At 60.9% G+C, this 57,258-nt stretch carries 51 protein-coding genes (1 of these 51 only partly in view); 26 read left to right on the top strand and 25 right to left on the bottom strand.

The genetic code is table 11. The features are described from left to right. The 6 genes from epd to Q8O69_RS04300 form a co-directional block, all read left to right on the top strand. A protein-coding gene (epd, locus tag Q8O69_RS04325) for an erythrose-4-phosphate dehydrogenase (RefSeq protein ID WP_305589861.1) crosses the window boundary here: on the top strand, positions 1-832 show its 3' portion. Its footprint begins 224 nt before the window's first position; the window shows 832 of its 1,056 coding nt (coding positions 225-1,056); the start codon falls outside the window, past its left edge; its stop codon occupies positions 830-832. A gap of 4 nt (positions 833-836) precedes the next feature. Continuing rightward, positions 837-2,000 carry a phosphoglycerate kinase gene (locus Q8O69_RS04320; RefSeq protein WP_305589859.1) on the top strand — a complete coding sequence of 388 codons (1,164 nt, stop codon included), beginning with the start codon at positions 837-839 and terminating at the stop codon, positions 1,998-2,000. A 26-nt stretch (positions 2,001-2,026) separates the two neighbouring features. Next, positions 2,027-2,365 carry an MliC family protein gene (locus Q8O69_RS04315; RefSeq protein WP_305589857.1) on the top strand — a complete coding sequence of 113 codons (339 nt, stop codon included), beginning with the start codon at positions 2,027-2,029 and terminating at the stop codon, positions 2,363-2,365. Positions 2,366-2,475: 110 nt separating this feature from the next. After that, positions 2,476-3,540, top strand: a complete 1,065-nt coding sequence (gene fba, locus Q8O69_RS04310; protein ID WP_090250017.1) for a class II fructose-bisphosphate aldolase — start codon at positions 2,476-2,478, stop codon at positions 3,538-3,540. 185 nt (positions 3,541-3,725) lie between these two features. Continuing rightward, on the top strand, positions 3,726-4,163 hold the full coding sequence (locus Q8O69_RS04305) for a hypothetical protein (RefSeq protein WP_305589856.1): 438 nt from the start codon (positions 3,726-3,728) through the stop codon (positions 4,161-4,163). Positions 4,164-4,352: 189 nt separating this feature from the next. Beyond that, complete coding sequence (locus tag Q8O69_RS04300; RefSeq protein ID WP_305589855.1) at positions 4,353-6,845, top strand: collagenase; 2,493 nt, start codon at positions 4,353-4,355, stop codon at positions 6,843-6,845. A gap of 79 nt (positions 6,846-6,924) precedes the next feature. On the opposite strand, the gene Q8O69_RS04295 is transcribed toward Q8O69_RS04300, so the two are convergent. Continuing rightward, the gene (locus Q8O69_RS04295) at positions 6,925-7,923 is read right to left on the bottom strand and encodes a carboxylesterase (RefSeq protein ID WP_305589853.1); all 999 of its coding nucleotides are present in this window, start codon (positions 7,921-7,923) and stop codon (positions 6,925-6,927) included. 178 nt (positions 7,924-8,101) lie between these two features. On the opposite strand from Q8O69_RS04295, the gene Q8O69_RS04290 reads away from it, so the two are divergent. The 3 genes from Q8O69_RS04290 (at position 8,102) to Q8O69_RS04280 (ending at position 10,304) form a co-directional block, all read left to right on the top strand. After that, positions 8,102-8,557 (top strand): hypothetical protein, encoded by a 456-nt coding sequence (locus Q8O69_RS04290; RefSeq protein ID WP_305589851.1) that lies wholly within the window; start codon positions 8,102-8,104, stop codon positions 8,555-8,557. A gap of 31 nt (positions 8,558-8,588) precedes the next feature. Next, positions 8,589-9,689, top strand: a complete 1,101-nt coding sequence (locus Q8O69_RS04285; RefSeq protein WP_305589849.1) for a PQQ-dependent sugar dehydrogenase — start codon at positions 8,589-8,591, stop codon at positions 9,687-9,689. A gap of 90 nt (positions 9,690-9,779) precedes the next feature. Continuing rightward, positions 9,780-10,304, top strand: coding sequence for a YgjP-like metallopeptidase domain-containing protein (locus Q8O69_RS04280; RefSeq protein ID WP_305589847.1), 525 nt, complete (start codon positions 9,780-9,782; stop codon positions 10,302-10,304). Here the strand turns inward: Q8O69_RS04280 and Q8O69_RS04275 are convergent. The 3 genes from Q8O69_RS04275 to yccS are packed head-to-tail and all read right to left on the bottom strand — an operon-like array spanning position 10,287 to position 13,207. Beyond that, positions 10,287-10,520 (bottom strand): DUF2789 domain-containing protein, encoded by a 234-nt coding sequence (locus Q8O69_RS04275; RefSeq protein WP_275960432.1) that lies wholly within the window; start codon positions 10,518-10,520, stop codon positions 10,287-10,289. The genes Q8O69_RS04280 and Q8O69_RS04275 overlap by 18 nt on opposite strands. 36 nt (positions 10,521-10,556) lie before the next feature. After that, positions 10,557-11,039, bottom strand: coding sequence for a GreA/GreB family elongation factor (locus Q8O69_RS04270; protein ID WP_305589844.1), 483 nt, complete (start codon positions 11,037-11,039; stop codon positions 10,557-10,559). Continuing rightward, a complete protein-coding gene (gene yccS / locus Q8O69_RS04265) occupies positions 11,036-13,207 on the bottom strand; it encodes a YccS family putative transporter (RefSeq protein WP_305589842.1) in 2,172 nt (723 codons plus the stop codon). The genes Q8O69_RS04270 and yccS overlap by 4 nt, the downstream gene beginning before the upstream one ends. A 171-nt stretch (positions 13,208-13,378) precedes the next feature. On the opposite strand from yccS, the gene Q8O69_RS04260 reads away from it, so the two are divergent. After that, positions 13,379-14,155: an ABC transporter substrate-binding protein gene (locus Q8O69_RS04260; protein ID WP_305589840.1), complete on the top strand. Its 777-nt coding sequence runs from the start codon at positions 13,379-13,381 to the stop codon at positions 14,153-14,155. Between the two features lie 4 nt (positions 14,156-14,159). Here the strand turns inward: Q8O69_RS04260 and Q8O69_RS04255 are convergent, their stop codons facing one another. Both Q8O69_RS04255 and Q8O69_RS04250 read right to left on the bottom strand, forming a co-directional pair. Continuing rightward, complete coding sequence (locus tag Q8O69_RS04255; RefSeq protein ID WP_305589838.1) at positions 14,160-15,344, bottom strand: NAD(P)/FAD-dependent oxidoreductase; 1,185 nt, start codon at positions 15,342-15,344, stop codon at positions 14,160-14,162. Positions 15,345-15,399: 55 nt separating this feature from the next. After that, on the bottom strand, positions 15,400-15,963 hold the full coding sequence (locus tag Q8O69_RS04250; RefSeq protein WP_305589836.1) for a GNAT family N-acetyltransferase: 564 nt from the start codon (positions 15,961-15,963) through the stop codon (positions 15,400-15,402). A 139-nt stretch (positions 15,964-16,102) separates the two neighbouring features. Here Q8O69_RS04250 and Q8O69_RS04245 point away from each other — a divergent pair, with 139 nt between their 5' ends. Then, positions 16,103-16,840 (top strand): ABC transporter substrate-binding protein, encoded by a 738-nt coding sequence (locus Q8O69_RS04245; protein ID WP_305589834.1) that lies wholly within the window; start codon positions 16,103-16,105, stop codon positions 16,838-16,840. A gap of 3 nt (positions 16,841-16,843) precedes the next feature. Here Q8O69_RS04245 and Q8O69_RS04240 read toward each other — a convergent pair whose 3' ends face one another. From Q8O69_RS04240 to Q8O69_RS04230, 3 genes are all read right to left on the bottom strand, one after another. Continuing rightward, positions 16,844-18,079: a diguanylate cyclase domain-containing protein gene (locus tag Q8O69_RS04240; protein ID WP_305589832.1), complete on the bottom strand. Its 1,236-nt coding sequence runs from the start codon at positions 18,077-18,079 to the stop codon at positions 16,844-16,846. 60 nt (positions 18,080-18,139) lie between these two features. Beyond that, a complete protein-coding gene (gene dbpA / locus Q8O69_RS04235) occupies positions 18,140-19,519 on the bottom strand; it encodes an ATP-dependent RNA helicase DbpA (protein WP_305589830.1) in 1,380 nt (459 codons plus the stop codon). A gap of 235 nt (positions 19,520-19,754) precedes the next feature. Then, positions 19,755-21,974: a primosomal protein N' gene (locus tag Q8O69_RS04230; protein WP_305589828.1), complete on the bottom strand. Its 2,220-nt coding sequence runs from the start codon at positions 21,972-21,974 to the stop codon at positions 19,755-19,757. 156 nt (positions 21,975-22,130) lie between these two features. Between Q8O69_RS04230 and rpmE the strand changes: the two genes are divergently transcribed. From rpmE to Q8O69_RS04210, 4 genes are all read left to right on the top strand, one after another. Then, complete coding sequence (gene rpmE, locus Q8O69_RS04225; RefSeq protein ID WP_275960444.1) at positions 22,131-22,346, top strand: 50S ribosomal protein L31; 216 nt, start codon at positions 22,131-22,133, stop codon at positions 22,344-22,346. A gap of 26 nt (positions 22,347-22,372) precedes the next feature. After that, complete coding sequence (locus Q8O69_RS04220; RefSeq protein ID WP_305589826.1) at positions 22,373-23,173, top strand: thermonuclease family protein; 801 nt, start codon at positions 22,373-22,375, stop codon at positions 23,171-23,173. Continuing rightward, the gene (locus Q8O69_RS04215; protein ID WP_371136043.1) at positions 23,170-24,609 is read left to right on the top strand and encodes a M48 family metalloprotease; all 1,440 of its coding nucleotides are present in this window, start codon (positions 23,170-23,172) and stop codon (positions 24,607-24,609) included. Before Q8O69_RS04220 ends, Q8O69_RS04215 begins: the two co-directional genes overlap by 4 nt. Before the next feature lie 102 nt (positions 24,610-24,711). Continuing rightward, complete coding sequence (locus tag Q8O69_RS04210; protein ID WP_305589824.1) at positions 24,712-25,980, top strand: malic enzyme-like NAD(P)-binding protein; 1,269 nt, start codon at positions 24,712-24,714, stop codon at positions 25,978-25,980. Positions 25,981-26,076: 96 nt separating this feature from the next. Here Q8O69_RS04210 and Q8O69_RS04205 read toward each other — a convergent pair whose 3' ends face one another. After that, on the bottom strand, positions 26,077-28,494 hold the full coding sequence (locus Q8O69_RS04205) for a penicillin-binding protein 1A (RefSeq protein ID WP_305589822.1): 2,418 nt from the start codon (positions 28,492-28,494) through the stop codon (positions 26,077-26,079). 181 nt (positions 28,495-28,675) lie between these two features. On the opposite strand from Q8O69_RS04205, the gene Q8O69_RS04200 reads away from it, so the two are divergent. From Q8O69_RS04200 to hemE, 11 genes are all read left to right on the top strand, one after another. Beyond that, complete coding sequence (locus Q8O69_RS04200) at positions 28,676-29,740, top strand: pilus assembly protein PilM (RefSeq protein WP_275960449.1); 1,065 nt, start codon at positions 28,676-28,678, stop codon at positions 29,738-29,740. Further along, positions 29,740-30,312 carry a type 4a pilus biogenesis protein PilN gene (gene pilN, locus Q8O69_RS04195; protein ID WP_305589820.1) on the top strand — a complete coding sequence of 191 codons (573 nt, stop codon included), beginning with the start codon at positions 29,740-29,742 and terminating at the stop codon, positions 30,310-30,312. The genes Q8O69_RS04200 and pilN overlap by 1 nt, the downstream gene beginning before the upstream one ends. Beyond that, positions 30,309-30,935 (top strand): type 4a pilus biogenesis protein PilO, encoded by a 627-nt coding sequence (pilO, locus tag Q8O69_RS04190; protein ID WP_305589818.1) that lies wholly within the window; start codon positions 30,309-30,311, stop codon positions 30,933-30,935. Before pilN ends, pilO begins: the two co-directional genes overlap by 4 nt. Further along, positions 30,932-31,456 (top strand): type 4a pilus biogenesis lipoprotein PilP, encoded by a 525-nt coding sequence (pilP, locus tag Q8O69_RS04185; protein ID WP_305589816.1) that lies wholly within the window; start codon positions 30,932-30,934, stop codon positions 31,454-31,456. The genes pilO and pilP overlap by 4 nt, the downstream gene beginning before the upstream one ends. Before the next feature lie 55 nt (positions 31,457-31,511). After that, entirely contained in the window at positions 31,512-33,599 is a 2,088-nt protein-coding gene (gene pilQ / locus Q8O69_RS04180; protein WP_305589900.1) for a type IV pilus secretin PilQ, read from the top strand. A 4-nt stretch (positions 33,600-33,603) separates the two neighbouring features. Beyond that, positions 33,604-34,122 (top strand): shikimate kinase AroK, encoded by a 519-nt coding sequence (gene aroK / locus Q8O69_RS04175; RefSeq protein WP_305589814.1) that lies wholly within the window; start codon positions 33,604-33,606, stop codon positions 34,120-34,122. A gap of 51 nt (positions 34,123-34,173) precedes the next feature. Further along, the gene (gene aroB / locus Q8O69_RS04170; protein WP_305589812.1) at positions 34,174-35,277 is read left to right on the top strand and encodes a 3-dehydroquinate synthase; all 1,104 of its coding nucleotides are present in this window, start codon (positions 34,174-34,176) and stop codon (positions 35,275-35,277) included. Between the two features lie 10 nt (positions 35,278-35,287). Beyond that, positions 35,288-36,868 (top strand): AAA family ATPase, encoded by a 1,581-nt coding sequence (locus Q8O69_RS04165; RefSeq protein ID WP_305589810.1) that lies wholly within the window; start codon positions 35,288-35,290, stop codon positions 36,866-36,868. A 240-nt stretch (positions 36,869-37,108) separates the two neighbouring features. Next, positions 37,109-41,557 (top strand): glutamate synthase large subunit, encoded by a 4,449-nt coding sequence (gltB, locus tag Q8O69_RS04160; RefSeq protein WP_305589808.1) that lies wholly within the window; start codon positions 37,109-37,111, stop codon positions 41,555-41,557. A 34-nt stretch (positions 41,558-41,591) separates the two neighbouring features. Continuing rightward, positions 41,592-43,010 (top strand): FAD-dependent oxidoreductase, encoded by a 1,419-nt coding sequence (locus Q8O69_RS04155; protein ID WP_305589806.1) that lies wholly within the window; start codon positions 41,592-41,594, stop codon positions 43,008-43,010. A 204-nt stretch (positions 43,011-43,214) separates the two neighbouring features. After that, positions 43,215-44,282: a uroporphyrinogen decarboxylase gene (gene hemE / locus Q8O69_RS04150; protein WP_305589804.1), complete on the top strand. Its 1,068-nt coding sequence runs from the start codon at positions 43,215-43,217 to the stop codon at positions 44,280-44,282. A 116-nt stretch (positions 44,283-44,398) separates the two neighbouring features. Here hemE and Q8O69_RS04145 read toward each other — a convergent pair whose 3' ends face one another. From Q8O69_RS04145 to Q8O69_RS04075, 15 genes are all read right to left on the bottom strand, one after another. Then, positions 44,399-44,728 carry a cytochrome c gene (locus Q8O69_RS04145; RefSeq protein ID WP_305589802.1) on the bottom strand — a complete coding sequence of 110 codons (330 nt, stop codon included), beginning with the start codon at positions 44,726-44,728 and terminating at the stop codon, positions 44,399-44,401. Next, on the bottom strand, positions 44,718-45,161 hold the full coding sequence (locus tag Q8O69_RS04140) for an excinuclease (RefSeq protein ID WP_275960462.1): 444 nt from the start codon (positions 45,159-45,161) through the stop codon (positions 44,718-44,720). Before Q8O69_RS04140 ends, Q8O69_RS04145 begins: the two co-directional genes overlap by 11 nt. 23 nt (positions 45,162-45,184) lie before the next feature. After that, on the bottom strand, positions 45,185-45,589 hold the full coding sequence (locus Q8O69_RS04135) for a hypothetical protein (protein ID WP_305589800.1): 405 nt from the start codon (positions 45,587-45,589) through the stop codon (positions 45,185-45,187). 22 nt (positions 45,590-45,611) lie between these two features. Then, positions 45,612-46,847, bottom strand: a complete 1,236-nt coding sequence (locus Q8O69_RS04130; protein ID WP_305589798.1) for a beta-ketoacyl-ACP synthase — start codon at positions 46,845-46,847, stop codon at positions 45,612-45,614. Further along, positions 46,847-47,575, bottom strand: coding sequence for a 3-oxoacyl-ACP reductase FabG (gene fabG, locus Q8O69_RS04125; RefSeq protein WP_305589898.1), 729 nt, complete (start codon positions 47,573-47,575; stop codon positions 46,847-46,849). Before fabG ends, Q8O69_RS04130 begins: the two co-directional genes overlap by 1 nt. A 14-nt stretch (positions 47,576-47,589) precedes the next feature. Beyond that, positions 47,590-48,054, bottom strand: a complete 465-nt coding sequence (locus tag Q8O69_RS04120; RefSeq protein ID WP_275960465.1) for a hotdog family protein — start codon at positions 48,052-48,054, stop codon at positions 47,590-47,592. After that, positions 48,051-49,283 (bottom strand): beta-ketoacyl-[acyl-carrier-protein] synthase family protein, encoded by a 1,233-nt coding sequence (locus tag Q8O69_RS04115; RefSeq protein ID WP_305589796.1) that lies wholly within the window; start codon positions 49,281-49,283, stop codon positions 48,051-48,053. The genes Q8O69_RS04120 and Q8O69_RS04115 overlap by 4 nt, the downstream gene beginning before the upstream one ends. Further along, positions 49,283-49,783: a DUF3261 domain-containing protein gene (locus tag Q8O69_RS04110; RefSeq protein WP_305589794.1), complete on the bottom strand. Its 501-nt coding sequence runs from the start codon at positions 49,781-49,783 to the stop codon at positions 49,283-49,285. The genes Q8O69_RS04115 and Q8O69_RS04110 overlap by 1 nt, the downstream gene beginning before the upstream one ends. Then, entirely contained in the window at positions 49,780-50,508 is a 729-nt protein-coding gene (locus Q8O69_RS04105; protein ID WP_305589792.1) for a class I SAM-dependent methyltransferase, read from the bottom strand. The genes Q8O69_RS04110 and Q8O69_RS04105 overlap by 4 nt, the downstream gene beginning before the upstream one ends. A gap of 8 nt (positions 50,509-50,516) precedes the next feature. Then, positions 50,517-51,764 (bottom strand): NAD(P)/FAD-dependent oxidoreductase, encoded by a 1,248-nt coding sequence (locus tag Q8O69_RS04100; protein WP_305589790.1) that lies wholly within the window; start codon positions 51,762-51,764, stop codon positions 50,517-50,519. After that, positions 51,751-52,902 (bottom strand): sodium:proton antiporter, encoded by a 1,152-nt coding sequence (locus Q8O69_RS04095; RefSeq protein WP_305589788.1) that lies wholly within the window; start codon positions 52,900-52,902, stop codon positions 51,751-51,753. The genes Q8O69_RS04100 and Q8O69_RS04095 overlap by 14 nt, the downstream gene beginning before the upstream one ends. Further along, positions 52,899-55,265, bottom strand: a complete 2,367-nt coding sequence (locus tag Q8O69_RS04090; protein WP_305589786.1) for an MMPL family transporter — start codon at positions 55,263-55,265, stop codon at positions 52,899-52,901. The genes Q8O69_RS04095 and Q8O69_RS04090 overlap by 4 nt, the downstream gene beginning before the upstream one ends. Further along, a complete protein-coding gene (locus Q8O69_RS04085) occupies positions 55,255-55,884 on the bottom strand; it encodes an outer membrane lipoprotein carrier protein LolA (RefSeq protein WP_305589784.1) in 630 nt (209 codons plus the stop codon). The genes Q8O69_RS04090 and Q8O69_RS04085 overlap by 11 nt, the downstream gene beginning before the upstream one ends. 392 nt (positions 55,885-56,276) lie before the next feature. Beyond that, positions 56,277-56,702, bottom strand: a complete 426-nt coding sequence (locus tag Q8O69_RS04080) for a thioesterase family protein (RefSeq protein WP_305589782.1) — start codon at positions 56,700-56,702, stop codon at positions 56,277-56,279. Next, a partial coding sequence (locus Q8O69_RS04075) for an aromatic amino acid lyase (RefSeq protein WP_305589780.1) occupies positions 56,695-57,258 on the bottom strand: 564 nt, incomplete at its 5' end. The genes Q8O69_RS04075 and Q8O69_RS04080, both read right to left, overlap by 8 nt.

Below are 57,258 nucleotides of genomic sequence, written 5' to 3'. Positions count from 1 at the left end.
CGACTGCGTGAAAGTGCTGCGCCAGGCCACGCCGGAAGGCGTCGATTGGGCCGCGCTGGATATCGACCTGCTGCTCGAATGCTCTGGCCAATACACCAGTCGTGCCGATGCCCAGCGCTTTATCGATGCTGGCGCGCCGCGGATGCTGCTGTCGCAACCTATGGCCAGCGAGGCGGATATCGACGCCACGGTGGTCTACGGGGTTAATCAGGATTGCCTGACCGGCCGCGAGCAGCTGGTGTCTAACGCGTCCTGCACCACCAACTGCGGCGTGCCGCTGCTCAAGTTGCTGAATGAAACGGTGGGCATCGAGTACGTGTCGATCACCACCATCCACTCGGCGATGAACGATCAGCCGGTGATCGATGCCTACCACCACGAAGACCTGCGCCGTACGCGCTCGGCCTTCCAGTCTGTAATTCCGGTGTCCACCGGTCTGGCCCGCGGTATCGAGCGCCTGCTGCCGGAACTAAGCGGGCGTATCCAGGCCAAAGCTATTCGTGTGCCGACTGTAAATGTCTCGTGCCTGGATATCACCTTGCAGACTGCCCGCGATACGTCGGCGGCCGAGATCAACGCGGTGTTGCGTCAGGCGGCCGAGAGCGGCCCGCTGAAAGGCCTGCTGGCCTACACCGAACTGCCCCACGCCAGCTGTGATTTCAACCACGACCCGCATTCGGCGATTGTCGACGGCAGCCAGACCCGCGTCTCCGGCCCGCGTCTGGTCAACCTGCTGGCTTGGTTCGACAACGAGTGGGGCTTTGCTAACCGTATGCTCGATGTTGCTGAACACTTTCTCTCTCTGACTACTCCAGCCCCCGTGAAGGACTGATTACATGACCGTTCTGAAGATGACCGACCTCGACCTCGCTGGTAAGCGCGTGCTGATCCGCGAAGACCTCAACGTGCCGGTAAAAGACGGCGTGGTGAAGAGCGACGCGCGCATCCTCGCCTCCCTGCCGACTATCAAACTGGCGCTGGAGAAGGGCGCAGCGGTCATGGTCTGCTCGCACCTGGGGCGTCCGACTGAAGGCGAGTTCAGCGCAGAGAACAGCCTGGCGCCTGTCGCCGCCTACCTGAGCAAGGCCCTGGGCCGCGACGTGCCGCTGGTGGCGGATTACCTGAACGGCGTTGAGCTCAAGGCCGGTGAGATCGTGCTGTTTGAGAACGTGCGCTTTAACAAGGGCGAGAAAAAGAACGCTGACGAGCTGGCTCAGCAATACGCCGCCCTGTGCGACGTGTTCGTCATGGACGCCTTCGGCACCGCTCACCGCGCCGAGGGTTCGACCCATGGCGTGGCCAAGTTCGCCAAGGTTGCCTGCGCCGGCCCGTTGCTGGCGGCCGAGCTGGATGCGCTGGGCAAGGCACTGGGTAACCCGGCCAAGCCAATGGCCGCGATCGTTGCCGGCTCCAAGGTGTCGACCAAACTCGATGTGCTTAATAGCCTGAGCCAGATCTGTGACCAGTTGATCGTCGGCGGCGGTATCGCCAACACCTTCCTCGCGGCCGCCGGCTTCCCGGTGGGCAAGTCGCTGTATGAGGCCGATCTGGTGGATACCGCCAAAGCCATCGCGGCCAAGGTCAGCGTGCCGTTGCCGGTCGACGTGGTCGTCGCCAAGGCCTTCGCCGAAGACGCGGAAGCCACCGTCAAGCTGGTGGCTGATGTGGCTGAAGACGACATGATTCTGGATATCGGCCCGCAGACCGCTGCGCAGTTCGCCGAGCTGCTGAAGTCGTCGAAGACCATCCTGTGGAACGGCCCGGTCGGCGTGTTTGAATTCGACCAGTTCGGCAACGGCACCAAAGTGCTGGCCCAGGCCATCGCTGAAAGCCCGGCGTTCTCCATCGCCGGCGGTGGTGACACCCTGGCCGCCATCGACAAATACGGCGTTGGCGCGCAGATCAGCTATATCTCCACCGGTGGCGGCGCCTTCCTCGAGTTCGTCGAGGGCAAGGTGTTGCCGGCCGTAGAAGTGTTGGAACAGCGCGCTAAAGCGTGAACAGCCTGATCAGGGAGCGAGCCACGATGCTGAAAAGAACCACGCTGCTGAAAAGAACCACGCTGCTGACGTTGCTCAGCCTGCTTGGCGCCTGCGCCAGCCAGCCGGCACCGTCGGATAACTGGACGCGCTGGGTGTGCGACAGTCAAACCGAAGTGCTCTGGCGTTTTGCCGACAGCAGCCGTGAGTCCGTTGATGTGCGCCTGGGCGGCGGCGATATTGTCTATCGCCTGACTCAGGAGCCATCCGGCTCGGGTGTGCTGTATAGCGACGGCATGTTGTCCTTTCACACCAAGGGCGAAGAAGGGCTGGTCTACTGGACGGCCAAGGATGACCTGATCGGCCGTGGCTGCAAGGCACCCTGACAACGACTTGAATACAGGCCGGGCTCACCCCCGGTCTGAATGACTTGAATAGCGCCTGCCCCTGCGGCAGGCTTGCACGATTAACGAGCCCCACCGGGAGAAAGAACACCATGGCACTTATCAGCATGCGCCAGATGCTCGACCACGCCGCCGAATTCGGCTACGGCGTGCCGGCCTTCAACGTCAACAACCTCGAGCAGATGCGCGCGATCATGGAAGCGGCCGACAAGACCGACTCGCCGGTGATCGTCCAGGCTTCCGCTGGCGCCCGTAAATACGCCGGCGCGCCGTTTCTGCGTCACCTGATCCTGGCGGCCATCGAAGAATTCCCGCATATCCCGGTGTGCATGCACCAGGACCACGGCACCAGCCCGGACGTTTGCCAGCGCTCGATCCAGCTGGGCTTCAGCTCAGTGATGATGGACGGCTCGCTGAAAGAAGACGGCAAGACCCCGGCCGACTACGACTACAACGTGCGTGTTACTCAGCAGACCGTGGCCTTCGCTCACGCCTGCGGCGTATCGGTGGAAGGTGAGTTGGGTTGTCTGGGCAGCCTGGAAACCGGCATGGCCGGCGAAGAAGACGGCGTGGGCGCTGAAGGCGTGCTCGATCACAGCCAGATGCTCACCGACCCGGAAGAAGCCGCCGACTTCGTCAAGCGCACCCAGGTCGATGCCCTGGCAATCGCCATCGGCACCAGCCACGGTGCCTACAAGTTCACCAAGCCGCCCACCGGCGACATCCTCGCCATCGACCGCATCAAGGAAATCCACAAGCGCATCCCCAACACCCACTTGGTGATGCACGGTTCCTCGTCGGTGCCGCAAGAGTGGCTGGCGATCATCAACCAGTACGGCGGTGACATCAAAGAAACCTACGGCGTGCCGGTTGAAGAAATCGTTGAAGGCATCAAGTACGGCGTGCGTAAGGTCAACATCGACACCGACCTGCGTCTGGCCTCCACTGGCGCGATGCGTCGCCTGATGGCTGAGAACCCGAGCGAGTTCGACCCGCGCAAGTTCTTCGGCGCCACCGTCACCGCCATGCGCGACATCTGCATCGCCCGTTACGAAGCCTTCGGCACCGCCGGCAACGCCTCGAAGATCAAGCCGATCTCCCTGGAAGGCATGTTCCAGCGTTATGCAAAAGGTGAGCTGGCCGCCAAGGTCAACTAACCCCAGACGATCAGCTGCGCGTCGGCGCTACGGCGTTGAAAGCAGCCTCGGAATGCTCATGTACAACTCGTACACTCCGCTTCCTCGGCTGCTTTCGCCTTGTATCGCTCTAGCTCGCAAGATCGTGCGTAATTTGTACTTAGAGCCCCGCCGATGCGGGGCTTTTTGTTATCCAGGAGGACTCTATGATGAGGTTGATCGCGCTGTTAGTCGGACTCACCGCATTGGCCGGCTGTACAAGTCAGCCGCCGGTTAGCGAGCCGCCAGCCGCCATGGTTGTGGCGAGCGATCCGCAGCACTGTGATAGCCGCGCCGAGTGCACGACCAAGACCTCGCGCACGCTGCTGTTTGTCTTCGACTACGCCGCAGCCGGCGCGCCGCTGGTGCAGCGTGACGGACGCTTGCTGTTTACCCCGACCGATGCGCCCGCCACTGACTGGCCGGCGCTATATATCCGTCTGGCCGAGGCCGAGCAGAGCGCCTTTGCCTTTAATGCGCAGTGCCGGGCGCAGACCTGTCGCCTGACGGCCGCGCAGCTGTTGCAGATCTACCGCAGTTATCTGCGTGGGCAATCCTGTGATTTTCATGTCGACGCTCGGTCCTGTGTTGATCAGGCGCAGTAATCCCAGGTAGATGCATTGAGGGTTTGCGGTACGAACGAGTTGGCACTTGCCTTGCGATCAGTTGCGCAAATTCGGGATTTAACCAGTAAAAGTCGGCTAAGTTGCAGGCAACGTGCGGTGATTGGCGTCTTCACGGTAGGGGGCTGGATAGAATCCGCGCCCCTTACTATTCATCAAGATGATGACGCTATGTTCAGAAAAATAATCAGAAAAGACCTGCACGCCTGCGCACTAATCCTGGCTTTGACGCCACTGAGCGCGGCGCTTGCTGAGGTTAACCAGGCCCCTGAAGTGCGGGGGCACAGTGAGCACATCGCCGCGGGTAAGGTGAATGCCAGCTGGATCTGGGCGCGCGATGCGCAAGGCGATCGGATCACGTTTGCCATTACCAAGCAGCCCAAGTACGGCCGTATTCAGCTGGATTGGAACACTGGGCGTTATGAGTATCAGCCGACTGCCAGCGCCCCTGGCCATTACGACGAATTCGAATACCGCGCTACCGATGGCAAGAGCTGGTCGGTACCTGCCGTGGTGCAGCTTAACCTGTTGCCTGCAGACGGCAGCGCCGGTAATCGTGCGCCAGAGGCGACCAGCCAGGTTCTGGCGGTGAGTACCAATACGCTGTTTGAAGCGACTCTGTTGGGGCGGGATGCGGACCGCGACCCGTTGACGTTCAGCATCATTGATTACCCACGCCTGGGCAGCCTCAAGCTGGATGGTAAAACCGGGCGCTACAGCTATCGGGCCTATCGTGAGCAGAACGCCGAGGACAGCTTCAGCTACCAGATCAGGGACAGCAAGCATGCCCATTCTGGTATTACTCAGGTTCGTCTGCAGCTGCGTAGCGGGGCACAGCCACAGCCGCCGGTTACACCTCCCGTTACACCACCGGTGCAGCCCCCGATAGAGCCGCCGGTTACGCCGCAACCGCCGGTGCAGCCGACCCTGCCGCCGCTGGACCCTTCGCTGCGGAGCAAAGCGGATTTCTCGCCAATGGTCCGTGAGGTGCTGGAGAACGAGTTCTTCGTTGAGCATTTCCAGCATGCCAAGGCTGGACGTCTGGAGGCGGTATTGGCCGCCATCGACTTCCTGGCCCGCCAGCAACAGATTCAGGACCCTGACCTGAACAAGCTGTTGTACTACGTGCGTGCCTATAACTACTTCCTGGGTTTCAGTAAGGCCACTGCGGCGCAGTTGAGCATGCTGGAGCACGCACTGTTCCAGGTGTCGAACATGCGTGAATTGCTGACCTACCAGAAAGCCTCGGGTGAGGTGATCGAAGGTTATGTCGTCGGTCTTGGTGCGCTGATGGCCACGCCGCAAGCCAGTGCCGGCATCGTGCGGCACCTGCCGCGTTTGCAGGCGCTACTGCAGCATTTCAGCAGTACCGCGCAGCTGAGCAAGGAGCGCAGTTACGGTGATGCAGTATTCGAGACTTTGAACCTGTTTGACCGTTTTGGCTGGGCCGAAGGCGCATTGCGCAGCGCGTTGATCCAGGACAGCCGCTTTCCAGACGCGATCGCCCAACTGGCCAGCAGCCGCAATGCGCTGTGGCTCAATCGCGATGGTTTTATCGTGATGAACGCCATTGAGGCCTTGGGCAAACTTGCCCAGTTGAGTGATGGCGTCTGGCGTGAGGGCAGCAACCGTGCGGTACGGCAGGTGATGCAGGCGCATCTCGGACAAGGGGTGCTGGATGATCTGGAGCTGAAGAGCAACTTCCGCAGCTATTACGTGGACTACGCCTACCGAGCAGATGTCGATGGTGCATGTAGCAGCCTGTTCAACGGGTTGTGCTACAAGTTCGAAATTGCTCAGGTGTTGCCACAAACGCACGTCTGCGGTCCTACGCTTAAGGTGCGCTCACAACCATTGAGCCAGACGCAAATGCTGGAAATCTGCCAGAGCCTGGGCAAGCAGGAGCAGGACTTCCATCGCATCATGCAAACCAACTGGACGCCGGTTGCCGATGACCTCAACGCGGCGTTGGAATTGGTGATTTTCTCCAGCCGCGAGCAGTACCAGAAGTTCGGCGGGCTGCTGTATGGCTTCAGCACCGACAATGGCGGCATGTACCTGGAAGGCAGCCCTTGGCTGGCGGGCAATCAGGCGCGCTTCTTCGCTTATGTGCAGGCGGGGCAGGTGTGGAACTTGAACCATGAGTACGTCCACTACCTGGACGGTCGCTTCAATCAATACGGCGCGTTTGGCCACTACCCGCTGAATCTGACCACCTGGTGGGCGGAAGGCTTGGCGGAATACCTGGCCTGGGGAAGCCATTTCGAGCGTGGCATGAATGACATCAGCCGAGTGGCTGCTGGCCAGCGCCCGAGCCTTGAGGCGATCACCAAGCTGAGTTACGAGAGTGGCAGCAGCATGGTCTATCACTGGTCCTACACCCTGCATCGCTACCTGCAGGAGCGTGATCCAGCCCGCCATTTGGCCTTGGCCGCACACCTGCGCCGTAATGACCTGGGCGCCTACCGGCAGGGGCTGGATGAGCTGAACCGGCTGCACGGTGCCCAGTACCCGCAGTGGCGCGACCAGCTACTTGCCAACTGGCTGCAACAACCCCGTAGTGCGGCGCAGCTGAGTGAGGTGCAGGGCATGCCGGAGCATGCCACGGTGCATCAGCGTCAGCTGGACACGCGTGCAAGCCTGGCCCGTCCACCGCGTGACTGAGGTACGGCTGGCCTAAAGCCACGCTTTGCTCGCTAATCAATGCTCGTATCCTTGGATGCGAGCATTTTTTATGGGCCGCTTATTGCGTGGCTGCGTTGCGCATCGATATTGACGGCAGACCCGGCAAAGCTTTTAGAAACTGCATGATCGCCAGGTTTACTCGCGCGGTGTCGCTTGGCGAAAGAATCTCGCCAGCCAGCACATGGTGCGATGGGTCCTGGGTGTCCTTGAGGGCAATCAGCTGCTTGTGCGGTGAGCCGAAGCGAGCGAAGGCGGCCTCGATGGCGGGGGCGCTGACCACCTGATCGTCCTGCGAATAGAGCGTGAGAATCGGCGTGCTGATCTGCTCCAGCGGCTGCTCGCGTACGTATTTCACCAGCGCCATCATCGGCAGCAGCGCCTGCACCGGGTAGCGGTGGCTCCAGTAGCGCGCCTGCTGCGGGTTGCGCGGCTGCCAGTGATGCTCTGGGCCCAGCAGCAGCGGCACGAAATGCTTGGCCCAGGGCCAGGTCAATACGGTCGCGGCCGGGTCTTTGGGGGCGAAGTTTGGCGACACCATGATATAGGCCAGCACCTGCGGGTTATCGCTCTGTAACGCCAGCCAGGTGGCGAGTGTGGCGCCGGTGGATGTGCCGATCACCAGCACCTGCTTGCCCAGGCGCTGGCCGATTCGCAGGGCTTCCTGACTGTCCTGCAGCCAGTCGTGCACGCTGGCTTCGGCCATCGCCGCACCGCTGCGGCCATGACCGCTCAGGCGGGTGTAGAACAGGTTGGCGCCCAGCTGCTCGGCCAGTTGTTCACTTAGCGGCGCGGTTTCCTGGCGGGTGGCTGAGTAGCCATGCAGATAGATGATTGCCAGGTCAGTCTGGCGTTGATCCGGGTGGGCCCAGACGATGGTTTTTTCCGCGCCGGGGGTAATGTCCGGGTAGCGCGCTTCGCTCTCGGCCAGATAACGGTTGAGGTCGGCAGGCAGCTGGGCCGAGCTCAGTTGTGTGTCGACCGGTGGCACGGGACCGAAGCTGAACACTACGGCGAATAGCGCAAGCGTCAGGGCGCAGAAGGACAGGGCTTTTTTCATCGTGCGGTTCTTGTGTGGGTTGTTGTCGGCAGGATGGCTGCTGGCATTCTGCTACAGCGCTGTGGCTGCGCCTATCGCCCATTTGTGGGCTTGGTAAAACCATGTAAAACACCGAGTACATGCCGCACGGCGCGCTGGTCCATACTCGGGCCACTGTCGTCTCTGGAAGTCCGCCCGCATGCCGAGCAAATTGCGCACCCTGCTGTACTTCTTTCTGGCTGTGCTGCTGGCGAGTGTGCTGGGCACCGTGCTGCAGACTCAGTTCAATCTGGCCAACCTGCAAGCGCTCGGCGCGCCCATGCCGCTTGGCGTGCGGGTGCACACCACCTGCCTGGACCTGCTGGGCTTTAGCCCGACCTTCGCGGTGCTGGTGATCCTCGGATTTATCTTTGCCTTGCCGGTGGCGAGCGGCCTGGCGCGCGTCTGGCCAACAGGCCGCTGGTTGCTGTTTGCCCTGGCCGGAGCAATCGCGGTGCTGGCGGCGATGGCGCTGGCCAACGCGCTGCTGCCGATGCCGACGCTGATCGGCGCCAACCGCACGCTGGCCGGCACCCTCGGGCTGATGGCCTGCGGCAGCCTGGGCGCGCTGCTATTTGCCGTGCTGGCGCGGCGCTCGTCGCCTGCACAATCCTGATTGATTCCTCTGTGAGCAAAAGGCCCGAACCATGCTGAATACCTCCCGCGCTCTGTTGTTGCTTGGTCTGCTTGGCAGCAGCCTGGCGCACGCCATGGATTACCGCATCGAAACCGTGACCGCAGGCCTGGAGCACCCCTGGTCGCTGGCCTTTCTGCCGGATGGGCGCATGCTGGTGACCGAGCGAGTCGGTCGCCTGCGCATCATCGAGCCGGACGGCAGTCTTAATCCGCAGCCGGTCGGTGGCGTGCCCGAGGGCTTTGTCGCCGCCCAGGCCGGGTTGATGGAGGTGCTGCTCGACCCCGAGTTCGCCAGCAATCAGCAGCTGTATCTGAGCTACGCCTACGGCACCGCCCAGGCCAACAACACCCGCCTGAGCAAGGCGCGGCTGGTCGATGGCCAATTGCAGGATCTGCAGGTGCTGTTCAGCGCGCAGCCGGCCAAAGCGGGTGCCGCGCACTATGGTGGGCGCATGGCCTGGCTGCCGGATAACAGCCTGGTGCTGACCCTGGGCGATGGCTTTGACCTGCGTGAGCAGGCCCAGGACCCGAGCAACCATATCGGCAAGATTGTGCGCCTCAACCGCGACGGCAGCATTCCCAAGGACAACCCGCTCGTAGGCCAGGCCGGCGCCGCCGCGGAGATCTACAGCCTGGGCCATCGCAACGTGCAGGGCATCGTCTACGACAACCAGCTGCAGCGCCTGTACAGCCACGAGCACGGTCCGCGCGGCGGCGATGAGCTGAACCTGATCGAACCCGGCAACAACTATGGCTGGCCGCTGATCACCTTTGGCGTCGATTACACCGGTGCGCAAATCTCGCCTTACACCGAGCTGCCCGGCCTGCAGCAGCCCTTGTTGCAATGGACGCCATCGGTGGCGCCGTCGAGCCTGACCCTGTACCGCGGCGCGCTGTTCCCAGAGTGGCAGGGCGACCTGTTTGCCTCGACCCTGGCCGAGCGCAGCGTGCGCCGCATTCGTCTGCAGGACGGCAAGCTGGCCGGCGAAGAAGTGCTGTTCGAAGAGTTGGAAGAACGTATCCGTGACGTGCGCGTGGGGCCGGATGGCGCGCTGTATCTGCTCACCGACAGTGCCGATGGTCGGTTGCTGCGGGTGGTGCCAAGCCAGTAACCGCGCCGCTGAGTGGCGCTACAAGCCGCCCCCTGGCGCGTGCGGCTTGCGGCATAATTCACGGCCTTATCGTGCCGCGTTACTTCGACCATGACCCCGCTTAAATACCTGCAAGGCTACCCGGCCCAGCTGCAAGACAAGATCCGCCAGCTGATCGCCGAGCAGCGCCTGGGCGATTATCTGGCGCGGTCCTACAGCGGCAAGCACGGGATTCAGAGTGACAAGGCGCTGTACGCCTATATCCAGGGCCTCAAGCAGGAGCACCTGCGCAATGCTCCAGCCATCGACAAGGTGCTCTACGACAATCGCCTCGACCTGACCCACCGCGCCCTGGGCCTGCATACGGCGATCTCGCGGGTGCAGGGCGGCAAGCTCAAGGCGAAGAAGGAAATCCGCGTGGCCTCGCTGTTTCGCGAGGCCGCGCCGGAGTTTTTACAGATGATCGTGGTGCACGAGCTGGCGCATTTGAAGGAGGCCGAGCATAACAAGGCCTTCTACAAACTCTGTGAATACATGCTGCCGGGCTACCACCAACTGGAGTTCGATCTGCGGGTTTACCTGACCTGGCGCGAACTGCCCGGCTCGCTCGGCGAGCTGTCAGCCCCGCAGCAGTAGGTTGAGCTGATCCACCACCTCGGCCCATTCGGCGTCGGCCAGTAGCTGTTGGCGCAGAAAGTCGGCTTGGGCGGTGTCCCAGAATGGCGCATCGGCTAAGCGGCAGTCTTCCGGCAGGGGCGAGTGGCGCTTGATAAAGCGGTCGATGCTTTCCTGGTCATGGTCGAGACCCAGTTGCTGGAACAGTGTTTCGAGCTCTTGGACGTTGGCTTGCATAGCGGTCTCCCCTGAAAGCTATCGGCTGATAGCCCTTTAGTCGACCGACAGAATCTCCAACAGTTGCACGCCACTGGCCACACGCAGGGTCACTTCGTCGCCAATGGTCTTGCCGAGCAGCACTTGCCCTAGCGGCGCTTGCGGGCCGATCACCTGCACGGTCTGGCCATCCTGCTGCAGTTTCATTGCTGCGCCGTCGGGGCCGAGGAACAGGCATTGGCGGCGGTCTTGGTCGTCGCTTAGCTCAATCAATGCGCCGAGTTGAATGCCCTGCTGTGGGTCAAAGGTGCGTAATACCAGCTGCTTCCAGTTTGCCAGGGTCTGGCGAATGGCGGCCGCGCGGCGTGCCTGCCCGGTGGCCAGGTAGGAAGCTTCCAGGCCCAGGGTGTCGTATTTGTTTTCGGCGATGTTTTCTTCGTGGGTCGCCGTTTCATAGGCGGTCAGCGCCGCCTGCTGGGCCTGCAGTAGGTCATCTTCGAGGCGGGCGATTACCTGTTGCAGCAGCTGGGGTTTGTTCATGTTTGCTTCTTCAGTAAGTGCGCGGCCAGGGTGCGCAGTGGCCCGAGCTGGCGGCAGATCAGCGCCAGCTGGGTTTGCAGCAAGCGTTGTTGGTCGTCCAGATCGTCGCTGAGTTGTTCAAACTCGGCGGCTAGTTGCTCTTCAGTGTCACTGTGGATGGCCACCGGGCGCTCCTCGTTGAGGCAGCTGGCAATCTCTTCCAGGCTGCTGGCCAACTGGCTGGCGCTGCTCAGCAGCGGATTATCGCTGCCGCTCAGGCTGGTTTCGCCACGGTGCGCGCCAAGGCCCGAGAGGTAGCTCAGGAGGGTGTGCGAGAGCACCAGAAAGCGGAAGCCGATATCTGCCTCCTTACGGAAGTGCCCCGGCTCCATCAGCATATTGCCCAGGGTGGTCGACAGCGTGGCGTCGGCGTTGTGTGCGTTGCGCCGGGCCAGACGATAGGCCAGGTCGTCGCGCTTGCCGCTGGCGTACTGGGCAATGATCTGTTGCAGGTAGCGGCTATTGCAACTCAGGGTGCTGGCGAGCAGGCGATTCAGGCGGCGGCCCTGCCAGTCCGGCAGGATCAGCAGCACCGCCAGGCCGGCAATCAGGCTGCCGAGCAGGGTGTCGACCAGCCGCGGAATAAACAGCCCGTAGCCATCGCCGACCTGGTTGAAGCAGAACAGCACCAGCAGGGTGATGGCGGCGGTGGCCAGGGTGTAGCGGCTGCTACGCAGGGCGAAGAACACCACCCCGGCGACCACGGCGAACAGCGCCTGCACCAGCGGGTTGGGGAACAGGTCGAACAGCGCCCAACCCAGCAGCAGGCCGAGCACCGTGCCGCTGATGCGCTGCACCAGCTTGAGCCGGGTCGCGCCGTAGTTCGGCTGGCAGACGAACAGGGTGGTCAGCAGAATCCAGTAGCCCTGGGTCGGGTGAATCCAGTGCAGCATGCCGTACCCGGCGGCCAGTGCCAGCGACAGGCGCAGGGCGTGGCGAAACAGCAGCGAGGTTGGCGTCAGCTGCAGGCGCAGGCGTTCCCAGACATCCTTGAGCGACTGCGGTTCGCGGTCGAGCAGGCTGCTGTCCTGCTGCTCGGCCATGGCGTCGGGGTTACTGGCGTTGCCCAGTAGCGTATCCAGGCTGCGCAGGTTACCGGCCAGCGCGCCGAGCGAGCGCAGCAGGTGGCGCCAGGCCGGATTGCTCTGTACGCGCAGGTGTTCGAGGGAGTCATGCAGGTCATCCAGCGCCTGGCGGCACAGCTCACGGTATTCGAATGGCTGGCGCAGCTCGATGGCCTGGGCCAGCCGCTGGCAGGCTTCGCCATGCAGGCGCAGCAGGCGCTGGCAGCGAAACAGCACGTCGCTGTGGAAGAACGCCTCGGCCAGCTCGTTGTAGGGGTAGTGCGAGGAACTGGCGCGCTCGTGAATGTCCTGAGCGAGAAAGTACAGTTTCAGGTAGCGACTGACCTTCGGCCCGGGCCGGCCATTACCGACCCGGTGCAGGATGATTTCCTTGGCCGCATTCAGCGCCGCCACCACCCGGCCATTCTGCTTGGCCAGGGCCAGGCGGCGTTCCTCCACATCCAGCTGGCGCAGTGGTTCGAACAGCGCCGCCTTGAGCTTGAGGTACTGGCCCAGCTCACGAAACAGCCGCGCCAGGCTGTGCTGCACCGGCTGGTTGGCAAACAGCGCATTCCACAGCACCGACAGCAGGCCATACCAGGCTGCGCCCGCCACCAGCAGCAATGGCTCCTGCCAGAGGCCCGCCGCGCCGCCGCGCTGCTCTACGCCGATCATGCTGTACACCGCGAGAATCAGCGTGGCCGCGCCGAGGGTGGCGTAGCGTTCGCCGAGGGCGCCGAGCATGGTCAGGGCAAAGCTCGACAGCGCCAAGGCGCAGACAAACAGCCAGGGGTAGGGAAAGAGAAACTCCACCGCATAGGCCGCCACACTGAAGCAGCCGAGGGTCACCAGCAGTGCCATCACGCGGCCTTGCCAGCTGTCGTCGGTTTCCGCCAGGGCACTGGCGATGACCCCAAGAAACAGCGGGATCAGCGCATGCATCCAGCCCTGCGACCAGCACAGCAGCAACGCCCCGCTCAGGGCGATAAACACCCGCAGGCTGTAGCTGAATTTGTCCTGAGCCCAGAGACGACGAAGCGAGTGGCGCAGCGCAGTGGACGGCATGGCCCGACCTTGATCAACCGTAACAGGTAGCAGCCTAACGGAGTCTGTGTCGACTTGGCAGCAGCAAGCGCTGCTCGGGCCGATTAAAATGTCGCGCTGATCGGTTGTGTGAGGTGAATCACTGCGGCCGGGCTACGCTAAATCTATCCGCTCATTCGCGAGGCATCTGCCGTGTTGTACACCTGTGTGCGTGGATTGCTCTCGCTGCTGCTTGCCAGCTTGTTGTGTGTGAGCCTACAGGCCCAGCCGCTGCGCCTGTACACCGAAGAATACCCACCGATCAACTTCAGCGAAGATGGCAAACCGACAGGGCTGGCCACCGAGGTGGTGCAGGCCATCATGCAGCGCACCGGGCAGAGCGCGCCGATTACTGTGGTGCCCTGGGCGCGCGGTTATCAGCAGGCTCTGACCCGTGCCAATACCGGGCTGTTCGTGACCATGCGCACCCGTGAGCGTGAACAGCTGTTCAAATGGGTCGGGCCGATTACCCGCAACGTCACCAGCTTCTACGCGCTGCGCCGCTCCTTTCTGTCGATCAGCCGTTTAGAGGAAGCCCGCGAGTACGGCGAAATTGCCGTGCCGCGCGATTGGTACAGCCACCAGCGCCTGCTGGCCGAGGGCTTCAGCAACCTCACCCCGGTCACCGGGCCGGCGCAGGTGGTGAGCATGCTCAAGCGCGGGCGGGTCAAGCTGATGGTGCTGGATAACCTCAGCCTCAATGCGCTGCTGGCGCAGGGTGATATCCAGGCCGATGAAGTGCAGCTGTTGTTCAACTTTATGCATAGCGACAGCTATATCGCCTTTTCCCAGCAGACCGATGACGCCTTGATCGCCCGCTGGCAGCGCGAACTCGACAGCATGAAACGCGACGGCAGCTTTGCCGCGATCCATCAGAAGTGGCTGCCGGGTGAGCCGTTGCCGCCGCTTGAGCCTGCCCCGGCGCCCTGAAAGGTCAGACGTATTGCGCGGCGGCGTAACCCGAAGCCCAGGCCCACTGGAAGTTGAAGCCGCCCAGATGCCCCGTCACATCCAGCACTTCGCCAACAAAATACAGCCCTGGCGATTTCAGCGACTCCATGGTTTTAGACGACACCTCGCGGGTATCGACGCCACCCAGGGTAACCTCGGCGGTTCGGTAACCCTCGGTGCCGGCCGGCACCAGTTGCCAGTTGCCGAGCTGCTCGGCAATCGCCTTGAGTTCGGCGTGGGTGTACTGCTTCATCGGTTTGGAGGCGAACCAGTTGTCCGCCAGCAGGCCGGCCATCTTCTTGGTAAACAGCTCGGCGAGCAGGGTTTTCAGCTCGCTGTTAGGGCGCTCGCGTTGTTGCTGCTCCAGCCACCCGGGCAGGTCGATATGCGGTAATAGGTTGATGCTGATGGCGTCCCCAGGTTGCCAGAATGAGGAAATCTGCAGAATCGCCGGGCCGCTTAAACCACGGTGGGTAAACAGGATATTTTCCTTGAAGCTCTGCCCATTGCAGCTCACCACGCAGTCTTCTACCGAGGTGCCGGACAGTTCGGTGCACAGCGCCTTGAGCTGCGGGTCGGTGAGGGTGAAAGGCACCAGACCGGCACGGGTCGGCAGCAGCTCATGGCCGAACTGCTTGGCCACCTGATAACCAAAGCCGCTGGCGCCGAGGGTCGGGATCGACAGGCCGCCGGTGGCGATCACCAGTGATTCGCAGCGCACCGCGCCAGCACTGGTCTGCAGCTGGTAGCCGCTGTCCAGTTTGCTGATTTCGCTCACCGAGGTGTCCAGTCGCAGCTCAACGCCGGCTTCATCACACTCGCTTAGCAGCAGGCCGAGGATGTCGCTGGCCTTGTTATCGCAGAACAGCTGGCCGAGTTTCTTCTCGTGGTAGGGCACGCCGTGCTTGGCCACCAGGCCGATAAAATCCCACTGGGTGTAGCGCGCCAGGGCCGACTTGCAGAAATGCGGGTTTTCCGAGAGAAAGTTGCTCGGCTCACAGTACATATTGGTGAAATTGCAGCGCCCACCGCCGGACATCAGGATTTTCTTGCCGGCCTTGTTGGCGTGATCCAGCAACAGCACCTGACGCCCGCGCGCGGCAGCCGTCAGCGCGCACATAAGCCCGGCGGCACCGGCTCCGATAATCACGACCTGGGGTGTAAGCACAGCTATTTCCTCAACCTGCGACGTGCGCCATGGCGGGCGCAAAACAGCGCGCATCTTAACTGCAAGTTGTCGGGTGCGCTTGCCGGCGGGACCTGAGGTCGTAGGCCATTACCTGCATGTCGATCTCGAACAGGTCAGTGTTGAATGGGATTTCGCCACAGCTGCGAAAACCAAACCGTGTATAGAAGGCCTGTGCCGCGCGATTACTCTTTAGAACATCCAGCCACAGCAGCTGTTGTTGTCGTGCCAGCACACGTTCACAGATAACCCGCAGTAACTGCTCGCCATAGCCTTTGCCGGTCGCGGACTTGAGCAGGTAGATTTTCTGCAGTTCTACGCCCACTTTACTGTCCAAAGGCATGGGGCTGTTCCAGTTAAGTTTGGCAAAGCCTTGAGTGTTACCAGCCTCGTCCTCGGCCAGTAACCACAGATGCTGTTCTGTAGCCGCGAGTGAGCTGGCTAGGTTCTCGCTTGAGAAATCGTCGGAAAGAAAGCGCTGCATCCCTGCGTCTGTCCAGATTTCACTGAAATGCTCACGGTAGGTCTCGCAGCCGATGCGCTGCAAAACCTCTAAATCAGCATGCGTGGCCTCGTAAATACGTAGGGGTCGTTGCGTCATGCGGCAGAACTCCTTGTGTGCCGTATTGGGTTGTTGTGCGCACAGAATAGCGTTCGGCGTGTTCGCGGCTATGAATGCGCTGTTAAAAAGCGTTGTGGCAGCTAGGATTAGTTTTCCGCTTCCTCTGGAACCGCCGTTGATGAATGGACTGCGTGCCTGCCTGCTGTCGTGGGCGCTGTTGGCGCCTCTGTATGGCCATGCTGCAGAGACCTTGCGGTTGGTGGCGGACCCTTGGCCGCCATTCAATGACCAGACGCTGCTGAACAACGGAGTGTCCTCCGACCTGGTGACCACCGCGCTGACTCGCGCCGGTTACACCACCAGCTATGTGCAGGTGCCGTGGGAGCGTGCGGTGCGGGGGTTGCAGCAGGAAATCTATGATGTGCTGATCAACGCCTGGTACACCGACGAACGCGCGGTTTTTGGCCATTACTCACAGCCCTACCTGATCAACCGCGTGCGGTTTCTGCAGCGCAAGGGCAGCCAGATCAAATTCACCCAGTTGCCCGACCTGTACCCCTACAGCATTGCCGTGGTGCGCGGTTATGCCTATTCCAGCGAGTTTGATCAGGACAGCCGGCTGACCAAGGTCGGCGTGGTCGGCTTTGAAGTGGGCGCGCGTATGCTGCAGGCGCGGCGGGTGCAGCTGACCCTGGAGGACGAGCTGGTGGCGCGCTATCACCTGAGCCGCAGCCTGGCCGGAATTCGTAATCAGCTGGAGTTTCTGCCGCAGCCGTTAAGTGAGAACGGCCTGCATATTCTGGTCAGCCGCAAACACCCGCAGCATCAGCAGATTGCCGATGCCTTCAACAAGGCGATTGAGGAGATGCGCGCCGATGGCAGCTATGCGCAGATTTTTCAGCGCCATGGTTTGTAGCGGCTACTGCCAGCAGTTGCGGCCGCGGCCCTGGTTCTTGGCCTGATACAGGCGCAGGTCGGCCTGGTGCAGCAGGCTTTCCAGGTCATCGGGGGCACCGTGGTAGATGCCGGCGCTGAACGACAGCGGCGGTGCGCCGATGGCGTATTTCAGGCTGGCGCAGTGTGTACGCAGTTGGTCGAGGGTGTCGCTGAGGGTCGCGGCATCCTGCTGGCTGACCATGGCGAACTCTTCGCCACCCAGACGGCCGAGCAGGGCATCGGGGAATGCGGCAGAAAATGCGCGGGAGAAGGCGATCAGTGCTGCGTCGCCGCTGGCGTGGCCGTGTTCGTCGTTGATCCGCTTGAAGAAATCCAGGTCGAGCATCGCCACGCTGAGGTCGCGGCCGCCCGAGCGTGCCTGCTGGAACAATTGCTGGCCGTGCTCATAAAACGCGCGGCGGTTGTTCAGCCCGGTCAGGGCATCGAACTGCGCGGCCTGCTTGAGCGCGCGCAGCAGGTCGCGGCGCTCCAGGGTCGACATCACCCGGCAGTTGAGTTCTTCCGGGCAGAAGGGTTTGCGCAGAAAGTCGTCGGCGCCGTGCTTGATAAATTTGGCGCTAAGCGAGCCCTTGGTGTCGGCAGACAGGCCGAGAATGATCAGCTCGTGGCGTTTCATCTTCTGCCGCAGCAGTTTGACCAGCTCGAAACCGCTGAGCCCGGGCATGCTGTGGTCGACTACCAGCAGGTCGATATCCGGTTGTTCCTTGAGAGTGCGCAGGGCTTCGTCGCCGTCGCAGGCTTCCATAATCTGGTAGCGATGTGGGGTCAGCACGTGGCGGATGTAGTGGCGGGTGGCGTCGGAATCCTCGGCGATGAGGATCTTCACCTCGCTGTTGCTTTCCAGGCGGTGCAGCAGACGGAAGGCGTACTCGTAGGAGTGCTGGCTTTCCTTGAGCACGTAATCGACCACGCCCTTGAGCAGCATCTGGTCGCGGCGCTGCTCGTTGTAGGTGCCGCTGAGCACGATGCAGGGCAGGTGATAGCTCATCACCACATCGACGATCTCGCCGTCCGGGGCGTCCGGCAGGTTGAGGTCGACGATGGCGGCGAAGAACAGCTCGGCGGAGGTTTCCAGCATCACCTGGGCTTCGCCCATGGAGGCGCAGAAGATCGGCTGAAAACCGCTCTCCTTGCGAAACAGATGTTCGAGAATTTTCAGCACCAGCGGGCTGTCTTCGATCACCAGAATATTGCGCAAGGGGATACTCCTCTGTCGCTGGCCGCGTCACTGCGGCCGTCTGTTTAGCTTATGCGGCAACTATAGGGTACGAATACGCAGCGAGCGGCCCTTGATCTTGCCTTCACTGAGGCATTTGAGTGCCTGCATGGCCACGACGCGCTCAACGGCCACGTAAGCCTGAAAGTCGAAGATGGCGATCTTGCCGACCTGCGCGCCAGGAATGCCAGCCGCGCCAGTCAGGGCGCCGAGAATATCGCCGGGGCGTAGTTTGTCTTTGCGTCCGGCGCCGATGCACAGGGTAATCATCGGTGGCTGTAACGGCGCGCCGCCCTGGTGCTTCAGGCTGCTCAGCGGGTGCCAGTTGAGCGGCGCCCTTTGCAGGGTTTCGATAGCCTGGGCGCGATGGCCTTCGGCCGGGGCAACCAGGCTCATGGCCAGGCCCTTTTCACCGGCACGACCGGTACGGCCGACGCGGTGAATGTGAATTTCCGAGTCGCGCGCCAGTTCGACGTTGATCACCATGTCCAGCGCATCGATATCCAGACCGCGTGCGGCCACATCGGTGGCTACCAGTACCGACAAGCTGCGATTGGCGAACATTGCCAGTACTTGATCACGGTCACGTTGCTCCAGGTCACCGTTCAGCGCGGCAGCCGAGATGCCTTTGGCGGTGAGGTGGTCGACCACTTCCTGGCACTGCTGCTTGGTAAAACAGAAGGCCACGCAGGACTGTGGGCGGTAGCTGTTGAGCAACTTGACCACTGCGTCCATGCGCTCTTCCGGGGCGATCTCGTAGAAGCGCTGCTCGATCTGCGTGTCGTCGTGCAGGGCATCGGCCTTGACCTGCTGCGGGTCGCGCATAAAGGTCGCAGACAGCTGCTTGATCCCGGCTGGGTAGGTGGCGGAGAACAGCAGGGTCTGCCGGCGCGTTGGGGTCTGGCTGATGATTTCGGCGATGCTGTCGTAGAAGCCCATGTCGAGCATGCGGTCGGCTTCATCGAGTACCAAGGTATTCAGGCCATCGAGCTTGAGGGTGCCCTTGCTCAGGTGCTGCTGGATGCGCCCCGGGGTGCCGACGATGATCTGCGCGCCGTGCTCCAGCGAGCCGATCTGCGGACCGAATGGCACGCCGCCGCACAGGGTAAGAATCTTGATGTTGTCAGCCGAGCGCGCCAGGCGGCGCAGCTCTTTGGCGACCTGGTCGGCCAGCTCGCGAGTCGGGCACAGCACCAGTGCCTGACAGCCAAAGAAGCGCGGGTTGAGCGGGTTGAGCAGGCCGATGCCGAAGGCCGCGGTCTTGCCGCTGCCGGTCTTGGCCTGGGCAATCAGGTCCATGCCTTTGAGCATTACCGGCAGGCTCTGCGCCTGGATCGGGGTCATCTCGGTGTAACCGAGGGACTCGAGGTTCGCCAACATGGCGGCGGAAAGCGGCAGAGAAGAGAAAGCGGTGTTGGTCACGGTACAGGCCTGCTAAACGGAATGGCGTGCAGTGTAACAGGCTGTGCGCTTCGGCTTGGCTCTAACAGGCGGCCGGTCGTGGGCTGGCGCGGCTTAGAACCTTATTTACGATCTCGCGAGCTAGAGCCATGCAAGGCAAAAACAGGCGAGGAAGCGGAGTTTACTGGTGTAAATGAGCATTCCGAGCCTGTTTTTAACGCAGCAGGGCCGACGCGCAGCAGATCGTAAAAAGGTTCTAGAACAGGTCGATCGGGTCGACGTCTAACGACCAACGCACGGCGCGGCCGCTGGGCATCTGCTCCAAAGCGTGCATCCAGGTATTGAGCAGGCGGTGCAGCGGTGCGCGGGCGTTGGCCTGCACCAGCAGCTGGGCGCGGTAGCGGCCGGCGCGGCGTTCCATCGGTGCGGGGACCGGGCCGAGCAGCTCAATGCCGCTGAGTTTCAGTTCATTCAACAACAGCTCGGCTTCGCTGCAGGCGTCGTCGAGAAAGCCTTCGGCCTGGCCTGGCTTGTGCGCTTCGGCGCGCAGCAGAGCGAGGTGGCAGAACGGCGGCAGGCCAGCGCTGCGCCGTTCGCTGAGGGCCTGTTCGGCGAAGGCGAAATAGCCCTGCTCGGTCAGCTGTACCAATAAAGGATGGTCGGCCAGGTGGCTCTGGATAATCACTTTGCCCGGCTCTTCGGCGCGTCCTGCGCGACCGGCGACCTGCACAATCAGTTGGGCCATGCGCTCGCTGGCGCGAAAATCGGCGGAAAACAGCCCGCCATCGGCATCCAGGATCGCCACCAGGGTTACGCGCGGGAAGTGGTGACCCTTGGCGAGCATCTGCGTGCCGACCAGGATGCACGGCTCGCCGCGCTGCACGGTATTGAACAGGGTGGTCATGGCTTCTTTGCGCGAGGTGCTGTCGCGGTCGACGCGCAATACCGGTACGCCTGGGAAGAGAATCTCCAGGCGTTCTTCGGCGCGCTCGGTGCCGGCACCGACCGGGCGCAGGTCGACGTTGTTGCATTTCGGGCAGTTGCTCGGCTGGCGCTCGACGTGGCCGCAGTGGTGGCAACGCAGCTCGCGCGAGCGCTGGTGCACGGTCATGCGTGCGTCGCAACGCGGACATTCCGACAGCCAGCCGCAGTCGTGGCAGAGCAGGGTCGGGGCGAAGCCGCGGCGGTTGAGGAATACCAGTACTTGCTGGCCGGCTTGCAGGGTTTGGCCGATAGCCTGCTGCATGGGCCCGGAGATGCCGGAATCCAGCGGCCGGCTTTTTACATCCAGGCGCAGAAAACGCGGCTGCTTGGCACCGCCGGCGCGCTCGCGCAGGTGCAGCAGGGCGTAGCGGCCGTTGTGGGCGTTGTGCAGGCTTTCCAGCGAGGGCGTGGCCGAGCCGAGGACAATCGGGATGTTTTCCTGATGGGCGCGCACCACTGCCAGGTCGCGGGCGTGGTAGCGCAGGCCTTCCTGCTGTTTATAGGAGGCGTCGTGTTCTTCATCGATGATGATCAGCCCCGGCCGTTGCATGGGGGTGAACAGCGCCGAGCGGGTGCCGATGATGATATCGGCCTCGCCATCGCGCGCCGCCAGCCAAGCGTCCAGGCGCTCGCGGTCATTCACCGCCGAATGCAGCAGGGCGATGCGCGCATTGAAGCGCTGCTCGAAGCGCGCCAGGGTCTGCGGGCCGAGGTTGATCTCCGGGATTAGCACCAGGGCCTGCTTGCCGGCCTCCAGGGTTTCGCGGATCAGCTGCAGGTACACCTCGGTCTTGCCGCTACCGGTGACCCCCGCCAGGAGAAAGGCGTTGAAGCTACCAAAGCCCGAACGGATCGCCTCGCTGGCCGCGCGCTGTTCGGCATTCAGCGGCAGTTCTGGCTGCGCCAGCCAGTTGGCGTGACGCTCACTCGGCGCATGGCGGCGCACTTCGACCTTGACCAGGCCCTTTTCCAGTAGCAGGTCGAGGCTGTCCTTGTTCAGCTGCAGTTTGCTTAGCAGCGGATGGGCGACGCCGTGGGGGTGCTGGGCCAGGGTTTTCAGCGCATCACGCTGGCGCGGCGCGCGGCTCAGGCGTGGATCATCGAACTGTGCGCCTTCAGTGACCGACCAGAAGCGCTGCTGGCGTACTTCCGCCGGTTCGCCCTGGCGCAGCAGCACCGGCAGCGCCCAGCTCAGGGTGTCGCCGAGGCTGTGCTGGTAATACTGCGCGGTCCACAGACACAGCTTGAACAGTGCCGGCGGCAGCGGCGATTGGGCGTCGAGCAGTTGCAGGGCGGGCTTGAGTTTGTCGGCCGGGACTTCGCTGTGCTCGCTCACCTCGATCAGGATGCCGATCATCTCGCGCCGGCCAAACGGCACGCGCAGCCGTGCGCCTGGCTGCAGAGCACTGCGCGGCACACCGGGCGGGGCACGGTAGTCGAACAGGCGGCGCAGCGGCGAGGGCAGGGCGAGGCGCAGAATGACGTCGGGCAATCGATAGGCTCCAGGTTGCAGGGCGCGATCTTAGCATGCAGCCAGTCGACGGCCGGCCTTGCGTCGCTGCGGCGCTCTGGTATTATCGCCGGCCTAATTCCGTGCGGTACCTGACAATAGTGTCTGGTGGCGGCACGACAGCCCTGAGGAATCACCATGAAAGCCGATATCCATCCGAACTATGTAGCCATCACCGCCACCTGCAGCTGTGGCAACGTGATCGAAACTCGCTCCACCCTGGCCAAGCCACTGAGCCTGGACGTGTGCAACGAGTGCCACCCGTTCTACACCGGCAAGCAGAAAATGCTGGATACCGGCGGCCGTGTTGATCGCTTCAAACAGCGTTTCGGCATGTTCGGCGCCAAGCAGTAAGCTTGCGCGCAGCGACGCAGACCCACATGGTTTGCACCTCGCTACTGAAAAAGGCGTCCCTAGTGGGCGCCTTTTTCGTTTTCGGCGTTTATGCCGGCGGCGCTCTGGCGTTCTGCCCGGCTCCCGGCAAGCTGCCCAGCGCCAAGGTGCAGCGCGTGGTGGATGGCGACACCCTGCGCTTGGTCGATGGGCGCAATGTGCGCTTGATCGGTTTGAACAGCCCGGAAATGGGCCGCCAAGGCCGCTCTGCCGAGCCTTTCGCCGAGGCTGCGCACAGACGTTTGCAGGCATTGATAGCAGCGAGCGATGGCCGGGTCTCGTTGCAGTACGGTCAGCAGGCCAAGGATCACTACGGGCGCGCCCTGGCGCATGCCTATGACAGCCGTGGGCGCAACCTGGAGGCGCAGTTGCTCGCCGAGGGCCTAGGCTATCTGGTGGCTGTCGCGCCTAACCTGGCGCTGGTGCAGTGCCAGCAAGCCGCCGAGCGCAGTGCGCGGCAGGCCCGTGCCGGGCTCTGGCAGCGCTCGCCGGTGCAAGCTGCCGCGCAGTTGAAAAGCGGCGGCTTTGCTCTGCTACAGGGCCGGGTCGAGCGTGTTGAGCGCAATCGCGGTGGGCTGTGGTTGGAAATGGGCGATTTGCTGGTGCTGCATATCGCTCCGCGTGCGTTGGGCAGTTTTGACCTGCGTGCTGTCCGAGGCCTTGAAGGTCGCAAGGTCGAGGCCCGCGGTTGGGTGATCGACCGTTCCAAGCGTGGCGGTTTGCGCGCAGGGCAGGCGCGCTGGATGCTGCCGTTGACCGATAAGGCCATGTTGGAGGTGTTGCCATGATCCTGCGCGTACTGACGTTGTTCGTCCTGCTGATGCAGCTGGCAGGCTGTGCGGTCAATCCGGCCACCGGACGCAGCAACTTCGTGATGATGAGCGAGCAGCAGGAACTCGACCTCGGCCGTCGCTACAACCAGCAGATCCTCAAGGAGAACCCGCGCTACGCCGACGAGAAGCTGCAGGCTTATGTGCAGCAGGTCGGTGAGCGGGTGGCGAAGCACAGCCATCGCAACCAGTTGGCCTATCAGTTCACTGTGGTCGACAGCCCGGATATCAACGCCTTTGCCCTGCCGGGCGGTTACATCTATATCCATCGCGGGCTGCTGGCCTACCTCAGCTCGGAAGCTGAACTGGCCGCCGTGCTCGGCCATGAAGTGGGCCACGTTACTGCCCGGCACAGCGTGCAGCAGCAAAGTCAGTCCACCGCCTGGGGCTTGCTCGGCCAGGCTGTGGCGATTGGCACCGGCGTTGGCGCCGCCGCCGATGTCACCGGGGTGCTTGGCAGCGCCTTTGTCCGTGGTTATGGCCGCGATATGGAGCTGGAGGCCGATGGCCTCGGCGCGCAGTACCTGGCGCGTAGCGGCTATGACCCGCAGGCGATGATCGAAGTGGTCAAAGTGTTGAAGAATCAGGAAGACTTCGCCCGCGATCAAGCCGCCGCGCGCGGTGAGGCGCAGCCGGCCGGTGGTTATCACGGGCTGTTCGATACCCACCCGGATAACGACCGGCGTTTGCAGCAGGTGCTGGGCCCGGCGCGAGCCTTGGCCACCAGTCAGCAGGAGGTCAATCGCGAAGCCTTTCTCAAGCGCCTGGAAGGCTTGCCCTTTGGTGACTCCGCCGAAACCGGCGTGCGTCGCGGCCAGCGGTTCTATCATGCTGACCTGAACTTCACCCTGGCGTTTCCCAAGGGCTGGAGCCTGCTCAATCGCCCGGATGCGCTGATCGGTCACACCGACGATCAGCAGGCATTTATCGCCATGACCCTGGAAGACAATCCGCAAAACCTGACGCCGGCTGAGTTGCTGCGTCAGCGTGTCGGCGGTCAGCGCTTGGTGGCCGGCGTCGAGTTGCAGCAGGCCGGCCTCAAGGGCTACAGCGCGGTGATTCCAGGCAATGCCGCCAAGCGTGTGGCGGTTATTCAGTACGGTCCACGGGTTTACCTGTTTGTCGCTGCGGTGCGTGGTCGCGCCTCGCTGGAAACTCAGGATGAGCAGTTTCTCAGCGTGATCAAAAGCTTCCGGCCGATGACCAGTGCCGAATACCAGCAGGCGCAGCCGCTGCGCCTGCATATGGTCAAGGCCAAGCCCGGGCAAACCATCGAAGCGCTGGCCAAAGGCAGCAAGTTGCCGGGCGATGCGCTGAAGACCCTGCGTCTGCTGAATAATCTCTACCCGACAGGTCGGCCGCGTGCTGGCGACTGGCTGAAGGTCGTGCGCTAGGGCCTGCGTGCGCATACGGACTTGCCAGTCTTGTGCAGCTGTATACAACTTGCGTATCCTCGGCCGCCTGCCTGTTCAACAGCCCAAAGCGGAAATGCCAACATGTCTGATTTGAAAACAGCCGCTCTCGAATATCACGCCCATCCCCGTCCGGGTAAGCTGAGTGTCGAGCTAACCAAGCCCACCGCAACCGCACGCGATCTGTCCCTGGCCTACAGCCCGGGCGTCGCTGAGCCTGTGCGCGAAATCGCGCGTGATCCGGAGCTGGCGTACCGCTACACCGGCAAAGGCAACCTGGTGGCAGTCATTTCCGACGGTACCGCTATTCTCGGTCTCGGCGATCTCGGCCCGCTGGCTTCCAAGCCGGTAATGGAAGGTAAAGGCGTGCTGTTCAAGCGCTTTGCCGGTATCGACGTATTCGACATCGAAGTCGAGTCCGAGAGCCCGCAGGCCTTTATCGATACCGTGCGCCGCATCTCGATCACCTTCGGTGGCATCAACCTGGAAGACATCAAGGCGCCTGAGTGCTTTGAAATCGAACGCACGCTGATCGAACAGTGCGACATTCCAGTGTTCCACGATGACCAGCACGGCACCGCTATCGTGACCGCAGCCGGCATGCTCAACGCCCTGGAAATCGCCGGCAAGACCCTGCCAGACGCCAAGATCGTCTGCCTGGGCGCCGGCGCTGCTGCGATCTCCTGCATGAAGTTGCTGGTGAGCATGGGCGCCAAGGTCGAGAACATCTTTATGATCGACCGCAAAGGCGTGATCCACGCCGGCCGCGATGACCTGAACCAGTACAAGGCGGTATTCGCCAGCGAAACCACCAAGCGCACCTTGGCTGATGCTCTGGACGGTGCTGACGTATTCGTCGGCCTGTCGGGTGCCAACCTGCTGGCGCCGGAAGACCTCAAGCGCATGGCGCCGAGCCCAATCGTGTTCGCCTGCTCCAATCCGGACCCGGAAATCAAACCGGAACTGGCCCATGAAGTGCGTAATGACGTGATCATGGCGACCGGTCGCTCCGACTACCCGAACCAGGTCAACAACGTACTCGGCTTCCCGTTTATCTTCCGTGGTGCCCTGGACGTTCGCGCGACTCGCATCAACGAAGAAATGAAGATCGCCGCTGCCCTGGCCTTGCGTGACCTGGCCAAGCTGCAGGTGCCGCAGGAAGTCTGTGATGCCTACGGCGGTATTGCCCTATCGTTCGGTCGCGAGTACATCATTCCGAAGCCGATGGACCCACGCCTGATCACTGTGGTCTGCGATGCCGTGGCCAAGGCTGCGATTGAAAGCGGTGTGGCGACTCTGCCGTATCCGAAGCATTACCCGTTGCAGTCGGTAAACGACGTGTTCAACGGCTAAGCGCTTAGCTCAAGAGCAATAAAAAACCCGCTACGGCGGGTTTTTTATTGGCGCTATTTCGGCTTTCTCAGGCATCACGCGACTGCCGCAGAGGTTTTAAAACAGGTCGATTGGCGCTGCTTCATCGGCAGGCAGCGGGCTGCCAGGGATGTACATGCCAGGCTCAAATTCGCCCATGGGGGGTGGCGAGTCCTCACTCTTGAACAGCTCGAAGTAGGCCTCTGGCGTATCGGGTGTGGCCGCGCGCCCGCTGTGTGGATCGATACGCAGGGTCAGCAGGCCTTCGGGTTCTGCCAGCAGGTGGCTGGGCTTGTCCTTTAGGGCGGCGGCCATATAGCTCATCCAGATCGGCAGGGCCACGGTGCCGCCGTACTCGTTGCGGCCCAGGCTTTCCGGCTGATCGAAGCCAGCCCAGACCGTGGTGATGTAGTCCGCGTTGTAGCCGGAGAACCAGCTGTCTTTCGACTCGTTGGTGGTGCCGGTTTTACCCGCCAGGTCATCGCGGCCCAGGGCCATTGCGCGGCGCCCCGTGCCGCGTTTGATCACGTCCTGGAGCATGCTGGTCATGATGTAGGCAGTGCGTTCATCGATGATCTGCTCGGCAAGCAGCGGCTCAGGCGGTAGTGGCTGGTCGCCGACGCTGAACTGCAGTGCACTGCCCTGTTCTGCGCGCTGGGCGATACCGGCCGGGGTTTGCGCCGGGTTGGCGTTGAACAGCTGCTTGCCCGTGCGGTCTTCGATCCGTTCGATCAGGTAAGGCTCGGTCTTGTAGCCGCCGCTGGCAAACACACTCCAGCCCTCGGCGATTTCCATGGGCGTGAGGCTCGCGGTGCCCAGCGCCAACGACAGGTTGGGCGGCAGGTCCTTCTTCTCAAAGCCAAAGCGCTCGATATAGCTCAGGGTGCTGGCGATGCCGAGGTCCTGCAGCAGACGAATGGAAACCAAGTTGCGTGAACGGTACAGGGCCTCGCGCAGGCGGATCGGGCCGAGGAAGGTGTTGTTGTCATTCTTCGGTCGCCATACCTGCGACAGCGCATCGTCGGCGAACACAATCGGCGCATCATTCACCAGGGTGGCGGCGGTGTAGCCTTTATCCAGCGCGGCGCTGTACACAAAGGGTTTGAAGCTCGAGCCCGGCTGGCGCTTGGCTTGTGCGGCGCGGTTGTAGTTACTTTGTTCAAAAGAGAAGCCGCCGACCAGGGCGCGAATGGCGCCGCTGTTCGGGTCCAGCGATACCAGAGCGCTCTGCGCCGCAGGCAGCTGAACAAAGCGCAGGCTGCCGTCTTCCTGGCGTTGCACGCGGATCAGGTCGCCAATCTGGCTGACATCGGCGGGCTGTTGTGGGCGCGGGCCCATGCTGTTGGTGTTAAGGAACGGTCGAGCCCATTTCATACTGTCCCAGGCAACGGCGTGTTCCTCGCCGTTGCGTAGCAGAACCATGATCCCGCTTTTTTCCACGCCTGTGACAATGGCCGGTTCCAGGCCGCCGAGAGAGGTTTGCTTGTTCAGCTCGGTTTGCCAGTTTTCCTTGGTCATGCCGGGGAGGCGGCTTTCTGGGCCGCGGTAACCGTGGCGCTGGTCGTAAGCAATCAGGCCCTCGCGGACTGCCGAGTTGGCCGCGAGTTGCAGGTCGCTGGATACCGTAGTGGTGACGTTAAAGCCATCGGTATAAGCCTCGCTGCCGTAGCGGCCGACCATCTCCGCGCGTGCCATCTCAGCGATATAAGGTGCCGCCAGTTCCGGTGCTGGTACGTGGTAACTGACATTGATGGGTTCAGCCAGGGCTTCCTCATAGCGCTGTTTGTCGATGCGGCCAAGGCTGTACATGCGCCCAAGAATCCAGTCGCGGCGCTCCATCGAGCGGGTTGGGTTGACCAGGGGATTGAAGCGCGAGGGGGCTTTGGGCAGGCCGGCAATCATTGCCATTTGAGCAAGGCTGGCCTCGCGAATGGATTTGCCGTAATACACCTGCGCGGCTGCTTCGATACCGTAAGCGCGATTACCCAGGTAAATCTTGTTCACATAAAGTTCAAGGATTTCGTTCTTACTGAGTTCCCGTTCAATTTGCAGAGCTAGAAGTATCTCGTTGATCTTGCGCGAGAAACTTCTTTCGCTGGTGAGAAAGAAGTTCTTCGCCACCTGCATGGTAATGGTGCTGCCGCCGGTTTGAATCTGCCCGCTTTTCAAGATTTGCGTTGCAGCGCGCATCAGGCTGGTAAGGTCGACGCCATAATGGTTGGCAAAGTTGTCATCTTCGGCCGCCAGCAAAGCGCTGATGAACTCTGGGGGGATGTCCGCAAAGGCGATTGGCGAGCGGCGCATTTCACCGAATTCGGCAATCAGCTTGGCGTCGCTGCTGTAAACGCGCAGAGGAATCTGCAGCTGAATGCTGCGCAAAGATTCGACGGATGGAAGGCTAGGGCTAAGATAGAGGAAGGCTCCGCTGAAACTGAGCACCAGAGCACAAAAAGCGGCGAGGCCAGACCAGCAGAAAAAACGCAAAAGACGCATCAAGATTTTTGGATTTCCAGATAAAAGAACGGGTTAAGCGAAACACAAGGTTAAAAGAGAAAAACTGATCACATTATAAGCGGTTTTTTTGCTGGGTAGCCATTTGCGCTTCTGTCAAGACTGTTATTTAATGTGAAAAAACATAAATAGTCCGTAAGTCGCGGATGCCAATAGGAAATCGGTCGTGCTAGGGCTCTTCAATAAGAAAGCGAATACGCTACTCGGGATCGATATCAGTTCGACCTCCGTCAAGCTCCTCGAATTGAGCCGCTCCGGAAGCCGCTACAAGGTAGAGGCTTACGCAGTCGAGCCGCTCCCGCCAAACGCGGTGGTCGAAAAGAACATCGCCGAACTGGAAGGTGTGGGGCAGGCCCTTTCACGTGTGCTTGCCAAAGCCAAGAGCGGCGTGAAAACCGTTGCGGTTGCGGTGGCAGGCTCAGCGGTGATTACCAAGACCATCGAAATGGAAGCTGGGCTTTCTGATGATGAGCTTGAAAATCAGCTGAAGATCGAGGCCGACCAATACATCCCCTATCCGCTGGAAGAAGTCGCGATCGATTTCGAAGTGCAAGGCGCGTCCGCGCGCAATGCCGATCGTGTCGAAGTGCTGCTTGCCGCGTGCCGCAAGGAAAACGTCGAAGTCCGTGAGGCTGCTCTGGCCCTCGCCGGTCTTACCGCCAAAGTGGTCGATGTTGAAGCCTATGCGCTTGAGCGTGCATACGGTCTGCTGATCGATCAGCTGGGCGGCGGTCGTGATGAGCTGACGGTCGCGGTTGTCGATATTGGCGCAACCATGACCACGCTCAGCGTCCTGCACAACGGTCGCACTATCTATACCCGTGAGCAGCTATTTGGCGGTAAACAACTTACCGAAGAAATTCAGCGCCGCTATGGCCTGTCCGTCGAAGAGGCCGGCCTTGCCAAAAAGCAAGGTGGCTTGCCGGATGACTATGACAGCGAAGTGCTGCAGCCCTTTAAAGAAGCCGTGGTTCAGCAGGTCGCTCGCTCTCTGCAGTTCTTCTTCGCAGCGGGTCAGTTCAATGATGTCGACTACATCCTGTTGGCGGGCGGTACTGCGTCGATTCCAGACCTTGATCGTTTGATTCAGCAAAAAATTGGCACCCAGACATTGGTCGCTAATCCATTCGCTGAAATGGCGCTGAGTGGCAAGGTTAACGCCGGCGCACTCGCCAGCGATGCGCCAGCCCTGATGATTGCCTGTGGTCTGGCGATGAGGAGTTTCGACTAATGGCGCGGATTAACCTTCTACCCTGGCGCGAGCAGCTACGCGAAGAACGCAAGCAGCGCTTTTTGGTGACGCTTGCTGGTGTGTTTGTTGTTGCGGCAGGTGTTGTCTTCCTCGGGGATCAATATCTGAGTGGGGCAATTGAGCAGCAAGATGCTCGAAATGAGTTTATTCGTAAGGAGATTGCTGTTCTGGATGCTCGGATCGCTGAAATAAGCGAACTCAAAACGCGTCGCCAGCAGCTTCTTGAACGGATGAAAATTATTCAGGACCTGCAAGGTAATCGGCCGATTATTGGGCGTGTTTTTGATCAGTTAGTTCGAACATTACCTGATGGCGTTCATTTCACTGGGGTGAAAATGACTGCAAAAAACATCGCTATTGTTGGTGCTTCTGAGTCTAACAATCGTGTATCAAACCTGATGCGTAACTTGGATGCGTCCGAGTGGCTAACTGCGCCAAATCTTACTGAGGTTAAGTCTGTGACGGCAGGTGCTGTTGATCAGGCCAATGTATTTCAGTTGAGTGTGCAGCAGACCCAGCCAGGAGTCGCGGTAGAGGAGGCTAAGCAATGAGCCTTAATGAATCGCTAGAGAGTCTGCGTCAGATTGATCTGAGTAACCTTGATTTCAATAACGTCGGTTCTTGGCCTGCAGCAGTAAAATTTATTGCTGGTGTTTTGCTGGTGATTGCTGTTGTCGCTTTAGGTTATAACTTTCATCTTAAGGATCTGCAGTCGCAGCTGGAAGGGAAACAGGCTGAAGAGGTCGCCCTGAAGGAACAGTTCTCGAGTAAAGCATTTCAAGCTGCCAATTTAGATGCGTATAAAGAACAAATGCAGGAGATGGAAATTTCATTTGGCGCGCTTTTGAAGCAGCTGCCAAGTGATACAGAGGTTCCGGGTTTGCTGGAAGATATAACTCGGACAGGCTTAGGAAGTGGCCTGGAGTTTGAGGAGATCAAGCTTTTGCCTGAGGCTGCTCAGCAGTTTTATATAGAGCTGCCCATTCAAATTACTGTCGTTGGCGCATACCATGACCTTGCAACGTTTGTCAGTGGCGTTGCAAGCCTGCCACGAATTGTTACCTTGCATGATTTTGATTTGGTCTCAGCTACTAGCAGTGATGGTTCGACTAAGCTGCGCATGAGTATATTGGCCAAAACTTATCGATATAATGATAAGGGGGCGCAGCAATGAATTTTTTCAGGCCTGTATTATTGATTTTAGTTTTGCTCATATCGGGTTGTGATGGTAGTGGTGGGTTTTCCGATCTTCAGTCTTATATGGATGAAGTGCGTGCTAGGCCTAAAGGTGAGATTGAGCCGCTACCAAAGTTTCAGCCCTATGAAAGTTTTACTTATAGCGCTGCTGCGTTAAGAAATCCGTTTCAGCCGCCTGTTAAGCTGGAAATGGCAGAGCGGCAGAAAGGTTCTAAGGATGTGAAACCCGACGACACTCGCACGAAGCAGTTTCTTGAAGGCTTTAATATAGAAACATTTGTAATGGTTGGTACCTTGGCAAATGATTCAGGCGCTTTTGCGTTAGTGAGTGGCGCTGGTGGTGTCCATAGGGTTCGAGTGGGAGACTATATTGGCCGCAATCATGGCCGAATACTTGCCATAGACGAGTCCAAAGTCGATGTAATTGAAATCGTTCCGGATGGTGAGGGTGGTTGGTTGGAACGGCCGCGTAGCCTATCCCTTAAGGAGCGCTCTTAACTAGGGCGGAATGAATATGAAAAAAAATAACCGGTCTGCTCAGTGGAATATGATTATGAACATATCCCCCTCTTTTATTGGTCTTCCTCTTCTTGCTGCACTTCTTTCTCCGTCGTTGATGGCTGCTGATTTAATGGCTCTTGACGTTGCTGCGTTGCCGGGGGATCGGGTCGAATTGAAGCTGACTTTTGATGAGCCTGTGTTAGCGCCTCGTGGTTATACGATTGAGCAGCCGGCTCGTATTGCGCTTGACTTGCCCGGGGTTTTGAACAAGTTAGGTGTGAAAAATAGAGAGCTCGGTGTTGGTAACGCTCGTAGTGTTACCGTGGTCGAGGCGAAAGATCGTACTCGGCTTGTAATTAACCTATCGAATCTTTCTCCGTATCACACTCGCGCTGAGGGGAACAGCCTCTTTGTTGTGGTTGGCGAGGGCTCTAAAATTCCGGCTGCGGCGGCCGACTCTGCTGTTTCCAAGGCCGTTGTTCCAGCGAAGAAATACTCTCCACAAGTGAGGGGGATTAGTAATATAGATTTTCAGCGTGGCGAGCAGGGCGAGGGTAATGTGGTTATAACCTTGTCTGATGCGTCTGTAAGTCCTGATATACAAGATCAAGGCGGTAAAATTCGCTTAGATTTTGCCAAGACACAGCTGCCGGAGTCTCTTCGTGTAAAGCTTGATGTGAAAGACTTCGCTACTCCGGTGCAATATGTAAGTACTACTAGTGCGTCTGATAAGGTTAGTGTTGTCATTGAATCGTCTGGTGTTTATGACTATTTGGCATACCAAGCGGATAATAAGTTGACATTAAGCGTTAAGCCGTTGACTCGGTCTGAGGCCGAGAAGCGTAAAGCCGACAGTTTTGCTTATGCCGGTGAGAAGCTTTCTCTTAATTTTCAGGATATCGATGTTCGGTCAGTTTTGCAGTTGATTGCGGATTTCACGGACTTGAATTTGGTTGCTAGCGACACTGTTACGGGTAATATTACTCTTCGGTTGCAGAATGTTCCGTGGGATCAGGCATTAGACCTTGTTCTAAAAACGAAGGGTCTAGATAAGCGCAAGATTGGTAATGTTCTTCTTGTTGCTCCTGCAGATGAAATAGCTGCGCGTGAGAGGCAGGAGCTTGAGTCACAAAAGCAGATTGCTGAGCTGGCGCCTTTACGTCGTGAGCTGATTCAGGTGAATTATGCCAAGGCGTCCGATATGGCAAAGCTTTTTCAGTCCGTAACAAGTGCAGATGGCACTGCGGATGATCGAGGGTCCATAACGGTTGATGATAGAACAAACAGTATTATTGCTTATCAAACGCAAGATCGCTTAGATGAGCTTCGTCGTATAGTTTCCCAGCTTGATGTCGCTGTTCGTCAGGTAATGATTGAGGCGAGGATTGTTGAGGCAAATGTAAATTATGATAAGCAGCTTGGTGTCAACTGGCGTGGCGCTCGTGTAGGCAACGGCAATTTTGTGGCCGGTGGTAGTGGTGGTAATCGTGTGGGAGCTCCTGGTTATGGTCAAAACCCTGGTATTCAAAATCCTACGCCTTCAGTCGGTAATTTTGTAGATCTTGGTGTGGAGGAGCTTACTTCTGGAATAGGTATTGGTTTTATAACAAACAATACCATTTTGGATCTCGAACTCTCGGCTATGGAGAAGACTGGCAATGGTGAAGTCGTCTCTCAGCCAAAGGTTGTGACTTCTGATAAAGAGACAGCCAAAATCCTTAAGGGTGCTGAAATCCCATATCAAGAAGCTAGTTCCAGTGGTGCTAGTACTACATCCTTCAAAGAGGCTGCGCTTTCACTGGAGGTTACACCTCAAATTACGCCAGATAATCGAATTATCATGGAGGTAAAGGTTACAAAGGATTCTCCTGATTTCTCTCAGGCGGTTAATGGTGTGCCGCCAATTAATAAAAACGAAGTTAATGCTAAAGTTCTTGTTAGTGATGGCGAAACTATCGTTATTGGTGGTGTCTTCTCAAATACGCAAACGAAAACTGTTGATAAGGTTCCTTTTTTAGGTGATCTTCCTTATTTGGGGCGGATGTTTAAGCGTGATGTTGTTCAGGATAATAAGTCTGAGCTGCTGATCTTCCTGACTCCGCGCATCATGAACAATCAAGCCGTAGCGGTGAGTCGTTGATTCAGTGCGAAATTTGATCCTCGTCGGCCCGATGGGGGCTGGTAAAAGCACCATTGGGCGTTTGCTTGCTAAAGAATTGCGGTTGCCGTTCAAGGACTCTGACAAAGAAATTGAGCAGCGTACGGGCGCAGATATTCCCTGGATCTTTGATGTTGAAGGTGAGCAGGGATTTCGTGAGCGTGAGCAGGCGGTAATCGCAGAGCTTTGCGATGTTGACGGTATGGTCTTGGCTACTGGTGGTGGGGCGGTAATGCGCTCCGAAAATCGTGTTGCGCTCAGGCGTGGTGGGCATGTGGTTTATTTGCATGCTTCTGTTGAGCAGCAGGTGGATCGTACTTCGCGTGATCGCAATCGGCCGCTGTTGCGTGCGGCGGACCCGGGTAAAGTTCTGGCTGAGCTGTTGGCTGTTCGTGATCCGCTCTACCGTGAAATCGCTGATGTAGTGGTCGAAACCGACGAGCGTCCGCCTCGTCTGGTGGTTCAAGAGATCCTTGAGCGTCTTGAGGCGCTTTCTCCCCGTTAAAGCGCAGGCTGAACTGCGCTATCCTAGGCCCCTTTGTAAGCTGGGGGCTTTATGCAGACTCTTCATGTCGATCTTGGTGAACGCAGCTACCCGATCTATATCGGTGCCGAGCTGTTAGCTCGTGGTGATTTGTTGGCTACCCATATAGTGGGCCGACAAGTCGCGATAGTGACCAATGAGACAGTTGCTCCCCTTTATCTAGCTGCACTTGAGCGTTCGCTCGGTGGCTGTGCCATTACCTCTGTAGTTTTACCTGATGGCGAGAGCCATAAAACCTGGGAAACCCTGCAGCTGGTTTTTGACGGGTTGCTGGGTGCGCGGCATGACCGGCGCACGACGGTGATCGCTTTGGGTGGTGGTGTAATTGGCGATATGGCGGGGTTTGCAGCGTCCTGTTATCAGCGCGGTGTGAACTTTATCCAGGTGCCAACCACGTTGCTGTCGCAAGTTGATTCATCGGTTGGTGGCAAAACCGGTATCAACCATCCGTTGGGCAAGAACATGGTAGGTGCCTTCTACCAACCGCAAGCAGTGTTGATCGATACCGCTACGCTGGCTACCTTGCCTGCGCGTGAGTTGTCCGCAGGTTTGGCCGAGGTGATCAAGTACGGCTTGATCTGTGATGAGCCATTCCTATCCTGGCTTGAGGAGCATATGCCTGCATTGCGTGCCCTTGATCAGGAGGCGCTGACTGCAGCAATCGCTCATTCTTGTGCGGCCAAGGCTCGCGTTGTCGCGGCCGATGAGCGTGAGTCGGGGGTGCGCGCTACCTTGAATCTTGGCCACACCTTTGGCCATTCCATCGAGACGCATCAGGGTTATGGTGTCTGGCTGCATGGTGAGGCGGTAGCGGCTGGCACGGTTATGGCGTTGGATATGTCCGAGCGTCTGGGCTGGATTAGCGCGGCAGAGCGTGCGCGGGCCGTCAGGCTGTTTGTCGCTGCCGGTTTGCCTGTTGTTCCTCCCGCGAATATGGCGCCTGAGGATTTTATGGAGCATATGGCGGTCGACAAGAAGGTTCTCGATGGCAAGCTGCGCCTGGTGTTATTGCGCGGTTTGGGTGAGGCGGTTGTAACCGGTGATTTTCCCCGGGAAATTTTGAATGCCACGCTGAACGCAGACTATGCGGCGCAGTTGGCTCAGCTTAAAAATTAACGAGTGTCCCATGACAAGTTTGCATGCTGACGAGGCGTTTCTCGATCACTACCAGTTCACTCATGACCCCTTCGCTTCGCGGGTTCCAGGGTTCAAATTCTTCCCGGCGCAGCGCAAGCCCGTGCTTGGGCAGTTGCACCATTTGGCGCGCTACAGCCAGCTGTTGCTGGTAGTCAGTGGGCCTGATGGCAGTGGTAAAACCCTGTTGCGTCAGGCGCTGGTAGCGAGCACCAATAAGCAGGCGGTGCAGAGTGTGGTGGTGTCTGCCAAGGGCGCTTCTGATCCCGCCAGTATTCTGCGCCAGGTCGCCCAGGGCTTGCAGGTGCAGCGCCCTGAGCTGCCGGCCATTCTTGCTCAGGTCGGCCAGTTGGCTCTGACCGGGCAGGAAGTCTATGTACTGGTTGATGATGCCGAGGATCTCAGTGATGCTGCGCTGACCAGCCTGTTGAGCCTGGCGGTGGGTAATGCTGAGGGCCGTCCGCATGTATTTCTGTTTGCCGAGTCGCAGCTGCTGTCGCGCCTTGAAAATGTGGCGGCAGGCGATGAGTGTTTTCATGTCATCGAGTTGCAGCCCTATAGCGAGGAAGAAACGCGCGAGTATCTGGCTCAACGCCTTGAGGGTGCGGCGCAGGGGATTGAGGTATTCAGCGATGAGCAGATTGCCGATATTCACGAGCAATCTGCTGGCTGGCCGGGTGTAATTAATCAGGTTGCGCGCGAGTCGCTGGTTGAGGCGATGTTGGCGCAGCGTGGTGCGGCGAGTCGCGGTGGTTTTGCCTTCAATTTGCCGCGCAAGCATCTGCTGGCGTTGTGCGTGGTTGCTATCGGGGTTCTGGCTGCCTGGTTTATGCAGGGGCGCGTCGTTGAAGATGTTGATGCGCCTGTTATTGCGCAGTTGCCGCTTGATGAGGCTGCGCCGCCTGCAGTGGTTGCGCCGCCAGCTGATGCTGCGGTTGCGCCTGCGATTCAGTTCGAGGGTGCCAATCAGCCACTGCCGCTACCTTTGGTGGGCGAGGCGCAGCCGGTTATTCGTGAGCCTTTGGCTCAGGCGGCTGGCTTGAGTGGCGCAGAAGAGGCTGACTCTGAGGGTGCTTCTGGGGCCGCAGATGTAGCGCCTGAACCAGCTCCAGTCGTGTCGGCGAGTGCTCCGGTTGCGCCTGTGGTTTCTGAGCCGGTCAAGGTTGCTCCGGTGGTTGCTCCGCCAGTTGCGCCCGTGGTCAAGCCGGTTGCGCCAGTGACGGCTGCAGTGCCCCCGCCAATTAAGCCACAAGCACTGGCCGCTGCGGCCAAGCCTGCTGCTGGTGGTGGTGATTGGTATGCCGCGCAGGCGGGCTCGCGTTATACCCTGCAGATCCTCGGGGCTCGGTTGGAAAGTGGTGCGCAGGCTTTTGTAAAAGCCAATGGCGCGGATTACCACTATTTCAAGAAGCAGCATCAGGGCAAGCCGCTGTACGTGGTTACCTATGGCAGCTTTGCCACGCGTGATGCGGCGCAGGCGGCCTTGCGTACCCTGCCTGCAAAGGTGCAGGCTGGTAAGCCATGGCCGCGTAACTTTGCTGGCATTCAGCAAGAGATTGCCCAGGCGCGCTAGCTGATACACTTCAGCGCTCGCGCTGACCGGTCGGTCGCTACCACGACCTTCCGGTCTTATCCTTCGTTTTCGCGACATATTTTTTCAAGGCTTCGTCACTAAGGTTTGTGACGGCCTAGGTGGGTATGTACAATGACTGCCCTTTCGCCTGCGCAAAGCTGGGGCTTAGTCCTGCGCGCATGGTAAGTGGTTGAATTAGAAAGTAATTGCCTTGTGATAGGCCGTCTGGTGAGAGTCCCTATGAAAGCAGGTTTGTACCGTCCTGATGAGTTCAAGGATAACTGCGGCTTCGGCCTTATCGCCCATATGCAGGGTGAGGCTAGCCATCACCTGCTGCAGACCGCGATTGAAGCCCTGACATGCATGACCCACCGTGGCGGGATCAACGCCGACGGTAAAACCGGTGACGGTTGCGGTCTGCTGATCCAGAAGCCTGATGCTTTCCTGCGGGCTATGGCCCAACAGCACTTTGCCGTCGAGCTGCCCAAGCAGTACGCCGTGGGCATGGTGTTCTTCAACCAGGACCCGGTGAAAGCCGAAGCTGCGCGCGAAAACATGAATCGCGAGATTCTTGCTGCCGGCCTGAGCCTGGTCGGCTGGCGCAAAGTGCCAATTGACACCAGCGTACTCGGCCGTCTGGCGCTTGAGCGCCTGCCGCAGATCGAGCAGGTGTTTATCGGCGGCGAAGGCCTGTCCGATCAGGAATTTGCGATCAAGCTATTCAGCGCCCGTCGTCGCTCCTCGGTGGCTAACGCCGCTGACAGCGATCACTACATCTGCAGCTTTTCGCACAAGACCATCATCTACAAAGGCCTGATGATGCCGGCCGATCTGCAGCAGTTCTACCCGGATCTGGGTGACGAGCGCCTGCAGACCGCCATTTGCGTATTCCACCAGCGCTTCTCCACCAACACCCTGCCGAAGTGGCCGCTGGCTCAGCCGTTCCGCTTCCTCGCGCATAACGGTGAAATCAACACCATCACCGGTAACCGCAACTGGGCGCAGGCCCGTCGCCTGAAATTCGCCAACGACCAAATCTTCGATCTCGAAGAACTCGGCCCGCTGGTCAACCGCGTCGGTTCCGACTCCTCGAGCATGGACAACATGCTTGAGCTGATGGTCACCGGCGGCATCGACCTGTTCCGTGGCGTGCGCATGATCATTCCGCCTGCGTGGCAGAACGTCGAAACCATGGACGCCGACCTGCGCGCGTTCTACGAATACAACTCAATGCACATGGAGCCTTGGGATGGTCCGGCCGGTGTGGTACTCACCGATGGTCGCCATGCCGTGTGCCTGCTCGACCGTAACGGTCTGCGTCCGGCGCGCTGGGTCACCACCAAGAACGGCTACATCACCCTGGCCTCGGAAATCGGCGTCTGGAACTACGCACCCGAGGACGTCTTGGCCAAGGGCCGCGTCGGCCCTGGGCAGATTCTCGCGGTGGACACCGAAACCGGGCAGATCCTCGGCAGCGACGATATCGACAATCGTCTGAAGTCGCGTCATCCCTACAAGCAGTGGATGCGCAAGAGTGCCCAGCGCATTCAGGCGACCCTTGAAGACCGCGACCATGGTTCGGCGTTCTACGACGTCGACCAGCTCAAGCAGTACATGAAGATGTACCAGGTCACCTTCGAGGAGCGTGATCAGGTGCTGCGTCCGCTGGGCGAACAAGGCCAGGAAGCGGTCGGCTCCATGGGTGATGACACGCCTATGGCCGTGCTTAGCCAGCGTGTGCGCTCGCCGTACGACTACTTCCGCCAGCAGTTCGCCCAGGTCACCAACCCGCCGATTGACCCGCTGCGTGAAGCCATTGTCATGTCGCTGGAGATCTGCCTCGGTGCCGAGCGCAATATCTTCGAAGAGTCGCCCGAGCACGCTGCACGGGTGATTCTCAGCAGCCCGGTGATTTCGCCGGCCAAGTGGCGCGCCTTGATGAACCTGGATCGCCCAGGCTTCGAGCGTCAGCTGATCGACATGAACTACGACGAGTCGATTGGCCTGGAAGCCGCCGTGCGCAATATGGCCGATCAGGCTGAAGAAGCCGTGCGCGCCGGTAAGGTGCTGCTGGTTCTGTCTGACCGTCATATCGCCCCAGGCAAGCTGCCGGCTCACGCCTCGCTGGTTACCGGTGCGATTCACCACCGCCTGACCGAAAAAGGCCTGCGTTGCGACTGCAACATCCTGGTCGAGACGGCGACTGCCCGCGACCCGCATCACTATGCCGTGCTGCTTGGCTTCGGCGCGTCGGCGGTTTATCCGTTCCTCGCTTACGAAGTACTGGGCGACCTGATCCGCACCGGCGAAGTGCTGGGCGATCTGTACGAAGTGTTCAAGCACTACCGCAAAGGCATCTCAAAGGGCTTGCTGAAGATCCTGTCGAAGATGGGCATCTCCACCGTTGCCTCCTACCGTGGTGCGCAGCTGTTCGAAGCGGTCGGCCTGGCCGATGACGTCACCGAACTGTGCTTCCGTGGTGTGGCCAGCCGCATCAAGGGCGCGCGCTTCGTCGATATTGAAAACGAGCAGAAGCTGTTGGCGGCTGAAGCCTGGAACGCGCGCAAGACCATCCAGCAAGGCGGCCTGCTCAAGTTCGTCTACGGCGGCGAGTACCATGCCTACAACCCGGATGTGGTCAACACCCTGCAGGCTGCTGTGCAGCAGGGCAGCTACGAGAAGTTCAAGGAATACACCACGCTGGTCGACACCCGTCCGGTGTCGATGCTGCGCGACCTGCTGCAATTGAAGCTGGCCGATCAGCCACTGGCGCTGGATCAGGTTGAGCCGCTGGGCGAGATTCTCAAGCGCTTCGACTCTGCCGGGATTTCCCTCGGTGCGTTGTCGCCGGAAGCCCACGAAGCGATTGCCGAAGCGATGAACCGCCTGGGCGCGCGCTCCAACTCCGGTGAGGGCGGCGAAGACCCAGCCCGTTATGGCACCGTGCGCAGCTCGAAGATCAAGCAGGTGGCCACCGGCCGTTTTGGCGTGACCCCGGAATACCTGGTCAACGCCGAAGTGCTGCAGATCAAGGTGGCTCAGGGCGCTAAGCCCGGCGAGGGCGGCCAGCTGCCTGGCGGCAAGGTCAACGGTCTGATCGCCAAGCTGCGTTATGCAGTTCCGGGCGTGACCCTGATTTCGCCACCGCCGCACCACGACATCTACTCCATCGAAGACTTGGCGCAGCTGATCTATGACCTCAAGCAGGTCAACCCGGCTGCACTGGTGTCGGTCAAACTGGTGGCGGAAGCCGGTGTCGGCACCATCGCCGCCGGCGTGGCTAAGGCCTATGCCGACCTGATTACCATCTCCGGTTACGACGGTGGTACCGGCGCATCGCCGCTGACCTCAATCAAGTACGCCGGGGCGCCGTGGGAACTCGGCCTGGCCGAAACCCACCAGACCCTGCGCGGCAACGACCTGCGCGGCAAGGTACGGGTACAGACCGACGGCGGCCTGAAAACCGGCCTGGACGTGATCAAGGCCGCCATTCTCGGCGCCGAAAGCTTCGGCTTTGGTACTGCGCCGATGATCGCCCTGGGCTGTAAATACCTGCGTATCTGTCACCTGAACAACTGCGCCACCGGCGTGGCCACCCAGAACGACAAGCTGCGCAAGGACCACTTCATCGGCACCGTCGAAATGGTGATGAACTTCTTCACCTATGTCGCCGAAGAAACCCGCGAGTGGCTGGCCAAGCTGGGCGTACGTAGCCTGGAAGAGCTGATCGGGCGTACCGATCTGCTGGAAATGCTGCCGGGCGAAACTGCCAAGCAGGGGCATCTGGACCTGACGCCGCTGCTCGGCAGCGACCACATTCCGGCCGACAAACCGCAGTTCTGCCAGGTTGATCGCAACCCGCCGTTCGACGAAGGCCTGCTGGCCGAGAAGATGGTTGAGTTGGCCAAGCCGGCGATCGAGGCTGCTAGCGGTGCCGAGTTTGATCTGGAAATCTGCAACTGCGACCGTTCCATTGGTGCCCGTGTCTCCGGCGAAATCGCCCGTAAACATGGCAACCAGGGCATGGCCAAGGCGCCGATCACCTTCCGCTTCAAGGGCACTGCGGGCCAGAGCTTTGGTGTGTGGAACGCCGGTGGTCTGAACCTGTACCTGGAAGGCGACGCCAACGACTACGTCGGCAAGGGCATGACCGGCGGCAAGCTGGTGATCACCCCGCCGAAAGGCAGCCCGTTCAAAACCCAGGACAGCGCCATCATCGGCAACACCTGCTTGTACGGCGCCACCGGTGGCAAGCTGTTCGCCGCTGGTACCGCAGGCGAGCGTTTCGCCGTGCGTAACTCCGGTGCACACACCGTGGTTGAAGGCACGGGCGACCATTGCTGCGAATACATGACCGGCGGCTTTGTCTGCGTATTGGGCAAGACCGGCTACAACTTCGGTTCCGGCATGACCGGCGGTTTCGCCTACGTGCTCGACCTGGATAACAGCTTCTACGATCGCGTTAACCACGAGCTGGTGGAAATTCAGCGGATCAATAATGAGTCGATGGAGGCTTACCGTAGCCACCTGGAGCGCGTACTCGCCGAGTACGTCCAGGAAACATCGAGTGAGTGGGGCATCAACCTGCTGGAAAACCTGGACGACTACCTGCGCAAGTTCTGGCTGGTCAAACCGAAGGCGGCAAGCCTGAAGTCGTTGCTCTCCAGCACCCGTGCCAACCCGCAATAAGAATGCGCCTGAAGTGGTTTGATGAGGTATTGCAATGACTGAACGTCTGAATAACGACTTCCAGTTCATCGATGTCGGGCGCAAAGACCCGAAGAAGAAGCTGTTGCGTCAGCGCAAGAAAGAATTCGTCGAGATCTACGACAACTTCAAGCCTGCGCAGGCCGCCGACCAGGCACACCGTTGCCTGGGCTGCGGTAACCCCTATTGCGAATGGAAGTGCCCGGTGCACAACTTCATTCCCAACTGGCTCAAGCTGGTGTCCGAGGGCAACATCCTCGCCGCCGCCGAACTGTCGCACCAGACCAATACTCTGCCGGAAGTCTGTGGCCGCGTGTGTCCGCAGGACCGTCTGTGCGAGGGTGCGTGCACCCTGAACGACGGCTTCGGTGCGGTGACCATCGGCTCGGTGGAGAAGTACATCACCGATACGGCGTTCGCCATGGGCTGGCGTCCAGATATGTCGCGCGTGGTGCCAACTGGCAAGCGCGTTGCCGTCATCGGTGCAGGTCCTGCTGGCCTGGGCTGCGCCGACGTCCTGGTGCGCAACGGCGTGACCCCGGTGGTGTTCGACAAGAACCCGGAAATCGGCGGCCTGCTGACCTTCGGTATTCCCGAGTTCAAGCTGGAAAAAACCGTGCTGAGCAATCGCCGCGAAGTCTTCACCGGCATGGGCGTCGAGTTCCGCCTGAACACCGAGATCGGCACAGACATCACCATGCAGCAGCTGCTGGATGAATACGATGCCGTGTTCATGGGCATGGGCACCTACACCTATATGAAGGGCGGCTTCCCCGGTGAAGACCTGCCGGGCGTCACCGATGCGCTGGATTTCCTGATCGCCAACGTCAACCGCAACCTCGGTTTCGAGAAGAACGCGGAAGACTTTATCGACATGAAGGGCAAGCGCATCGTCGTCCTCGGCGGCGGCGACACCGCGATGGACTGCAACCGTACCTCGATTCGCCAGGGCGCCAAGTCGGTGACCTGCGCCTATCGCCGCGACGAAGAGAACATGCCGGGCTCGCGCAAGGAAGTGAAGAACGCCAAGGAAGAAGGGGTGAAATTCCTCTTCAACCGTCAGCCCATCGCCATCGTTGGTGAAGACAAGGTTGAAGGCGTGAAAGTGGTCGAGACCCGTCTCGGCGAGCCGGATGCCCGTGGCCGTCGCAGCCCTGAGCCGATTCCCGGTTCCGAGGAAATCATCCCGGCGGAAGCCGTGCTGATTGCCTTCGGTTTCCGTCCAAGCCCGGCTGCCTGGTTCAGCGATTTCACGATCGAAACCGACAGCCAAGGCCGCGTGGTAGCGCCAGAGCAGAGCCAGTTTAAGCACCAGACCAGCAACCCGAAGATCTTCGCTGGTGGCGATATGGTTCGCGGTTCCGACCTGGTGGTGACGGCGATCTTCGAAGGCCGTAATGCCGCCGAAGGCATCTTGGATTACCTCGGGGTCTAAGCTACTACGCGGTACCTGTGGGAGGGGGCTTTAGCCGCGCGCTTTAAATCGGCGGCATCGCGGCTGAAGCCCCTCCCACAGAAGTGTTTTCCCGCGACAAATTGACCCTATAGACAAAAGGCACGGCACTCGCCGTGCCTTTTGTTTTGTGGTCTGCGAAAATGCCCGCACTTTTTTGCTGCCTTCCATGTTTCGGGAATTGTTATGACCGCCCTGAAGAACGACCGCTTCCTTCGTGCTCTGCTCAAGCAACCTGTCGATGTCACCCCGGTGTGGATGATGCGCCAGGCCGGTCGTTACCTGCCGGAGTACCGCGCCACCCGCGCCAAGGCCGGTGATTTCGTCAAGCTGATGAAGAACCCGGAGCTGGCCTGTGAGGTCACCATTCAGCCGCTGGACCGTTACCCGCAGCTGGACGCGGCGATTCTGTTCTCCGACATCCTGACCATCCCCGATGCCATGGGGCAGGGCCTGTATTTTGAAACCGGCGAAGGCCCGCGCTTCAAGAAGGTGATCAGCTCGATGGCCGATATAGAGGCGCTGCCGATCCCCGATCCGGAGCAGGACCTGGGTTATGTGATGGACGCGGTGCGCACCATTCGCCGTGAGTTGAACGGCCGCGTGCCGCTGATCGGCTTCACCGGCAGCCCCTGGACCCTGGCCACCTATATGGTTGAAGGCGGCTCGAGCAAAGACTTCCGCAAGTCCAAGGCCATGCTCTACGACAACCCGCAGGCCATGCATGCCCTGCTCGACAAGCTGGCGCAATCGGTGACTGCCTACCTCAACGGGCAAATCAAGGCAGGCGCGCAGGCCGTGCAGATTTTCGATTCCTGGGGCGGTAGCCTGTCGGCAGCGGCCTATCAGGAGTTCTCCCTGGCCTATATGCAGAAGATCATCGACGGCCTGATCCGCGAGCACGACGGTCGCCGTGTGCCGGTAATCCTGTTCACCAAGGGCGGCGGCCTGTGGCTGGAGTCCATGGCCGACAGCGGCGCTGAAGCCCTGGGCCTGGACTGGACTTGCGATATCGGCAGCGCCCGCGCCCGCGTCGGCAGCAAGGTGGCGCTGCAAGGCAATATGGACCCGAGCGTGCTGTACGCTAACCCGGCGGCGATCCGCGCTGAAGTCGGGCGTATTCTCGCCGCCTACGGTCATGGCAGCGGCCAGGTGTTCAACCTCGGCCACGGCATCACCCCGGAAGTTAATCCAGCCCACGCGGGTGCGTTCTTCGAAGCGGTGCATGAATTGTCCGCGCAGTACCACATCTGAGAAACACAGGCTCGTAGGAGCGGGCCATGCCCGCGAATCGCACGCATGGCGTGCTCCTACAGGTGTGCAGATAAAACTAAGGCCGCTAATGCGGCCTTAGTTTTTCTGGGTGTTGCTTAGGGCTTACGCAAATCGCGCACTGCCCTTACCAGCGCCAGCTGTTCGGCTTCGCTGAGTTTGTCAGCGTAGCCGGGCATGGCGCCTGGGCCTTCCTGAATGGCTTCGAGGATGTCGTTGTCGCTGTTGTTGTCCTGCCACTTGGCTTTGCTCAGGTTCTGCGCAAAGTACAGCCAGCCGCGCATGGTGTTGGCGCGACCGTCTTCGGCGTGGCATTTGGCGCAGTGCTGACGGTACAGCTGCTGGCCATCCACTTCGGCCAGCGCGGGCAGGCTGGCGAGCAGAGTCAGCGCAGCGAGCAGGCCAAGCAGCGCTGGCTTATTTGACATTGGCCAGGTTTCCCTTGAGAGCTACGCCCGCCATCACCGCGCCGGCGTGGCATTCGTACTTCTGGCTGTCCTTGTACTCGATGTTCTTGTAGTTGCTGGCCAGGTCGACCACGGCATTGGCGCCGGCAGCCTTGGCGGCGTTCTGGAAGCGGATCAGCGCGGATTGCAGGGCCCAGCTGCAGGCGGCTTCATCGCTCTTGTTGAAAGCGTTGGTCTTCTGGCTGGTGGTGACGCCGGATTTGATCACGCTGACTGCACCGGCCGGTTTGTTGCCCGCCAGGTAGAACTTCACGCTGCCGTCGAGGCGGCCGGCGTTGAGAGCTTCCTGCACAGCGGCCTCGAACGGCAGAAAGTGGGTAGTGTCACGGGCTTGGCTGATGCTCGGCAGTGCCGCGAAGCAGGCAACAGCGACGAGTAGGTGGCGCAATTTCATGGTGACCTCCGTGGTTCTTATGCTTATGAGCTGCTTGGCTCAGGATTGATCGACAGTTTCATATAGTGCTGGGTCAAGCCGTGCAAGCGTTTCACCAAGGCGTTATAGCGCTTGTGAATCTTGCCATCTGCATAGCGTAGCTTTTCGCTGTCGCGGTACAGAATGTCATAGCGCGTCGCACTGTAATTAAGGGTAATAGAGGCGCTGTGCCCGCGAAAGTCGATGCGCGCGAGGATTTGCTGGGGTCGATCCTGTTCTACCACCCAGTTACCGTGCGCCAGCGCTTGCAGCAGGATTTGATGAAAGTCGCCGTTGTAGTTGGCGAGAGGCACTGGCTGATGAATTTCGCGGATCGGCTGAACCCGACTACAGGCCAGCAAAGAAACGATAGCAAGGCTGATGAGCAGCAGCTTAGTGAAGCGGTACATGGTGGACTCCTTGTCCAGTGGTTTAAGTCCAGCGCTTGAAGATCAGCGAGGTATTCACCCCGCCAAAGGCGAAGTTGTTATTCATCACGTACTGGTGGCTCATCTGGCGGAATTCACCGCGCAGGTAGTCCAGCTCGCCGCAGGCCGGGTCTATCTCGTCCAGGTTCAGGGTCGGCACATAGCTGTCTGCGTTCATCATTTCGATGCTGAACCAGGACTCCAGCGCGCCGCAGGCGCCCAGGGTGTGGCCGAAGTAGCTCTTCTGCGAGCTGATCGGCATCTGGCTGCCGAACAGTTCCTGAGTGGCCTGGGTTTCCGCCACATCGCCCTGGTCGGTGGCGGTGCCGTGGCCGTTGACGTAGCCGATGGCGGAGGGTTGTAAACCGGCATCCTGCAGCGCCAGTTCCATTGCCCCGCGCATGGTCGCCTGTACCGGTTTGGTGGCGTGCTGGCCGTCTGAGTTGCAGCCAAAACCGACGATTTCGGCGTGGATGGTCGCGCCACGGGCCAGTGCGTGTTTCAGTTCTTCGAGTACCAGAATGCCGGCACCTTCGCCGATCACCAGACCATCGCGGCCGCTGTCGTAGGGACGCGGCGAGGTGTGTGGGGCATCGTTTTTCAGGCTGGTGGCGTACAGCGCATCGAAGACCATGGCCTCGGTCGGGCACAGCTCCTCGGCACCACCGGCGAGCATCATTGGCAGGCGGCCGAACTTGATCGCTTCATAGGCGTAGCCGATGCCCTGGCTGCCGCTGGTGCAGGCGCTGGAGGTGGGGATCAGGCGACCCTTGAGGCCGAAGAAGATGCTGATATTGGCCGCCGTGGTGTGCGGCATCATGCGGATGTAGGAGTTGGCATTCAGGCCATCGGCCACCGAGTTGAGCAGCATATTGCCGAACGCCTTGATCTCATCGGTGCTACCGGTGGAGGAGCCGCAGGCCACGCCCATACGGCCGTCCTTGATCGACTCGTCGCCGAGCAGGCCGGCATGTTCCAGCGCGCGCTCGGCGGCGTACACCACCAGCTTGGAGACGCGACCCATGCTGCGGGTCTGCTTGCGGTTCCAGTGCTTGGGTTGCACGAAGTCATCCACCGGGCCGCCGAGGCGGGTGTTCAGCTCGCTGAACCTGTCCCACTCGTGCATATATCGGATGCCGCTCTTGCCGGCCTTGAAGTTCGCTTCAATGGTCGGCCAGTCGCTGCCCAGCGAGGTCACGCCGGCCATGCCGGTGACTACCACCCGTTTGCATCCGTTCATCAGCACAACCCACCGTTCACCGCGAGGACCTGGCGGGTAATGTAGGCCGCCTCCTCGGACATCAGAAAATTCACCGCGCCGGCCACTTCTTCCGGGGTGCCCATGCGCTGCGCCGGCACCATCTTGAGGATTTCCTCGATTGGCACATCGGCATCGAGAATCTCGGTGTCGATCAGCCCCGGGGCCACGCAGTTGACCGTGATCTTGCGCTTGCCCAGCTCAATCGCCAAGGCCTTGGCCGCGCCGATAATGCCGGCCTTGGAGGCGCTGTAGTTGACCTGGCCTCGGTTGCCGATCAGCCCTGACACCGAGGTGATGCAGACGATGCGTCCGGCCTTGCGCCGCCGCACCATGGGCATGGTTAGCGGATGCAGCACGTTATAGAAACCGTCCAGATTGGTGCGCATGACGATGTCCCAGTCCTCTTCGCTCAGCGCCGGAAAGGCGCCGTCGCGGGTCAATCCTGCATTACACACGACCCCATAATAGGCACCGTGCTGCTCGACATCGGCTTCCAGCGCGGCGCGGCAGGCGGCGCGGTCGGATACGTCGAATTGCAGGATGCGCGCCTGCTGGCCCAGCTCAAGAATCTGCGCCTGCACCGCTTCGGCTTCTTCGCGGCGGGCGCGGCAATGCAGCACGATGTCATAGCCGCCCTTGGCCAGACGCAGGGCAATCGCCCGGCCGATGCCACGGCTGGAACCGGTGACCAGAATGGTTTCGCTTATGGCTTTGCTTTCGCTCATGGCTGCGTTCCCTCAAATTCTTCCTGAAGATAGCTGGCCACCTGGGGTGGACGGAATACGTTAAGGCGGGCCAGGGCCTCGATGCCGGGGCCGCGCAGCTGGCATTCGAACACGCCCATGCCGTTGTCATCCTGCAGCGAGCGGCTCGCATGGATATGCAGCTCTGCGCCTGCTGGGAAGCGTTCGACATTGCACTCGTACTTGCGTGTGCCCAGCAGAAAGCCCAACTCCACCGGCTCGCCGCGCAGGCGCGCCTGGCAGCCTGCGTATGCGGCGACGCTCTGCGCCATCAGTTCGATGCCAACCCAGGCCGGCAGGCTGCCGTCTTCCAGGTTGAACAGGCCACCGTGGCGGATGGTCAGCTGGGTTTCGATGTCCTCGTCGCCAAAGCGCAGCACCTGGTCGATCAGGATCATGTCAGCAGCGTGAGGAATCAGTTCGGCGATTGGCCATTGGCTCATAGCTGTTCTCCTGGCGCTTCAGCGAGAAGCAGGCTGATATTGTTGCCGCCAAAGGCGAAGGAGTTGCTCATTAGCCGGCGCGGGCGGCTATTGCTCAGGCGGGTTCCGGGCTGTACCAGATTCAGCGTTGGCAGGGCCGGGTCAGCCTGGCCGTCCCACAAGTGCGGCGGCAGCAACTGATCCGGGTTGTATGCGCTCAAGGTCAGCCAGCAGAAGGCGGCTTCCAGCGCACCGGCTGCGCCGAGTGTATGGCCGACCATGGGCTTGCTGGAGGAGCAGGCCACGCCACTTGGGAAGACCGCCTGCACAGCCTGACTTTCCATTGCGTCGTTGTGGGTCGTAGCGGTGCCATGCAGGTTCAGGTAATCGACCTGATCAGCGCTGATTCCGGCCGCAGCCAGGGCTTTGCGCATGGCCGCCTGGGCACCAAGGCCATCGGGCTGCGGTGCGGAAATATGGTGGGCATCGGAGCAGGCGCCGCCGCCAAGCAGGGTGATTGGTATGGCGGCTGCGCCACCTAGCGGCTCTCTGGTCATTGGCTCTTTAGTCATTAAGAACAGCGCCGCGCCTTCGCCGATATTGATGCCGTGGCGATTGACTGAGAACGGGTTGCAGCGCTCAGCCGAGACCGCTTCCAGGGCGGAAAAGCCGTTCAGGGTCAGGCGACACAGGCTGTCCACGCCGCCGCAGATCACTGCATCGCACACGCCCAGATTCAGCAGGCGCTGAGCGCTAAGCAGCGCCCGCGCGCCCGATGTACAGGCGGTGGAAATGCTGAAGCACGGTCCGCTCAAACCCAGCCAGTCACTGAGAAAGTTTGCCGGTTCAGCCAGTTCCTGCTGGGCGTAGTGATAATGCGCCGGCAACTCGCCCTCGTTGAGATAGGTGGCGATGCTCTGACTGGCTTCTTCAATGCCCGAGGTGCTGGTGCCGAGTACCACGGCGATCCGCTCGGCGCCGAAACGGGCGATGGCGGCGCGCAGCTCAGGTTCGATCTCCAGCGCGGCCGCCAGCAGCAACTGGTTATTGCGGCTCGGCGGATGACCCGGCAAATCGGGTAACTCCGGCAGGCTGCCCGGCACGGCACCGACGGTCAGCGCGCGCTCGGCCACCCAGCCGGTTTGCGCTTGCATGCCGCTGCTATCGCCGGCAAACAGCGCTGTCGCCACTGCCTGCTTGCCTTGGCCGAGGGCACAGTTAAGGCCCAGTGCGTTGAGGTAAACCGGCATCAGGGAATCTCTTCGTCGGCGAGCGCGTAGACCCGGTAACTCAGCGCCTGGCCCTGGCTCAGAGTGAAATCCAGCGGCGCGTGGTAGTCGATCAGCCAGTGCGGATAAAGCCGGCGCTGACCGTCGGCCAGTTGCTGCCAGGTATCCGGCGCATAGCTGGCGGGCAGCTTGTCGATCGGGGTGAGAGCGAACAGCAGGGCGGCGAACAGTTCCTGCGCCTCGCTATTGGGCGGCAGCAGGCCATCGGCTCGCCACTGGCCATCCTCCAGCAGTTGCCGCGCCAGAGGCACGCCGAGTGGATCGAACAGCGACCAGCGCAGTGCCGATTGCTCGGCCTGCACCACCAGCCACCAGGTCTGTTGATCGTCGCCTTGTTGGCGTTCGACGCGCAGCGCGGCCGGCAGTGGCGCACCGAAGGTTGGCGCACTTAGCGGCAGCGGCGTGCGGGTGGCGCAGGCGCTGAGCAGCAGGACGATGCCGAGCAGGATGAGGCGTCTCATGCCGGAGTTGCCTCCAGCGGCTTGCGCGCCACCACATTGACCAGGGTTTCATTGCGTTGGCCGACCGGCTTGGGCTTTAACAGCCCCCAGCGTTCCAGCAGGCCGAAGTCCTTGGAGCGGCTCCACCACAGGTAGGGGTAGGAGACATTGTTGGCGTCGAACGCGAAGCCTTGGTCGCGCAACATAGCCAGATAGCCTTCTGCGCTTTTCTGCACATGCATCGGGTGGCGGAACAGCCAGCGGATTACCCAGGTGTCGATGTAGTACTGGGTGGATTCGGCGAACAGCAAACGCCCGCCCGGCTTGAGCACGCGCCAGAACTCGGCCAGGGCCTGTTCCTGCTCGACTAGGTGGTGGAAGGTCTGGTGGCAGAACAGCAGGTCGACGCTGGCATCCGGCAGGTCGATGGCCGCGCAGTCGCTGGCGATCAGCTGCACATCCAGGCCCAGACGCTCGGCCTCGGCACGCGAGCAGTCAAGGCTGTGCGGGTCGGCATCCAGGCCGATTATCCGCGCCGGTTTGAACGCCTCGGCGAGCAGACCGAAGGACTTGCCCTGACCGCAGCCGGCATCCAGCAGCACCGGCGCTTCTGGCAACGGGCCGGCGAACAGACCGCGCAGATCATTGATCGCCACGCGCAACACATGGTGTTGCCAGACGTGGCTCTGCAAGAACCAGAAGCCGAAGCGGGTTTCCTCGACGTAGGTGGCGGCCGGGTTGCTCATAAATATCCTTATTGACTAGTGGCGCAGAGTTCGGCGAGCACCCGCAGGCGCCGCTTCGGTTCGGCGACATAGGGGTTTTTCTCATCCCAGGCGTAGCCGGCGAGGATCGAGCTGATCATCCGGCGGATTTCCGGTTGGGCCTTCTCGAAATAGATCACGTCCTGGAAGCTGCCGTCGTACCAGCCCTCGACATACACGCGGAAGGTGTCGACGCCGCGCTTGAGTGGGATGGCGAATTCATTTTCCCAGTCCACTGTCTCGCCGCTGAGCTGGCGGTGCAGAACGCCGGCGGCCATGCTCGCCGAACGCATGGCAATGGTCACGCCCGAGCTGAACACCGGGTCGAGGAATTCCGCCGCGTTGCCGAGCAGGGCAAAGCCTGGGCCGTGCAGGGTTTTCACGTTGGCCGAGTAGCCGCCGATGGTGCGCGCCGGGGTGTCCCACACGGCATTCTTCAGCACCTTGTGCAGGCTGGGCGTCTCTTCGATAAATTGCTTAAGGCAGGCGTCCAGATCTTCCGGGCGACCCTGATAGCGGGTGGCATCGGCGACCACACCCACCGAGCAGCGGCCGTTGCTGAACGGGATGGTCCAGAACCACACATCGCGCAGGGTCGGGTGGGTGGTGATCAGAATCTTCTCGCGGTCGAAACCGCTGCCTTCGCTACGGTCTTCGACGTGGGTAAACACCGCCTGGCGCACCGGGAAGTTCGACGGTGTATCGAGGTCGAGCAGGCGCGGCAGCACGCGGCCATAGCCGCTGCCGTCGAGGACGAAGGCGCACTCCACCTGGTATTCGTGGCCATCGGCCAGGCGTCGCACGCTCAGGCGCGGGCAGTCACAGCTGAAGTCGACGGCGAAGATTTCCTCTTCATAGCGGATTTCCACGCCCTGCAATTCGGCCTGGTCGGCCAGCAGTTTGTCGAAGTCGGCGCGCAGCACCTGATAGGTCGAGCCCTGGCCTTTGGTGAAGGTGTCGCGGAAATCGAATTCGGTATACCGCTCGCCCCAGCCAAAGGCCGCACCATGCTTGGTCTGGAAGCCCGCCGCACGCACGGCGTCGAGCATCCCGGCTTCTTCGACGAAGTCCAGGCAATGCGACAGCAGGCTCTCGCCAATCGAGAAGCGCGGGAAGCGTTGGCGCTCCAGCACCAGCACGTCATGGCCGTTGCGCTTGAGCAGCGCTGCGGCAATCGCCCCGGACGGGCCGGCACCTATCACTACGACTTGGCGTTGTTCGACTTCAAGAGACTTCATAGCGGCTTCTTGCCTCATGCTTGGCGGCGTGTGGGTAAGCACCGGCCAGGGCCGGTAACAGGGTCGAGATCAGGCCCATCAGCATCAGGGCGAAATACAGCGCCGGGCTGATTATCTGCTGTTGCAGCAGCAGATTGAGAAAGATGATTTCAGTCAGGCCGCGGGTATTCAACAGCAGGCTTTCGCGCCACTGCCCAGCATAGGCGCGCAGCTGCCCGGCGGCCCAGCTCAGGCCCAGCCAGTTGCCGGCCAGTTTGCTGATGATTGGCAGCAACAACAACGCGCCGAACTGCCAGGCGGAATACCCCAGCCAGGCGTCGTGCCAGTCGATCTGCAGCAGGCCGAAGGCCAGAATCAGCGGCACCGCCAGCCAGGTTTGCAGCCAGCGCAGCAGGCCGGCGGGTAGCGGCAGGCGCAAAGGCAGGCGCAGGGCGGTGAGCAGCAGCAGGTAGGCGATGCCAAACACCAGGGCATTCAGGTGCAGTTGCTGCATCAACAGCAGCAGGGCGAGAAAGCAGCTGCCATTGAGTCGCGCCGAGCGCAGCGGCAGCAGCTTTAGCAGCAGCGGCAGGGCGGCGGCCAGCAGGGGCCAGAGCAGGGTGGCCGGATCGCTGCTGCCTTGGGCCAGGCCGAATATCAGCCAGCACAGCAAATCCATGATGATCGCCGCTTGCAGCAACTGGCGGATCTTGGCCACCGGGTAGCCGAGGTGCTGCAGGTAGAGAAACAGCACCGGAATGGCGGTCAGGGCAAACAGCAGGCCCACGGCAATATCGGCCAGCAGGCCTTGCGCTGGCAGCAGCCAGACCGCGCAGGCCAGGCCGCAGAAGAAGGGGATAAAGAAGCTCGGCAGGGCGATCTGCAGGCTGCCCGGCTCCAGTTGCAGATCAACCACATCACTGAGGATATGCCCGAGCAACAGGCAGAAGGCCACCCCATACAAGGGCTCAAGCCACAGCGGTGCGAGCAGTTCGCTGGCGCCGAAGCCCAGTGGCGTGGTCCATAGCATCAGCAGCGGCAGGCCCAAGGTAGCCAGCAGCAATTGGCTGACAATCGGGATCAGGCGCAGGCGTTTGCCCAGTAAGGTCACCAGAGCAAAGAGTGCGAGCAGCGCCAACCAGGCCAGGGCGATGGTCATGTCATTTGCGCCTGGTTAGCTGTGGCTTGCCGGGTGCCAGCCCAGGGCGCGAGCAGAAAGCAGAACAGCAGACCAAGGCTGATCGCCAGGCCGAAGTTGGCAATCGCCGGGGTGTCGCTGATCAGCAGCAGGCCGAACGACAGCCAGCTGGTCAGCGCCGAGAGCAGGGTGCCGAGCAGGCTGACCGCTGGCCCGCCGATGTTTTCGCGCATCAGGATGGCGTAATCGACGCCGATGGCGGTGATCAACAGTAAACCGAACAGGCTGAACAGGGTTAGCGGCTGGCCCAGCCAACCGAGGCAGGCCAGCGCCGCTAGCGCCGCCAGCAGCGGCAGGCAGACCACCCGCAGCGCGCCGCCGAGGCCGAAGGGCAGGCACAGCAGCAACAGGATGGCGATTGAGGACAGCAGTTTCAGTTCTGCGGCGCTAAGTTGGGTGGCGCTAAACAGTGCGTTGAGTTCGCTGATTCGATCCACCAGCTGTACTCCGGGCAGGCCCTCGACCAGCGGTTTGAGTTCGGCGCTGTTACTGAGCCCCTGCAGGCTGATCAGTCCGGCCACGCCATCTGCCCCGTTCTTGCTATGAGAGCCCAGCCATAGCGGTCGCCAGGCCTCGCCCAGGGGGCTGGCCAGGGCTTGTTCCAGGCTCGCCTGATCGTTCTGTTGCAGCTCCAGCAGTTCGCTGTGCAATGCGGCCGGCGGGATACCCAGGGCGAGCAGGGGCTGCCAGTGCTGCGGCAATGCGCCCAGCGCGGCGCGCAGCTCCTGCAGCTGGCTATCCGGGGCGACCAGTTGGCTTAGGGCGCGGTAGTCACGCAACTGACCGTTCTGCACCACCTGATCCAGACGCTGGCTCAGCTCCGCTTGGCGTTCCAGCAATTGCTGCGGGTTAGCGGCGCGCACCAGAAAGAACTGGCTGGTGGGCTGCTGGCCGGTCAGCTCGGCGATACGCTGGGCTTCATGCAGTAAATCGGGTTCTTTGCCCAGCCATTGGCGCAGATCATTCTGCGTATGCAGCTGCCACAGTCCGCCGGCGCAGAACAGCAGGAGTAATGCCAGCAGCGGCGCGCTGCCGATCTTGGCCAGCAGGCGGGCCCGACCGGCCAGCAGGCCTTGGCTAAAGCTCAGCAGCTGCGGTGATGGGTTGAGACGCAGGCCACGCAGCCAGGCCGGCAGCAGGCAGACCGAGCACAGATAGGCGGCAATCAGCCCGGTGGCGGAGAACAGCGCGACCTGGGTCAGCGCCGGAAATGGAGTAAAGGCCAGCGCTAGGTAGCCGATCAGGTTGGTGCCCAGGCTCAGGCTCAGGCCCGGCAGGGTGGCGCGCAGTGCGCCCCAGCTGCTCCAGCCGTCTGCGCCCTCGGCGTTGTTCCAGCTTTTGCTCCAGCTCTTACTTAAATAGTGTTGCGGATAGTCGGCGGCAACCCCGACCAGACTGGCGCCCAGCACCAGGGTCAGGGCGTTGATCTGACCGAACACCAGTACACAGGCGGTGCAGCCGGCGAGCAGGGCCATGCCAATCGGCAACAGGCTGACCAGCACCCGCACGCGGCGGAAGGCCAGCAACAACAGCAGCAAGGTGCCGAGGGTGGCCCCGCCGCCAATCAGGCTGATCTCGCGGGTGGCCTTGGCCTGCCCGGCGGCGGCGTACAACACACCGCCCGCCGCCAGCAGTTGGCCGCCGGCGGTTTCGATCTGTGAACGGGTAGCGGAGACTTGGGCAGCTATCAGCGGCGGCTCCTGCATATCGAAGGCGCTGCCCTGGGCGCTGGCGCGCAGCAGGGCCCAGGTCATGCCCGGTTCTTCCAGCAGCAGTGCGCCGCTGCTCAGGTCGGCCTGGATGCGGCTGCCGGGATTCAGCGCCTGCTGCGCGCGCACGCCAAGGCCCAGCCAATCCTGCTCGATGGGCAGCAGGCTGAAACCGGCGAAGGTGTCGAACAGCTGGGCGGCGCGTTGTTCGATCAGTTGTTGCGGCTGTTCCAGCAACAGCTGGCGATCCGCCGTTGGCAGCAGGGCCAGACGGTTGCTGCGCAGGTAATCGCGCAGTGCCGCGAGGTCGCTGTCGACGCTCCACTGCACCTGGGCGAAGCGCCCGCTGTCGCGCCACTGCTCGCCAACCTGCTGCGCCAGGGCAATCGCCTGGTCGCGCTGCGGGTGGCCAATCAACAGCAACAGGTCGCGATTGAGCGGCTCCTGCATACGTTGCTCGGCCTGCTGCACCAGGGCGTCGCCGCTACCGGCCGGCAACAGCGCAAGCATATCTGCCGCGACGGGCGGGCCGCCCCGCCACTGCCAGGCGGCGAGCGCCAGCAGGGCGGCGAGCAGCAGCAGAAAGCCGCGCGGCAGCCAGCGTTCACTGGGCAAAGTCGCGTTGCTCCTGCTCAGTCAAGGCATCGCCGGCCTGGCTTTCCGGCAAGCGCAGCACGCTGTGGTCGCCCTGGGTTTCATGCAGCTCGATGCGCTGCACCAGCGCGCCTCCGTCGATCTGGATGCGGCTGAAAATCTGCTTGAGCAACAGCGAATTCGGTACCAGACGCAGTTGCCAGGCCTCGGCCGTGCCACTCAGTTGCAGCTGGAAATCTTTGGACAGGCCGCTATGGTCGCCCTTGAGCACGGCGAGAAACAGCCGGCTCTGCTGGGCGGCGACATCCTGGCCGGGTTGCTGTTGCCAGCCGCTGGGTGTGCGTTTGGCGATGCCCTGGCCGTCGATGCGGTAATCCTGCTTCAGCGGGCTTTTCAGCTGCCAGAGCAGGCCGAGGTCGCGACTCAGCACGAATTGACCGCGACTGGTCAGCGGCTGCGGCAGGGCGCGCAGGTGCTTTTCCTGAATCAGCGGGCCACGGACCACGGCCGGCTTGGCCAGCTGGGCGCTGAGTTGGTCGAGGTCGAAGGCGTAAGTTCTCGGTGTCAGAAGCAGGAGTAGCAGTAGCCCGGATGCAATCCGGGAGCGGTGTAAGGTCGGAGAACGCTCCCCGGATTTCATCCGGGCTACGAGGTTATGCCAACGCAGTAATAAAACTTGGACGATACCAGTCGGGCCAGGACTTGGGGTCCCCTCAGGAGGCCGAGTGGAATCCCTGTGTAAGGGGGTGAGCGGCATGGATGCCGCGAGAGCTGCGATGGGCCAGGGATGGCCCTTCGCAGCGTGCCCCTGGAGCAGGGATGGAGCGAGGGAAGTCGAGCGTAGCGAGACCCGGATGTGGGGCGCGCTTTCTCTTTGGTTACTTTCTCTTTGCGCGCGCAAAGAGAAAGTAACTCGTCCGACAGGACGAAACCGGTTAGCAAACACAGTTCCCAAAACACCGCGTTGGGTATCGCAAAGCTCAACCCAACCTACGGGGTTGAGTGCGCGGCTTAACCCGGCCCAAAGACTGTTCACGCCAGCACCTTCTCAACGGCGTCGATCAGCACTTTGGGTGAAGCAAACTGCATCTCGCGGGTGGCGATTTCCACCGCCACTTGCACGCTGCTGCCACGGGTCATGCGCTCGCCGGTTGCGGCATCGCTGATCAGATAGTTGATCTTCAGGCGGTTCTCCCACTCCACCAGGTCGGCGCGCACGATAATCTTCTGGCCGAACTGCGCGCCACGGATATAGCGCAGCTGCAGGTCGATCACCGGCCAGGCGTAGCCGGCGTCGCGCATCTGCACATAGTTGTGGCCAAGCTTGTCGAGCAGGGCGCAGCGCGCCTCTTCGAAGTATTTGACGTAATGGCCGTGCCAGACCACTTCCATCATGTCGACGTCGAAGAACGGCACCTGCAGTTCGATTTCCGCCTGCAATACGCCTTTGCTACGCATAGAGCCTCCAGTGCTGTTCGCGGATGCGCACCAGGCACAGGCGCAGCTCGGCTTCCAGGGCGCGGTCTTCAATCACCGGGTGGAAGTCCACGGCCAGCTGTTCACGCATGGCGGCAACCGGTGCGGGAATGTCGTTCTTGCCGTCGCGCTGACGCAGCCACACGCCCTGGTTGGCGGCCAGCAGAGTGGCGGCGGCGACCTGTTCGGTCAGCTCCAGGCTGCGCAGGGCGTCGCGGGCGGCGATGGTGCCCATGCTCACCTTGTCCTGGTTGTGGCATTCGGTGGAGCGCGAGAACACGCTGGCCGGCATGGTGTTTTTCAACGCTTCGGCGGTCCAGGCGCTGGTGCCGATCTGCACGGCCTTGAAGCCGTGGTTGATCATCGCGCTGACGCTCGGCGCGCCGGACAGGTTGCTCGGCAGGCCGTGGTTATAGCGGGTGTCGACCAGCAGGGCGAGCTGGCGGTCGAGCAGGTCGGCGACGTTGCCCACCAGGTTCTTCAGGCTGTCCATGGCGAAGGCGATATGCCCGCCGTAGAAGTGCCCGCCGTGCAGCAC

It is taken from the genome of Pseudomonas sp., from assembly GCF_030690725.1.
Classification (GTDB): Bacteria; Pseudomonadota; Gammaproteobacteria; order Pseudomonadales; family Pseudomonadaceae; genus Aquipseudomonas.
This window is presented reverse-complemented; position numbering and strand designations above follow the sequence as displayed.

Bases quoted from the DNA above. Each gene is read 5' to 3' on its own strand.
- Q8O69_RS04320 (WP_305589859.1), top strand. From the start codon at position 837: ATGACCGTTCTGAAGATGACCGACCTCGACCTCGCTGGTAAGCGCGTG.
- Q8O69_RS04315 (WP_305589857.1), top strand. From the start codon at position 2,027: ATGCTGAAAAGAACCACGCTGCTGAAAAGAACCACGCTGCTGACGTTG.
- fba (WP_090250017.1), top strand. From the start codon at position 2,476: ATGGCACTTATCAGCATGCGCCAGATGCTCGACCACGCCGCCGAATTC.
- Q8O69_RS04305 (WP_305589856.1), top strand. From the start codon at position 3,726: ATGATGAGGTTGATCGCGCTGTTAGTCGGACTCACCGCATTGGCCGGC.
- Q8O69_RS04300 (WP_305589855.1), top strand. From the start codon at position 4,353: ATGTTCAGAAAAATAATCAGAAAAGACCTGCACGCCTGCGCACTAATC.
- Q8O69_RS04295 (WP_305589853.1), bottom strand. From the start codon at position 7,923: ATGAAAAAAGCCCTGTCCTTCTGCGCCCTGACGCTTGCGCTATTCGCC.
- Q8O69_RS04290 (WP_305589851.1), top strand. From the start codon at position 8,102: ATGCCGAGCAAATTGCGCACCCTGCTGTACTTCTTTCTGGCTGTGCTG.
- Q8O69_RS04285 (WP_305589849.1), top strand. From the start codon at position 8,589: ATGCTGAATACCTCCCGCGCTCTGTTGTTGCTTGGTCTGCTTGGCAGC.
- Q8O69_RS04280 (WP_305589847.1), top strand. From the start codon at position 9,780: ATGACCCCGCTTAAATACCTGCAAGGCTACCCGGCCCAGCTGCAAGAC.
- Q8O69_RS04275 (WP_275960432.1), bottom strand. From the start codon at position 10,520: ATGCAAGCCAACGTCCAAGAGCTCGAAACACTGTTCCAGCAACTGGGT.
- Q8O69_RS04270 (WP_305589844.1), bottom strand. From the start codon at position 11,039: ATGAACAAACCCCAGCTGCTGCAACAGGTAATCGCCCGCCTCGAAGAT.
- yccS (WP_305589842.1), bottom strand. From the start codon at position 13,207: ATGCCGTCCACTGCGCTGCGCCACTCGCTTCGTCGTCTCTGGGCTCAG.
- Q8O69_RS04250 (WP_305589836.1), bottom strand. From the start codon at position 15,963: ATGACGCAACGACCCCTACGTATTTACGAGGCCACGCATGCTGATTTA.
- Q8O69_RS04245 (WP_305589834.1), top strand. From the start codon at position 16,103: ATGAATGGACTGCGTGCCTGCCTGCTGTCGTGGGCGCTGTTGGCGCCT.
- rpmE (WP_275960444.1), top strand. From the start codon at position 22,131: ATGAAAGCCGATATCCATCCGAACTATGTAGCCATCACCGCCACCTGC.
- Q8O69_RS04220 (WP_305589826.1), top strand. From the start codon at position 22,373: ATGGTTTGCACCTCGCTACTGAAAAAGGCGTCCCTAGTGGGCGCCTTT.
- Q8O69_RS04215 (WP_371136043.1), top strand. From the start codon at position 23,170: ATGATCCTGCGCGTACTGACGTTGTTCGTCCTGCTGATGCAGCTGGCA.
- Q8O69_RS04210 (WP_305589824.1), top strand. From the start codon at position 24,712: ATGTCTGATTTGAAAACAGCCGCTCTCGAATATCACGCCCATCCCCGT.
- pilN (WP_305589820.1), top strand. From the start codon at position 29,740: ATGGCGCGGATTAACCTTCTACCCTGGCGCGAGCAGCTACGCGAAGAA.
- pilO (WP_305589818.1), top strand. From the start codon at position 30,309: ATGAGCCTTAATGAATCGCTAGAGAGTCTGCGTCAGATTGATCTGAGT.
- pilP (WP_305589816.1), top strand. From the start codon at position 30,932: ATGAATTTTTTCAGGCCTGTATTATTGATTTTAGTTTTGCTCATATCG.
- pilQ (WP_305589900.1), top strand. From the start codon at position 31,512: ATGAACATATCCCCCTCTTTTATTGGTCTTCCTCTTCTTGCTGCACTT.
- aroB (WP_305589812.1), top strand. From the start codon at position 34,174: ATGCAGACTCTTCATGTCGATCTTGGTGAACGCAGCTACCCGATCTAT.
- Q8O69_RS04165 (WP_305589810.1), top strand. From the start codon at position 35,288: ATGACAAGTTTGCATGCTGACGAGGCGTTTCTCGATCACTACCAGTTC.
- gltB (WP_305589808.1), top strand. From the start codon at position 37,109: ATGAAAGCAGGTTTGTACCGTCCTGATGAGTTCAAGGATAACTGCGGC.
- Q8O69_RS04155 (WP_305589806.1), top strand. From the start codon at position 41,592: ATGACTGAACGTCTGAATAACGACTTCCAGTTCATCGATGTCGGGCGC.
- hemE (WP_305589804.1), top strand. From the start codon at position 43,215: ATGACCGCCCTGAAGAACGACCGCTTCCTTCGTGCTCTGCTCAAGCAA.
- Q8O69_RS04145 (WP_305589802.1), bottom strand. From the start codon at position 44,728: ATGTCAAATAAGCCAGCGCTGCTTGGCCTGCTCGCTGCGCTGACTCTG.
- Q8O69_RS04140 (WP_275960462.1), bottom strand. From the start codon at position 45,161: ATGAAATTGCGCCACCTACTCGTCGCTGTTGCCTGCTTCGCGGCACTG.
- Q8O69_RS04135 (WP_305589800.1), bottom strand. From the start codon at position 45,589: ATGTACCGCTTCACTAAGCTGCTGCTCATCAGCCTTGCTATCGTTTCT.
- Q8O69_RS04130 (WP_305589798.1), bottom strand. From the start codon at position 46,847: ATGAACGGATGCAAACGGGTGGTAGTCACCGGCATGGCCGGCGTGACC.
- Q8O69_RS04120 (WP_275960465.1), bottom strand. From the start codon at position 48,054: ATGAGCCAATGGCCAATCGCCGAACTGATTCCTCACGCTGCTGACATG.
- Q8O69_RS04115 (WP_305589796.1), bottom strand. From the start codon at position 49,283: ATGCCGGTTTACCTCAACGCACTGGGCCTTAACTGTGCCCTCGGCCAA.
- Q8O69_RS04110 (WP_305589794.1), bottom strand. From the start codon at position 49,783: ATGAGACGCCTCATCCTGCTCGGCATCGTCCTGCTGCTCAGCGCCTGC.
- Q8O69_RS04105 (WP_305589792.1), bottom strand. From the start codon at position 50,508: ATGAGCAACCCGGCCGCCACCTACGTCGAGGAAACCCGCTTCGGCTTC.
- Q8O69_RS04100 (WP_305589790.1), bottom strand. From the start codon at position 51,764: ATGAAGTCTCTTGAAGTCGAACAACGCCAAGTCGTAGTGATAGGTGCC.
- Q8O69_RS04095 (WP_305589788.1), bottom strand. From the start codon at position 52,902: ATGACCATCGCCCTGGCCTGGTTGGCGCTGCTCGCACTCTTTGCTCTG.
- Q8O69_RS04085 (WP_305589784.1), bottom strand. From the start codon at position 55,884: ATGAAATCCGGGGAGCGTTCTCCGACCTTACACCGCTCCCGGATTGCA.
- Q8O69_RS04080 (WP_305589782.1), bottom strand. From the start codon at position 56,702: ATGCGTAGCAAAGGCGTATTGCAGGCGGAAATCGAACTGCAGGTGCCG.